Origin of the sequence: Ramlibacter sp. AN1133 (assembly GCF_037890035.1) — a bacterium.
Classification (GTDB): domain Bacteria; phylum Pseudomonadota; class Gammaproteobacteria; order Burkholderiales; family Burkholderiaceae_C; genus Ramlibacter.
Genome location: NZ_JBBKTQ010000029.1, coordinates 1 through 55,968 on the forward strand (window position 1 = coordinate 1; position 55,968 = coordinate 55,968).

Annotated in this window: 51 protein-coding genes and 2 tRNA genes (1 of these 53 only partly in view); 33 read left to right on the plus strand and 20 right to left on the minus strand. The window is 69.9% G+C overall.

Features of this window, described 5'->3' with window-relative positions:
* Positions 1-352: 352 nt before the first annotated feature.
* The 3 genes from miaB to WG923_RS26205 form a co-directional block, all read right to left on the minus strand.
* On the minus strand, positions 353-1,684 hold the full coding sequence (gene miaB, locus WG923_RS26195) for a tRNA (N6-isopentenyl adenosine(37)-C2)-methylthiotransferase MiaB (protein ID WP_340353968.1): 1,332 nt from the start codon (positions 1,682-1,684) through the stop codon (positions 353-355).
* 8 nt (positions 1,685-1,692) lie between these two features.
* Positions 1,693-2,103 carry a hypothetical protein gene (locus WG923_RS26200; RefSeq protein WP_340353969.1) on the minus strand — a complete coding sequence of 137 codons (411 nt, stop codon included), beginning with the start codon at positions 2,101-2,103 and terminating at the stop codon, positions 1,693-1,695.
* A gap of 153 nt (positions 2,104-2,256) precedes the next feature.
* Complete coding sequence (locus WG923_RS26205; RefSeq protein WP_340353970.1) at positions 2,257-3,198, minus strand: hypothetical protein; 942 nt, start codon at positions 3,196-3,198, stop codon at positions 2,257-2,259.
* Positions 3,199-3,619: 421 nt separating this feature from the next.
* Between WG923_RS26205 and WG923_RS26210 the strand changes: the two genes are divergently transcribed.
* Complete coding sequence (locus WG923_RS26210) at positions 3,620-5,671, plus strand: hypothetical protein (RefSeq protein WP_340353971.1); 2,052 nt, start codon at positions 3,620-3,622, stop codon at positions 5,669-5,671.
* Positions 5,668-6,060 (plus strand): surface-adhesin E family protein, encoded by a 393-nt coding sequence (locus WG923_RS26215; RefSeq protein WP_340353972.1) that lies wholly within the window; start codon positions 5,668-5,670, stop codon positions 6,058-6,060. The genes WG923_RS26210 and WG923_RS26215 overlap by 4 nt, the downstream gene beginning before the upstream one ends.
* Before the next feature lie 50 nt (positions 6,061-6,110).
* Here the strand turns inward: WG923_RS26215 and WG923_RS26220 are convergent.
* Together WG923_RS26220 and WG923_RS26225 are read right to left on the minus strand one after the other, a co-directional pair.
* Positions 6,111-6,187, minus strand: a tRNA-Met gene (locus WG923_RS26220).
* 41 nt (positions 6,188-6,228) lie between these two features.
* Complete coding sequence (locus tag WG923_RS26225) at positions 6,229-7,008, minus strand: enoyl-CoA hydratase (RefSeq protein WP_340353973.1); 780 nt, start codon at positions 7,006-7,008, stop codon at positions 6,229-6,231.
* 103 nt (positions 7,009-7,111) lie between these two features.
* Between WG923_RS26225 and WG923_RS26230 the strand changes: the two genes are divergently transcribed.
* The 3 genes from WG923_RS26230 to paaK all read left to right on the plus strand — a co-directional run bounded on the left by WG923_RS26230 (position 7,112) and on the right by paaK (position 9,730).
* Positions 7,112-7,915 (plus strand): enoyl-CoA hydratase-related protein, encoded by an 804-nt coding sequence (locus WG923_RS26230; protein ID WP_340353974.1) that lies wholly within the window; start codon positions 7,112-7,114, stop codon positions 7,913-7,915.
* An 85-nt stretch (positions 7,916-8,000) separates the two neighbouring features.
* On the plus strand, positions 8,001-8,438 hold the full coding sequence (gene paaI / locus WG923_RS26235) for a hydroxyphenylacetyl-CoA thioesterase PaaI (RefSeq protein ID WP_340353975.1): 438 nt from the start codon (positions 8,001-8,003) through the stop codon (positions 8,436-8,438).
* Entirely contained in the window at positions 8,435-9,730 is a 1,296-nt protein-coding gene (gene paaK / locus WG923_RS26240; RefSeq protein WP_340353976.1) for a phenylacetate--CoA ligase PaaK, read from the plus strand. Before paaI ends, paaK begins: the two co-directional genes overlap by 4 nt.
* A 132-nt stretch (positions 9,731-9,862) precedes the next feature.
* On the opposite strand, the gene WG923_RS26245 is transcribed toward paaK, so the two are convergent.
* From WG923_RS26245 to WG923_RS26260, 4 genes are read right to left on the minus strand one after another with little or no spacing between them, the layout of a single operon-like run.
* Complete coding sequence (locus tag WG923_RS26245) at positions 9,863-10,945, minus strand: DUF3108 domain-containing protein (RefSeq protein ID WP_340353977.1); 1,083 nt, start codon at positions 10,943-10,945, stop codon at positions 9,863-9,865.
* The gene (locus WG923_RS26250; RefSeq protein WP_340353978.1) at positions 10,924-12,681 is read right to left on the minus strand and encodes a M61 family metallopeptidase; all 1,758 of its coding nucleotides are present in this window, start codon (positions 12,679-12,681) and stop codon (positions 10,924-10,926) included. Before WG923_RS26250 ends, WG923_RS26245 begins: the two co-directional genes overlap by 22 nt.
* Positions 12,678-13,451: a DsbC family protein gene (locus WG923_RS26255; RefSeq protein ID WP_340353979.1), complete on the minus strand. Its 774-nt coding sequence runs from the start codon at positions 13,449-13,451 to the stop codon at positions 12,678-12,680. Before WG923_RS26255 ends, WG923_RS26250 begins: the two co-directional genes overlap by 4 nt.
* Positions 13,448-14,575 carry an FAD-dependent monooxygenase gene (locus tag WG923_RS26260; protein ID WP_340353980.1) on the minus strand — a complete coding sequence of 376 codons (1,128 nt, stop codon included), beginning with the start codon at positions 14,573-14,575 and terminating at the stop codon, positions 13,448-13,450. Before WG923_RS26260 ends, WG923_RS26255 begins: the two co-directional genes overlap by 4 nt.
* A 66-nt stretch (positions 14,576-14,641) precedes the next feature.
* On the opposite strand from WG923_RS26260, the gene WG923_RS26265 reads away from it, so the two are divergent.
* The gene (locus WG923_RS26265; protein WP_340353981.1) at positions 14,642-15,502 is read left to right on the plus strand and encodes an MOSC domain-containing protein; all 861 of its coding nucleotides are present in this window, start codon (positions 14,642-14,644) and stop codon (positions 15,500-15,502) included.
* Here the strand turns inward: WG923_RS26265 and WG923_RS26270 are convergent.
* Entirely contained in the window at positions 15,499-17,367 is a 1,869-nt protein-coding gene (locus WG923_RS26270; protein WP_340353982.1) for a 7TM diverse intracellular signaling domain-containing protein, read from the minus strand. The genes WG923_RS26265 and WG923_RS26270 overlap by 4 nt on opposite strands.
* 31 nt (positions 17,368-17,398) lie before the next feature.
* On the opposite strand from WG923_RS26270, the gene ychF reads away from it, so the two are divergent.
* A complete protein-coding gene (gene ychF / locus WG923_RS26275) occupies positions 17,399-18,493 on the plus strand; it encodes a redox-regulated ATPase YchF (protein WP_340353983.1) in 1,095 nt (364 codons plus the stop codon).
* Positions 18,494-18,676: 183 nt separating this feature from the next.
* Here ychF and WG923_RS26280 read toward each other — a convergent pair whose 3' ends face one another.
* Positions 18,677-20,029 carry an anaerobic C4-dicarboxylate transporter gene (locus WG923_RS26280; RefSeq protein ID WP_340353984.1) on the minus strand — a complete coding sequence of 451 codons (1,353 nt, stop codon included), beginning with the start codon at positions 20,027-20,029 and terminating at the stop codon, positions 18,677-18,679.
* Between the two features lie 224 nt (positions 20,030-20,253).
* Positions 20,254-20,724: a YqaA family protein gene (locus WG923_RS26285; RefSeq protein WP_340353985.1), complete on the minus strand. Its 471-nt coding sequence runs from the start codon at positions 20,722-20,724 to the stop codon at positions 20,254-20,256.
* A 121-nt stretch (positions 20,725-20,845) separates the two neighbouring features.
* Here WG923_RS26285 and dusB point away from each other — a divergent pair, with 121 nt between their 5' ends.
* From dusB to purH, 3 genes are read left to right on the plus strand one after another with little or no spacing between them, the layout of a single operon-like run.
* A complete protein-coding gene (gene dusB, locus WG923_RS26290; protein ID WP_340353986.1) occupies positions 20,846-21,886 on the plus strand; it encodes a tRNA dihydrouridine synthase DusB in 1,041 nt (346 codons plus the stop codon).
* A 49-nt stretch (positions 21,887-21,935) separates the two neighbouring features.
* On the plus strand, positions 21,936-22,172 hold the full coding sequence (locus tag WG923_RS26295) for a Fis family transcriptional regulator (RefSeq protein WP_340353987.1): 237 nt from the start codon (positions 21,936-21,938) through the stop codon (positions 22,170-22,172).
* A gap of 56 nt (positions 22,173-22,228) precedes the next feature.
* Complete coding sequence (gene purH / locus WG923_RS26300) at positions 22,229-23,821, plus strand: bifunctional phosphoribosylaminoimidazolecarboxamide formyltransferase/IMP cyclohydrolase (RefSeq protein WP_340353988.1); 1,593 nt, start codon at positions 22,229-22,231, stop codon at positions 23,819-23,821.
* A gap of 184 nt (positions 23,822-24,005) precedes the next feature.
* Here purH and hemL read toward each other — a convergent pair whose 3' ends face one another.
* Together hemL and thiD are read right to left on the minus strand one after the other, a co-directional pair.
* Positions 24,006-25,313: a glutamate-1-semialdehyde 2,1-aminomutase gene (gene hemL, locus WG923_RS26305; RefSeq protein ID WP_340353989.1), complete on the minus strand. Its 1,308-nt coding sequence runs from the start codon at positions 25,311-25,313 to the stop codon at positions 24,006-24,008.
* Positions 25,297-26,220 (minus strand): bifunctional hydroxymethylpyrimidine kinase/phosphomethylpyrimidine kinase, encoded by a 924-nt coding sequence (gene thiD / locus WG923_RS26310; protein WP_340353990.1) that lies wholly within the window; start codon positions 26,218-26,220, stop codon positions 25,297-25,299. The genes hemL and thiD overlap by 17 nt, the downstream gene beginning before the upstream one ends.
* Before the next feature lie 92 nt (positions 26,221-26,312).
* On the opposite strand from thiD, the gene WG923_RS26315 reads away from it, so the two are divergent.
* From WG923_RS26315 to WG923_RS26345, 7 genes are all read left to right on the plus strand, one after another.
* The gene (locus tag WG923_RS26315; protein WP_325110073.1) at positions 26,313-26,486 is read left to right on the plus strand and encodes a rubredoxin; all 174 of its coding nucleotides are present in this window, start codon (positions 26,313-26,315) and stop codon (positions 26,484-26,486) included.
* Positions 26,487-26,560: 74 nt separating this feature from the next.
* Positions 26,561-26,941 carry a response regulator gene (locus WG923_RS26320; protein WP_340353991.1) on the plus strand — a complete coding sequence of 127 codons (381 nt, stop codon included), beginning with the start codon at positions 26,561-26,563 and terminating at the stop codon, positions 26,939-26,941.
* Positions 26,942-26,962: 21 nt separating this feature from the next.
* A complete protein-coding gene (locus tag WG923_RS26325; RefSeq protein ID WP_340353992.1) occupies positions 26,963-27,328 on the plus strand; it encodes a response regulator transcription factor in 366 nt (121 codons plus the stop codon).
* A 30-nt stretch (positions 27,329-27,358) separates the two neighbouring features.
* Complete coding sequence (locus WG923_RS26330; RefSeq protein WP_340353993.1) at positions 27,359-27,889, plus strand: chemotaxis protein CheW; 531 nt, start codon at positions 27,359-27,361, stop codon at positions 27,887-27,889.
* A gap of 21 nt (positions 27,890-27,910) precedes the next feature.
* Positions 27,911-30,166, plus strand: coding sequence for a methyl-accepting chemotaxis protein (locus tag WG923_RS26335; protein ID WP_340353994.1), 2,256 nt, complete (start codon positions 27,911-27,913; stop codon positions 30,164-30,166).
* A 97-nt stretch (positions 30,167-30,263) separates the two neighbouring features.
* Positions 30,264-36,275, plus strand: coding sequence for an Hpt domain-containing protein (locus WG923_RS26340; RefSeq protein ID WP_340353995.1), 6,012 nt, complete (start codon positions 30,264-30,266; stop codon positions 36,273-36,275).
* Between the two features lie 123 nt (positions 36,276-36,398).
* The gene (locus WG923_RS26345; RefSeq protein ID WP_340353996.1) at positions 36,399-36,761 is read left to right on the plus strand and encodes a PA2779 family protein; all 363 of its coding nucleotides are present in this window, start codon (positions 36,399-36,401) and stop codon (positions 36,759-36,761) included.
* An 18-nt stretch (positions 36,762-36,779) separates the two neighbouring features.
* Here WG923_RS26345 and WG923_RS26350 read toward each other — a convergent pair whose 3' ends face one another.
* Positions 36,780-38,234, minus strand: a complete 1,455-nt coding sequence (locus WG923_RS26350; RefSeq protein WP_340353997.1) for a cryptochrome/photolyase family protein — start codon at positions 38,232-38,234, stop codon at positions 36,780-36,782.
* Positions 38,235-38,253: 19 nt separating this feature from the next.
* Between WG923_RS26350 and WG923_RS26355 the strand changes: the two genes are divergently transcribed.
* The 6 genes from WG923_RS26355 (at position 38,254) to WG923_RS26380 (ending at position 42,887) form a co-directional block, all read left to right on the plus strand.
* Positions 38,254-38,850, plus strand: a complete 597-nt coding sequence (locus tag WG923_RS26355; protein WP_340353998.1) for a YqgE/AlgH family protein — start codon at positions 38,254-38,256, stop codon at positions 38,848-38,850.
* A complete protein-coding gene (ruvX, locus tag WG923_RS26360) occupies positions 38,843-39,265 on the plus strand; it encodes a Holliday junction resolvase RuvX (protein ID WP_340353999.1) in 423 nt (140 codons plus the stop codon). The genes WG923_RS26355 and ruvX overlap by 8 nt, the downstream gene beginning before the upstream one ends.
* The gene (gene pyrR / locus WG923_RS26365; RefSeq protein WP_340354000.1) at positions 39,262-39,783 is read left to right on the plus strand and encodes a bifunctional pyr operon transcriptional regulator/uracil phosphoribosyltransferase PyrR; all 522 of its coding nucleotides are present in this window, start codon (positions 39,262-39,264) and stop codon (positions 39,781-39,783) included. The genes ruvX and pyrR overlap by 4 nt, the downstream gene beginning before the upstream one ends.
* A 17-nt stretch (positions 39,784-39,800) precedes the next feature.
* Positions 39,801-40,772 carry an aspartate carbamoyltransferase catalytic subunit gene (locus WG923_RS26370; protein ID WP_340354001.1) on the plus strand — a complete coding sequence of 324 codons (972 nt, stop codon included), beginning with the start codon at positions 39,801-39,803 and terminating at the stop codon, positions 40,770-40,772.
* On the plus strand, positions 40,769-42,064 hold the full coding sequence (locus tag WG923_RS26375; RefSeq protein WP_340354002.1) for a dihydroorotase: 1,296 nt from the start codon (positions 40,769-40,771) through the stop codon (positions 42,062-42,064). Before WG923_RS26370 ends, WG923_RS26375 begins: the two co-directional genes overlap by 4 nt.
* 85 nt (positions 42,065-42,149) lie before the next feature.
* Positions 42,150-42,887 (plus strand): lysophospholipid acyltransferase family protein, encoded by a 738-nt coding sequence (locus WG923_RS26380; RefSeq protein WP_340354003.1) that lies wholly within the window; start codon positions 42,150-42,152, stop codon positions 42,885-42,887.
* 69 nt (positions 42,888-42,956) lie between these two features.
* On the opposite strand, the gene WG923_RS26385 is transcribed toward WG923_RS26380, so the two are convergent.
* Positions 42,957-44,081 (minus strand): ABC transporter ATP-binding protein, encoded by a 1,125-nt coding sequence (locus WG923_RS26385; protein WP_340354004.1) that lies wholly within the window; start codon positions 44,079-44,081, stop codon positions 42,957-42,959.
* Between the two features lie 84 nt (positions 44,082-44,165).
* On the opposite strand from WG923_RS26385, the gene WG923_RS26390 reads away from it, so the two are divergent.
* A complete protein-coding gene (locus WG923_RS26390) occupies positions 44,166-45,788 on the plus strand; it encodes an ABC transporter permease (protein ID WP_340354005.1) in 1,623 nt (540 codons plus the stop codon).
* Here the strand turns inward: WG923_RS26390 and WG923_RS26395 are convergent, their stop codons facing one another.
* The 3 genes from WG923_RS26395 to WG923_RS26405 form a co-directional block, all read right to left on the minus strand.
* A complete protein-coding gene (locus WG923_RS26395) occupies positions 45,789-46,019 on the minus strand; it encodes a hypothetical protein (RefSeq protein WP_340354006.1) in 231 nt (76 codons plus the stop codon). It lies immediately after the preceding gene.
* A gap of 256 nt (positions 46,020-46,275) precedes the next feature.
* Complete coding sequence (locus WG923_RS26400) at positions 46,276-47,796, minus strand: aldehyde dehydrogenase (protein ID WP_340354007.1); 1,521 nt, start codon at positions 47,794-47,796, stop codon at positions 46,276-46,278.
* Positions 47,797-47,829: 33 nt separating this feature from the next.
* On the minus strand, positions 47,830-48,510 hold the full coding sequence (locus WG923_RS26405) for a GntR family transcriptional regulator (RefSeq protein WP_340354008.1): 681 nt from the start codon (positions 48,508-48,510) through the stop codon (positions 47,830-47,832).
* Positions 48,511-48,712: 202 nt separating this feature from the next.
* On the opposite strand from WG923_RS26405, the gene WG923_RS26410 reads away from it, so the two are divergent.
* From WG923_RS26410 to WG923_RS26450, 9 genes are all read left to right on the plus strand, one after another.
* Positions 48,713-49,954, plus strand: a complete 1,242-nt coding sequence (locus WG923_RS26410) for an ABC transporter substrate-binding protein (RefSeq protein ID WP_340354009.1) — start codon at positions 48,713-48,715, stop codon at positions 49,952-49,954.
* 30 nt (positions 49,955-49,984) lie between these two features.
* On the plus strand, positions 49,985-50,845 hold the full coding sequence (locus WG923_RS26415) for a branched-chain amino acid ABC transporter permease (RefSeq protein WP_340354010.1): 861 nt from the start codon (positions 49,985-49,987) through the stop codon (positions 50,843-50,845).
* Complete coding sequence (locus WG923_RS26420) at positions 50,842-51,849, plus strand: branched-chain amino acid ABC transporter permease (RefSeq protein WP_340354011.1); 1,008 nt, start codon at positions 50,842-50,844, stop codon at positions 51,847-51,849. Before WG923_RS26415 ends, WG923_RS26420 begins: the two co-directional genes overlap by 4 nt.
* On the plus strand, positions 51,846-52,586 hold the full coding sequence (locus WG923_RS26425; protein WP_340354012.1) for an ABC transporter ATP-binding protein: 741 nt from the start codon (positions 51,846-51,848) through the stop codon (positions 52,584-52,586). The genes WG923_RS26420 and WG923_RS26425 overlap by 4 nt, the downstream gene beginning before the upstream one ends.
* Positions 52,576-53,292, plus strand: coding sequence for an ABC transporter ATP-binding protein (locus WG923_RS26430; protein ID WP_340354013.1), 717 nt, complete (start codon positions 52,576-52,578; stop codon positions 53,290-53,292). The genes WG923_RS26425 and WG923_RS26430 overlap by 11 nt, the downstream gene beginning before the upstream one ends.
* A gap of 12 nt (positions 53,293-53,304) precedes the next feature.
* Positions 53,305-54,108 (plus strand): alpha/beta fold hydrolase, encoded by an 804-nt coding sequence (locus WG923_RS26435; protein ID WP_340354014.1) that lies wholly within the window; start codon positions 53,305-53,307, stop codon positions 54,106-54,108.
* A gap of 32 nt (positions 54,109-54,140) precedes the next feature.
* Complete coding sequence (locus WG923_RS26440) at positions 54,141-54,953, plus strand: alpha/beta fold hydrolase (protein ID WP_340354015.1); 813 nt, start codon at positions 54,141-54,143, stop codon at positions 54,951-54,953.
* 185 nt (positions 54,954-55,138) lie between these two features.
* Positions 55,139-55,351 (plus strand): hypothetical protein, encoded by a 213-nt coding sequence (locus tag WG923_RS26445; protein ID WP_340354016.1) that lies wholly within the window; start codon positions 55,139-55,141, stop codon positions 55,349-55,351.
* Positions 55,352-55,397: 46 nt separating this feature from the next.
* Positions 55,398-55,472 (plus strand) — tRNA-Arg (locus WG923_RS26450).
* Positions 55,473-55,569: 97 nt separating this feature from the next.
* Here WG923_RS26450 and WG923_RS26455 read toward each other — a convergent pair.
* Positions 55,570-55,968, minus strand: partial view of a vWA domain-containing protein gene (locus WG923_RS26455; protein WP_340354017.1) — the 3' end only. 792 nt of this gene lie beyond the right edge of the window; 399 of the gene's 1,191 nt are visible here — the last part of the coding sequence; its start codon lies off the right edge, out of view; its stop codon occupies positions 55,570-55,572.

The following is a 55,968-nucleotide window of genomic DNA, read 5'->3' on the forward strand; positions in this document are numbered from 1 at the left end:
TTATTTCCACAGCCTGCCCAGCGAATGTCCCCCGTCGCGCGCTGAAGCGCGCGACTCCTCCTTAATTTCGCTGGGGCGGACAGTCCCACCCAGGCCCTGCGCCGTGGCGACGTCGCACGCGCATCCCCCGGAACCCGCGCTGATGCTTGCGTGCGTTCTCGGGGGCAAGAGCAAGTCGATCAGACGCGATGCAGGACCGGGATGGGGCCCACCTGCTTCAGTGAAATAAAGGAAGGAGGAGCGGGCTTCAGCCCGCTCCGGGGGGACATTCGCTGAAGCGGGTGGGCTCCATCCCGGTCCGGGTCGGGGGCAACATTTGCCACTGGACCCCCGCCTTCGCGGGGGTGACGGTTCAAGCCGTCTCGCGCACCAGCACCTCACCCCGCAACGAATGCGGCAGCGCCTGCGTGATCGTCACGTCGACCATCTGCCCGACCAGCCGCTGCGCGCCAGCGAAGTTGACGATCCGGTTGCATTCCGTCCGCCCCATCAGCTCGTTCGGATCCTTGCGCGAAGGCCCTTCGACGAGGATCCGCTGCACGGTCCCCACGCGGCTGTCGCTGATGCGCCGGACGTTCTCCTCCAGCACCGCCTGCAGGTGCTGCAGGCGCTTCAACTTCACGGCATGCGGCGTGTCGTCGTGCAGCTGCGCCGCCGGGGTGCCGGGGCGCGGGCTGAAGATGAAGGAGAAACTCGCGTCGTAGCCGACGTCCTCCACCAGCTTCATCAGCTTGCCGAAGTCCTCCTCGGTCTCGCCGGGGAAGCCCACGATGAAGTCGGACGACAGGGAGATCTGCGGCCGCACCGCCCGCAGCTTGCGGATGGTGCTCTTGTACTCCATGGCCGTGTAGCCGCGCTTCATCGCCATCAGGATGCGATCGCTGCCATGCTGCACCGGCAGGTGCAGGTGGCTCACGAGCTGGGGCACCTTGCCGTAGACGTCCACCAGGCGTTGGGTGAACTCGTTCGGGTGGCTGGTCGTGTAGCGGATGCGCTCGAGGCCGGGGATCTCGGCGACATACTCGATCAGCAGCGCGAAGTCCGCGATCTCGCTCGTGTCGCCCATGCGCCCGCGGTAGGCGTTCACGTTCTGCCCGAGCAGCGTCACTTCCTTGACGCCCTGGTCGGCCAGGCCGGCGATCTCGGTGAGAACGTCCTCGAAAGGGCGCGACACTTCCTCGCCGCGCGTGTACGGCACCACGCAGTAGCTGCAGTACTTGGAGCAGCCCTCCATGATCGAGACGAAGGCGGAGGCGCCCTCCACCCGCGCCGGCGGCAGGTTGTCGAACTTCTCGATCTCCGGGAAGCTGATGTCCACCTGCGGGCGCTGCTGGCGCTCGCGCTCGGCCAGCAACTGCGGCAGGCGGTGCAGCGTCTGCGGGCCGAACACCACGTCGACGTACGGCGCGCGCTCGATGATCGCGGCGCCCTCCTGCGAAGCGACGCAGCCGCCCACGCCGATCAGCACGCCCTTCTTCTTCAGGTGCTTGACGCGCCCGAGGTCGGAGAACACCTTCTCCTGCGCCTTCTCGCGCACCGAGCAGGTGTTGAACAGGATCAGGTCCGCCTGCTCCGGGTCCTGCGTGGGCTCGTAGCCCTGCGCAGCGTTCATCACGTCCGCCATCTTGTCCGAGTCGTACTCGTTCATCTGGCAGCCGAAGGTCTTGATGTACACCTTCTTCATGGCCGACCTCATCGCAGCAGGAAGGCGGTGCGCGCGGCCCAGATCAGGTTCAGCAGCTCGGCGAAGCGCTTGTAGCCCTCGGGATCGCCGTTGTAGTTGCCGCCGACCTTGGCGTACTCCTCCTCGTTGAGGAGCCACACCTCGTGCACGAGGCCGGCGCTGTCGCGGCGGTACACCGTGTAGAGGGTCTTGCCGGCCAGCGCGCCGGAGAGCACCAGCATGTTGTTGCGGTCGCGCACGCGCGCACCCGGCGAGAGGCGGTCTTCCTTGCCGTCCACGGTGATGATGGGCGGCGTGGCGCTGACGGCGATGATGGCGGGCTTCACGTCCTTCGGCGCTTCGCGCACGAAGTTCTGCGCGCAGGCCGCGGAGGCGGCGAGCGAGAGGCCCAGGAGGGCGGTTCGGGTCCAGCGGTGCATGGTGTAGATCCAGGGGCTGTGGGGCAGGGCCACTGTGCGGCGACAGGGCCCGGGGTGTCAACGCGCGCTGTTGCGCGGATGCGAGTGCGCGCGGCGGAAGGCGCAATTATCCCATGCCCCTCCTGCGCAGCCGCCCTGGCGCGCAGGCGCCCGTCAGGCCACGAGCACGTCGTGCAGGGCCTGCATGGCGGGGTAGCCGGTGCAGGGCGCATCCACCGGCAGCACCGCGACCCCGCAGGCCGCGCGCAGCTCCTGCGCGGCCCAGGCGCGGCTGGCGGGGCAGGGGCACATCAGGTGGATCCAGGGCCGCGTCGCCAGCCGGCCCACCATGCGGGCAACGTCCGCCAGCAGCGAGGAATGCTGCGCCGACTGCGGATTCACCAGCAGCACGAAGCGGTCGATCTGGCCCAGCCCCAGCAGGTCGATGCCGGTGCCCAGCGCGCGCGGCGACAGGGCCTGCACGCGCGTCGCCATCGAGGCGCCCGCCTCGATGTCCATGTAGGCGGCACCGACGTCGCGGCGCTGCAGGTCGCTGCCGGCATAGCGCTGGTACGCGACGCGCGCGCCGAACTCGATGGCGACGCTGCGCAGCAATTCGACCGCGTCGTTGTCGTCCGAGACGAGGGCGACCACTTCGCGCCGGCCGACCAGCCCCGGCCGCCAGGCGCCGGGGAGCTGGCAGGGCGCGCACAGCGACTTCCACACGTCCACCGGCTCCGCGTCCCAGCCCTGTTCGTGCTGCCGCTGCAGGTACTGCAGGCGGCGGATCATGTCCCCGTTCGGGTCGGACATCTGCAGCGACGCGAGCTGCACCGGCTCCGCCAGCAGGCCCGGGCCATGGCTGCCATGCAGCAGGCGCGGCGACGCGAGGCCGAATTCGGCCTGCATGGCGTCGCGCTGCGTGGTGATCGCCTCGGCCGGCCCCTCGTGCCATTGCACCAGCCAGCCCTGGGAGGACAGGAGCGCAGTGCGCACGCCATTGGCGATGGCCTGCTGCAGCAGTTTCGGGCGCAGCCCCAGCAGCGCCTCGACGGCGGAGCCGGGCTGGCTCCATTCGCTGGCGGCCAGCATGCGTACGACAGGAGAGGGGGACATCGAGGGGGCGCGGGCGGGATGCGGATACTTCAAGTGTCAAGAAAGCCCTGCGCAGCATACCAAAGCTCGCACCCGCGCATCGTCCGTTCGGAGGATATCCCGGCTCCGGCCGGCGCGCGCATGCGGCGACACGACGCGCGCAGGCACTCCTTCACGAAACGGCCAGCAGCCACGCGGGGGTTTTCCCGGCACGGCGTTCGCCTCCTTCATGCGCGCCCCGGGCGGCGGTGCATGCGCGCAATTTTTTTGTTGCAGCCGCGCGTCCCTCCGGTTGCCTCGCCAGGGGAGATTGCAACAGAATGTGCCAGAGCTTCGCAAGCGCGGGCTCGCCAGCCGGCGCCCCCATCTGCTCCTGCTGTGCCTGGTCGTTGATGCAGTATCGGACGCAACCATCGTGACAAAGGGAGAAACGGAGCCACCCGTGCGCGGCCGCAGGCCGGTCGCCTTCCTGCGCGCGATCGCGGCGGGCGTCGCCTTGCTGGCCTGCAGCCAGGAGGCCGCGGCGCTGTCCTCGGGCGCGCCGCGCGGCACGCCCCTGATCGGGCGCGCCTTCCAGATCTCGATCCCGGTCGCCTGGGAGCGCGGCGAGTCCCCGCCCTGCGTGCGGGCCGAATTCCTGCAGGGCGACTCGCCGGGCGGGCCCCTGCGCTGGCGCCTGGACCAGGCTTCCGAATCGACCGGGCTGCTGCGCCTCGCGTCGAGCCTGCCGGTGCAGGAGCCGGTGGTCACCGTGCAACTCGCACTCGGATGCGCACAGCAGTACGTGCGCGAATACGTGCTGCTCGCGGAGCCCGCGAACGAGGCGCGCGACGCGCAGGCGGCCGCGGAAGCGGGCGGTGACCTGCCGGTGGCGCTCGCGCCGCTCGCGCTCGCGCCAGCGACCACGCTCGCATCGGCCCCGCCGTCCGCGAATGGCGAGCGCCCCGCTGCGGCCGCGGCTTCGACGAACGCACCCGTTGCGCGTGCGCCGGCGCCGGCTGTGCCTCGGCACCGCGCGCAACGGTCGCATCCGGCGGCGGCCCGCGCCGCCGCTGCTCCACAACGCCGCGAATCCGCACCGAAGGTCGCCGCCGCCAGGCAGGGCGCCGCGGCGGCCAGGCCCGCCGGCCCGCGGCTGAAGCTGGAGCCGATCGACATCGCCATCGACGACGCGCCGGTGCTGCGCCTGACCAGCACGCTCGCACCGAGCGTCCCGTCTCCCGGCGGCACGGCCGCGAGCGCGGACGCCCGCGGCCTGTGGCAGGCGCTCAATACGTCCCCGGAGCAGCAGGCCGCGCAGGCCCAGGCGACGCTGGCGCTGCAGGCCGAACTGAAGTCCATGCGCGAGCTGGTGCAGCGCTATGGCGCGGAAAGCCGCGCGGCCACGCAGCGGCTGGAGAAGGTCAGCGGCGAACGCGACCTGATGCTCGACGTCCTGCTCGGACTCGTGGCGGTGCTCGGTGGCGGCCTGGGATTCCTGCTGTGGCAGCGCTCGCGCGAGACCGCGGTGCTGCGCAGCTGGTGGCAGGAGGAGCACGGCGGGCCGTCGGCCGCGAAGGCGGCGAAACCGGCGGCGCCGCAAGCGGCACCCCTCGTCGCGGCCGGGGCGGCCGTCGCCGCGCCAGCGCCCACGGCCGCGCCCTCGGAGCAGCCGGCCGCCGGCGAGTCCGGGCCCGACGACGCACTCGTGGACCTGCCCGACTTCCTGGAGTTCGACCAGGGCCGCGCCCTCACCGCGGAGGAACTCCTGGGGCTCAAGGAGAAGGCCGATTTCTTCCTCGCCGTGGGCCAGCCCGAGAAGGCGGTGCAGTTGCTGGAGTCGCAACTGCAGGAACACACCAGCAGTCCCTTCGTCTGGCTGGACCTGCTGGACCTGTGCCGGCGCCTCGAGCGGCGCGACGACTACGAGCGCCTGCGCATCGCGTTCCAGAAGCTGTTCTCCGCGCGCATGCCGGCCTTCGACGCCGCGATGCCGGAATCGAACGGGCTGGAAGACCATCCGCGCGCGCTCTCGCGCATCACGCAGCTGTGGGGCACGGCGCGCGTGCTCAAGGTCATCGAGGATTCGCTGTTCGAGGAGGCCAAGCCCGGCTCCATCACCTTCGACCTGGAAGCCTCGCGCGACCTGCTGCTGCTGTACGGCATCGCCAGCGACGCGCTGGCGGCGAGCGCCACGCGCGAGAACTTCGGTGGCGCCTTCCCGTCCACCATGCGCACGCCGCTGGTGTCCGCGGCACCCAGCGAGACGGAGCCGGTGCCGCTGGTCGCACTGGACCAGCTGGACTGGCCCGCGTCGCTGCTGCCGCCTGCGGAGCCGGCCGGGGATCCGCCGGAGATGCCCCCTGTGCCCGCAGCCCCGGCCGCCCCGGCGCCCCCGGAAGCCGCCGACGCGCCGGACATCGATCTCGCCGACCTCGCACCGGATTCGCTGTTGCCGGACGACCTGGACTTCAGCCTTTCGCTGCCGCCGGCGCCGCCGGAGCGCGCGCGTTGACCGCCTTGCCGCGCGTCCTCCTCGCGGCGGCGCTGGCACTCGGCGCCACCGGCGCCGCGGCCGCGTGGGTCAGCATCGGCGAGAGCGAGTCCACGGCCTACTATCTCGATCCCGACTCGGTGCGCAGCGAAGGCGCGCACCGGCGCGTGTGGCGCCTGTTCGAATACAAGGGGCAGCAGCGCGAGGGCGTGAAATCCGGCAAGGCGCTGATCGACATCGACTGCCAGGCCGGCACCTACCGCTACCTGAAAACCATGTACTACTCGGACGCGATGGGCAGCGGCAAGTACCTGGGCGGCCGCGGCGAGCACCGCAGGGAACACATCGCCCCCGGCACGATGATCGGCCAGCTGGCCAGCATGGTCTGCCAGCCGGCGGGGAAGAAGTAGCGCGCAGGAAAAAAGGGTGCACTGCTTGCGGCAATGCACCCTTTGGGATCTGGTGGCGCTTCAGGGACTCGAACCCCGGACCTGTGGATTATGATTCCATCGCTCTAACCAACTGAGCTAAAGCGCCGAAGCGAACGATTATAGACCAGCCGGCGGCGCCCCGGAAGCTCAGCGGTGCTTGAACGCCGGCTTGCGCTTGCCCACGAAAGCGTCCATCCCTTCCTTCTGGTCCTCGGTGGCGAACAGGGCGTGGAACAGGCGCCGCTCGAACATCACGCCATCGGACAGCCCGCCTTCATACGCGCGGTTCACCGATTCCTTGGCGGCCAGCACGGCGAGCTGCGAGTAGTCGCAGATCTGCAGCGCGGCGCCCAGCGCCTCCTCCATCAGCTTTTCCAGCGGCACCACCCGGCTCACCAGGCCGGCGCGCTCCGCTTCGGCGGCATCCATCATGCGGCCGGTGAGCACCAGGTCCATGGCCTTCGCCTTGCTCACCGCGCGCGGCAGGCGCTGCGTGCCGCCGGCGCCGGGGATGATCCCCAGCTTGATTTCCGGCTGGCCGAACTTCGCGTTCTCCGCCGCGATGATGAAGTCGCACATCATCGCCAGCTCGCAGCCGCCGCCCAGGGCGAAGCCGCTGACCGCGGCGATCACGGGCTTGCGCACGCTGCGGATCGTCTCCCAGTTGCGGGTGATGTAGTCGCCCTTGTAGACGTCGGCGAAGGTGTAGCTGGCCATCGCGCCGATGTCGGCGCCGGCGGCGAAAGCCTTCTCGCTGCCGGTGATCACCATGCAGCCGATCGCGTCGTCGGCGTCGAACGCCTTCATCGCCGCACCGAGCTCGTCCATCAACGGGTTGTTCAGCGCATTGAGCTGCTTGGGGCGGTTCAGCGTGATCACGCCCACCTTGCCTGCTTCCGTCCTCACCTCGATCAGTTCATAGGCCATCGCGTTCTCCTCTGCGGGGTTGCGGCAACTATAACCAAGGGAAACCATGCTCCAGCCGCGCGCAACCGCGGTGATAGATTCGGCGCCCGGGAAGGAGACCACCATGAGCGAAGCCACCGTCCTGTTCGAGGCGCGCGCCAGCGTCGCCCTGGTCACGCTGAACCGACCGCAGGCACTCAACAGCTTCACGCGGCAGATGCACGAGGAGTTGCGCGCCGCGCTCGATCGCATCGCCGGCGACAAGTCGATCCGGGCCGCGGTGATCACCGGCTCCGGCCGCGGCTTCTGCGCCGGCGCCGATCTCGCCGAATTCGACATCAGCCCGGGCCCCAACCGGGTGGAGCGCGCCGATCCCGGCCCGGTGATCGACCAGCTGTTCAACCCCACGGTGCGCAAGCTGATGGAACTGCGCGTGCCCACCATCGCCGCCGTCAACGGCGTGGCGGCGGGCGCGGGCGCGTCGCTGGCCATGACCTGCGACCTCGCCATCGCGGCGCCGTCCGCCGTGTTCATCCAGGCCTTCAGCCGCATCGGGCTGGTCCCCGATGCGGGCGGGTCGTGGTTCCTCGTCAAGAAGCTGGGGCTCGCGCGCGCCATGGGCTGCGCCCTGCTGGGCGACAAGGTCGCCGCGCAGGACGCGAAGGAATGGGGAATGATCTGGGACGTGGCGCCCGAGGGGCAGGACTGCGTCGAGGCGGCGCTGAAGATCGCGGAGCGCCTGGCCACCCTGCCCACGGCGGCCCTGGTGCAGACGCGCAAGCTGCTGCGCGCCGCGGCCAGCAACGAACTCGATGCGCAGCTCGATCTCGAGCGCGACACGCAGTCCGCCCTGGGCCGCACGCACGATTACCTGGAAGGCGTCACCGCCTTCCTCGAAAAACGCCCCGCGCAATTCAAGGGTGAATGAAGGACATGGCCCCCCACGCTCACCTGCGTTCGCTGCCCCCCCGAGGGGGGCTCGGCCTCCTTGGGGCGGCCCGGCGGAGGCCGGCATGCTGACTCCCGCCGCCCTGGCCGCCCGCGTGGGCGAGGCCATGTTCGCCGTCGATGCCGCCAGCAAGGATTTCCTGCAGATGGAGCTGCTCGCCTGCGAGCCGGGGCGCGCGCGCATGCGCATGGCGGTGCGCGAGCCCATGCTCAATGGCCATAGGATCTGCCACGGCGGCCTGATCTTCACGCTGGCGGATTCCACCTTCGCCTTCGCCTGCAACAGCCACAACAAGGTGACGGTGGCCGCGGGCTGCAGCATCGAGTTCCTCAAGCCGGCGCACCTGGGCGACGTGCTCACCTGCGAGGGCGTCGAGCAGGTCCTGCAGGGCCGCCACGGCATCTACGACATGCGCGTGACCAACCAGCGCGGCGAGGTCGTCGCGATGTTCCGCGGCAAGAGCACCAGCATCCAGGGCACGGTGATCCCGGAGGCCACATGAACGCGTTTGCGCTGGAGACGATCGAGAAGGCGAGCGTCGACGAACTCAGGTCGCTGCAGTTCAAGCGCCTGCGGGCGTCGCTGTGGCATGCGTACCGCAATGCGCCGGCCTATCGGCGCAAGTTCGATTCGGCCGGCGTGCATCCGGACGACTTCGCGAGCCTCGCCGACCTGCGCAAGTTCCCCTTCACCACCAAGGCGGACCTGCGCGAGAACTATCCGTTCGGCATGTTCGCGGTGCCGCGCGAGCAGTGCGTGCGCATCCACGCGTCCAGCGGCACCACCGGCAAGCCCACCGTGGTGGGCTACACGCGCAACGACATCGAGATGTGGTCGCACGTGATGGCGCGCAGCATCCGCGCCGCCGGCGCGCGCCCCGGCGACCTGGTGCACGTGAGCTACGGCTACGGCCTGTTCACCGGCGGGCTGGGCGCGCACTACGGCGCCGAGAAGCTGGGCCTGACCGTCGTGCCCTTCGGCGGCGGCCAGACCGAGCGCCAGGTGCAGCTCATTCACGACTTCAAGCCCGACATCATCATGGTCACGCCCAGCTACGCGCTGGCGATCGCCGACGAATTCGAGCGCCAGGGGCTCGATCCGCGCGAATCCAGCCTGCGCCTGGGCATCTTCGGCGCGGAGCCCTGGACCAACGACATGCGGCAGAAGATCCAGCAGCGCCTGGCCATCGATGCGGTGGACATCTACGGCCTGTCGGAAGTGATCGGTCCCGGCGTGGCCAACGAGTGCATCGAGACCAAGGACGGCCCGACGATCTGGGAAGACCACTTCTATCCAGAGATCGTGCATCCCGACACCGGCGAGCCGCTGCCGGATGGCGAGTTCGGCGAGCTGGTGTTCACCACGCTCACCAAGGAGGCGCTGCCCGTCATCCGCTACCGCACGCGCGACCTCACGCGCCTGTTGCCCGGCACCGCGCGCACGATGCGGCGCATGGAGAAGATCACCGGCCGCAGCGACGACATGATGATCGTGCGCGGCGTCAACGTGTTCCCGACGCAGATCGAGGAGCTGATCCTCAAGCAGCCGGTGCTGGCGCCGCACTACCAGTGCATCCTCACGCGCGAAGGCCCGCTGGACCACCTGACCGTCGCCGTGGAAGCGGGCGCGGGCCTGCCGCCGGACCACGACGACGTGCGCTCCGCCGCCGACCGCCTCGCGCACGAGATCAAGGTCTACATCGGCACGACGGCCCGCATCGACGTGCGGCCTTCGGGCGGGATCGAGCGGAGCATGGGCAAGGCGAAGCGCGTGATTGATCAGCGACAGCTGTGAACAGCCGGACTTCCGGACGCAGAGGGCGCGAAGGGTACGCAGAGGACGCAAAAGAAAACCTTCCAAGTTTCCTTTGTCTTTTTTTGCGTCCTCTGCGTACCCTTTGCGCCCTCTGCGTCCTGCCTTCCGTTCTCACCGCTGCTCGATCCGATCCACGACCAGATCCAGCCACGCCTCGTTGCCCATGATCACCTTGATCTTCACCGGCAGGTACTGCAGGCTCGGCGCGAACCACATTTCGGCGGTGATATTGCCGCGGGGATTCAGCGGGACGCGGGGCTTGAGGTGGAAGGTCTCGACGTCGCCCATCAGCGGCAGCGACAGCACCTGGCGCTCGGTGACGTCGTAGGTCCATTCGTCCACGCCGCCGGGCCGCGCCAGCCACACCTTCACGGTGCGGCCGACGGCCAGCACGTCCCGGCCGGTGGCGAAGCGCTGCGCCAGTTCGACGAACTGGCTGGCCGTATCCTGCACGCCCGGCGGGCGCGGGACGGTCGTGCCCTTTTCCAGCACCACCACCTCGTCGCCGAGCTGCGTCACGCGGCGCTTGCCGCCGGTGCGCATCTCCTCGTAGGCGCGCGGGATCAGGCCGGCTGCGGTGACCTCGCCCTGGCTCGTGAGCGTCTGCGTGATCGGCACGACGATGCGGATCGTGACGTCGAGCCGCACCTGGTAGCGGTTGCCATCGCGCTGCCACTGCACGTGCGCCGTGCCCGACACGGGGTTGCGGTACTCGCCCTTCACGTCGTAGGTGAGGCGCGTGTCGGCGGGCCACTGGTCCAGCGCCGCGACGTCGGAGGGGGGCGCGCTCGCCGCGGCGGCCGGGGCGGACGCGGCCGCCACCGGCTGCGACGCCGCCGGCTCGGGCGCCTGCGCCACGACTTCCTCCTGCGGGGGCGGCTCGGGCTGCTGTTCCACCTTCTCGATCGGCGGTTCTTCTTCCTTCTTCGGCGCGCGCTCCTTCGCGCTGGAGGCCGGCGGCTTCGGCCTGGGCGCGGCGCGCGCGCGCGGCCGGGGCACGGCCGCAGGTGCCACCGTGGCGACCACCGGCGGCGGCGCGGCCGGCTGGAGCATGCGCGTGTACATGGTGGGCGTCATGAGCGTGAGGCCCGAGAGGGCGTCCGCCTGGCGCGCGAGCCACTCCAGCGAGGCGAAATGCCCCAGGGCCACCAGCACCGCGAGCAGTGCCAGCGCTAGCTTTGGGGGCCGAACCACGCCTGCGCCTGCGCCGGGTCGCGCAGGACCAACCGCCAGGTGGTGATGCCCGACGGAATGGTGAGGTCCAGCCGCAGCAGCCGCCGGTCGCGGGCGACGATCGCGGTGACCTTGCGGTGGCTGCCCGCGTACAGCAGGAGGTCGTCGAGCTTGGACATGCGCCACGCGGTGCCCGCCACTTCGACGGCGAGCCATTCGTCGTTGGCGGCGAAGCCGGCCTGCTCCGCCGCGCCGCCGCGCAGCACGTTCTTCAGCACCACGAGGCCCTGCGACTCGCCCGCGCGGATGCCCAGGCGCTGCTGCATCTGGGCGGGCTCTTCCATCACGGTGATGCCGTGCTGCTCCAGCAGTTCGCGCAGCGGCAGCTCGCGCGTTCCGTGCACCCAGCCGGCCAGCTCGCGGGTGTAGGCGCGGCCCCCCAGTTCCTTGAGCACCGCCGCGAAATCGGCTTCGGCCATCGGGCCCGCCTTGCAGCGCACCCACAGCGCGCGCATCACCTCGTCGAGCGTCGCGTGGCCTTCCAGCCGCAGGGTGAGGTCGAAGCACAGGGCGACCAGCGAGCCCTTGGTGTAGTAGCTGACGGTGGCGTTGGCCGTGTTCTCGTCCTGCCGGTAGTACTTCACCCAGGCATCGAAGCTCGCCTGCGCTACCGACTGCACTTCGCGCCCCGGCGTCTGCTGCACCTGGTTGACCGTCTTGGTGAGCAGCTTCAGGTAGGTCGCGTCGTCGATCAGGCCCGCGCGGCGCAGGAACAGGTCGTCGTAGTAGCTGGTGAAGCCCTCGAAGAACCACAGCAGCTGCGTGTAGTTCTCGCCGGTGTAGTCGTAGTGCGCGAACTCCGCCGGCCGCAGGCGCTTGACGTTCCAGGTGTGGAAGTACTCGTGGCTGATCAGCCCCAGCAGCGTCACGTAGCCTTCGGCCGTGCGCGTCTCGCCGATGCGCGGCAGGTCGCGGCGCGAGCAGATCAGGGCGGTGGAATTGCGGTGCTCGAGGCCGCCGTAGCCGTCGTCCACGGCATTGAGCATGAACACGTAGTTCTTGAACGGCGGCTTGCGGCGTTCGTGCCAGAAGCGGATCTCCGCCTCGCAGATCTTCTGCACGTCCGCCACCAGGCGGTCGGTGTCGAGGGACTCCGTCGCGCCGGCGACCACGAGCCGGTGCGGCACCCCGCAAGCGCGGAACTCCGAAGCGTGGAAGGGCCCGATCTCCACCGGGCAGTCCACGAGCTCGTCGTAGTTCTCGGCGCAGTAGGTGCCGAAACCGCGCTTGCCGGTCTTCAGCGGTTCCAGCCCGGTGGCGGCTTCCCAGTGCGGGTACACGCGCGGGGCCACCAGTTCCAGCTCGTGGCGCTCCTGCGCCTGGCCGTGCACGCGCAGGCACAGGCTGGTGCCGTTGAAGAAGCCCCGCTGCGTGTCGAGCCAGGCCGCGCGCACGGAGTTGTCGAAGGCGTAGACCTCGTAGCTCAGGACCAGCTGGCTGGAAGGCACGCAGTCGACCTGCCAGGTGGCCTTGTCGACCTGCTGCACCGGCACCGCCTTGCCGTCCTGGCGCGCGGTGAGCTTCTGCAGGTGGCGCGCGAACTCGCGCACGAGGTAGCTGCCGGGGATCCACGCCGGCAGCGACACGCGCTGCCCACCCTGGGGCTGCGCGATCGTGAGGGTGACATGGAACAGGTGGGCGGCGGGATCGACCGCCTCGACCCGGTAGTGCGGGCCCACCGCGCGCGCAGCGATCACTTGGCCGCCAGCATCCTCTCGATGTCCGCCGTGCCGATGGCGCCCGGCACGCGGGAGCCGTCGGTGAAGATCAGCGTCGGCGTGCCGGTGATCTTGTGCTTCTTGCCGAACTCCAGGTTGCGGCCCAGGGCCGCCACGTCGCAGCTGGCCTCGGCCTCGGTCGGGACGTCGTTCTTCAGCATCCAGTCGGTCCAGGCCCTGACCTTGTCCTTGGCGCACCAGATGTTGCGCGACTTCCTCGTGGAATCGGGACCGAGGATCGGGTACAGGTACATGTAGACCGTCACGTTGTCGATCTTGCCCAGGTCGCGCTCGAACTTCTTGCAGTAGGGGCAGTTCGGATCCTCGAACACCGCGAGCTTGCGCTTGCCGTTGCCGCGCACCATGACGAAGGCGTCCTTGGTCGGCAGCGAGTCGAAGTCCACCGCCAGCAGCTTGTCCAGACGCTCCTCGGTGAGGTTCTTGCGCGCCTTGGTGTCGATCAGCTGGCCCTGCAGCAGGTAGGCGCCGTCGGCATCGGTGTAGAACAGGTCGTTGCCCACCCGCACCTCGAAGATGCCGGGCATGGGCGTGCGGCTGATCTCGTCGACGCGGCCGATGCTGGGCAGGCGCTCCGCGAGGTTCTTGCGCAGCAGCTGCTCCTGCTCCTTGGAGACCTGCAGGGCGGCGTTCGCCACCGTGGGCGCCTTGTCGCCGGGAGCGGCGCCGGCGACGAGCGCCACGGCGGCCAGGAGGGCGGCCAGGGCGCCGCGGATCGCATTCGGTTTCATGTTCTTCCCGTTTTCAACTGTTTGGCATGCCCCATGGCCTGCCGTACCACCCAATGCTTGACCGGGCCACTGAGGTCGAAACCGCGCATGCCCCAGTTGCGCAACAGCGCCCAGGGCTCGGCGGGCTGCGCGAAGAGCTGCTGCAGTCCGTCCGTGGCCCACGCCATGGCCGCCACGTCCATCTTGCGCGAGCGCTCGTAGCGGCGCAGCAGCTTCAGGTCGCCCAGGCTGCGCCAGTACTCCCGCTCGTGCAGCACCTGCGCGAGCTTCTCCGCATCGGCCAGGCCCAGGTTGAGGCCCTGGCCGGCCAGCGGATGCACGTTGTGCGCCGCGTCGCCCGCCAGCACCCAGCCCGGGCCGCACCAGCGGTCCGCCTGCGCGCGCTGCAGCGGCCACGCCATGCGCTCGGTCGTGAGCGTCATGCGGCCCAGTTCGTTGCCCGCACTCAGGGCCAGGCGCGCGCAGAAATCCTCCGCCGACAGCGCCAGGAGCTCGTCCGCACGCGGCTCCTGCACTGACCAGACCAGGGCCACGGAGTTCCCCTGCGCGCCGCCCAGCGGCAGGAGCGCCAGCACGTTGCCGTCCTCGAACCACTGGTGGGCCACGCCGCCATGGGGTTTTTCACAGTCCAGCCGCGCCGCGATGGCGCGCTGCGGATAGGAGGTGACGTCGAAATTCACGCCGAATTCGTCGCGGGTCGCGCTGGCGCGGCCTTCGCAGACCACGGTCAGTGCCGCGGGCCGCGGCTGCGGCAGCAGTTCCACCTGCGGCTGGAAGCGCACCGCCTCGGCCAGCCGCGCGAGCAGCGGGTCGACGTCGACGATCCAGGCCAGGCCCTCCACGCCTTCGTCGGCGGCGGCGAAGCGCACCCGGCCGCCGTCGTCGCCGCGCACGTCCATGGCGGTCACCGGCGTGGCGTGCTGTTCGTCGGGCCAGGCCCGCAGGCGCAGCAGCAGGTCGCGCGAGCGGGCGTTCAGCGCATAGGCGCGCACGTCGCGCTCGGGCGCAGCGGCAGGCGGCGTGTCGACCAGGCCGACGCGCAGGCGGTCGCGCGCGAGCAGCAGGGCCAGCGTGCGGCCCACCATGCCCGCGCCGCGGATACAGACATCGAGAGGAGCGGCCATAAAGGGGGATTGTAGGAGCCGGGCACAATCGCGGGCTGCACCCCCTCCCATCCGCCTGTCCGCCCCATGAGCAACGCCCCCGACCTGACCGCCGCGATCGCCCGCCTGTTCGTCTACCCCGTGAAGTCCTGCGCGGGCATCGAGCTGCGCGAGGCCCTGCTCACGGAAACCGGGTTCGACCTCGACCGGGCCTGGATGGTGGTCGACGAACACGGCGAGTTCGTGAGCCAGCGCGAGCTGCCGCGCATGGCGCTGGTGCGGCCGCAGATCCGCCTGAGCGACGTCGTGCTGCGCGCCCCCGGCATGCTGGCGCTGCACCTGCAGATCGACACCGTCGAAGAGCCGGTGAAGGTGCGCGTGTGGGACGAGAAGGTGCAGGCCTACGACATGGGCGCGGTGGCCGCGCAGTGGTTCTCCGATTTCCTGGGCCGCAAGCTGCGGCTGGTGCGCTTCGACCCCGAGCACCAGCGGCTGGCGAACCTCCAGTGGACCGGCGGCGCGCAGGCGCCCAACCAGTTCCAGGACGGCTATCCGCTGCTCGTGGCCAGCACCGCCTCGCTGGACCTGCTGAACGCGAGGCTGGCGGCGGCCGGGCATGCGGGGGTCGGCATCGAGCGCTTCCGTCCCAACATCGTGCTCGCCGGCCTGGAAGCGCACGACGAGGACCGGCTGGAGCTGATCCGGATCGCGGCCGACGAGGGCGAGGTGCAGTTGCGGCCCGTGAAGCCCTGCTCGCGCTGCCCGATCCCCAATATCGACCCGGCCACGGCGCAGAGCGATCCGGCGGTCACCGACGCGCTGCAGGCGTACCGGCGCGACCCGGTGCTGGACGGCGCCGTGACGTTCGCCATGAACGCCATCATCGTGGCGGGCGTGGACCACACGCTGCGCGTGGGGCAGCCGGTGGCGGCGACGATCCGGTTCTAGGACTGGGCGGCGCGTTGCGGCGGGGCCTCGGCCTCGTCCGCCGCAGGCGCCGGCGGTGCGGCTTGCGCTGGTGCCGGCTGCGCGTGCGCCGGATCGATCTGGCTGTGCAGGAACAGCGAGGAGTCGCCCGGATCGGAGGCCGGCGGCGGCCCGGCTTCGACGAAGCGGATCGGGCGGCGGGTGCGCGGCGACATGCGCGCCAGCTGCGCGCGCAGGGCTTCCTCCAGCTCCTCGGCCTCCAGCGGGCTGTCGCCCAGCATCACGGCGGAAATGTGGAACTGCAGCGTGACGTCGGGCTTGAGTCCGGGCAGCGGCATCAGCCCCGCGGCGATCAGCCGGCTCGCCCGCTCGGTGACCGACGCGCGCGAAGCGGCGCCTTCCAGCATCACGCCGAAGCAGTTCTCGCCCACCCGGCTGACCGTGTCCACGTCGCGCAGCAGGCGGCGCAGCTTGATCACGCTGCGCAGCAGGCTCTGCTCCGCCACCGCCGTGCCGAAGTAGTCACGGATGCGGCGGTGGTTCACCAGCTCGATGTACATCACGGCGCAGTTCAGGCCGTCGCGGCGGTGCCGCGCCACGACCTGCCGCAGCCGGTCGGTGAAGAGGTGGGGCGCCAGCAGCCCCGTCAGCGCGTCGCGGGTGGACAGCGCCTGTTCGCGCACCTCGGCGCGGTGCCGGTCGCGCGAGCGGATGAACAGCGCCACGAGCAGCAGCGGCACCTCCACGGCCATCGCGGCGACCACCGCGTACTGCGAGGTGGGCGAGACCGGCACCCAGCCGAACACGCGGGCCATCCCCAGCAGCAGCGAGAACACCATCGGCAGGTAGGCGGCGAACACCCACTTGGCGACGGCGTCGCCGCGCGACCAGGCGATGGCGGCGGCGACCATGCCGGACGTGGTGGCCAGGGCGACATAGGTGGCCAGCAGCGGCAGGCTCACCGCCTTGGGCAGCAGCACCGGCACCAGCACCATGGCGGCGCCGACTGCGGCCAGCACCGACATCACCCCGTGCAGCAGCGGAAAGCGCCGGCGCAGCGCGAGCACCGTGCGCACGAACATCATGGCCGCGGCCACGGCGGCGAACGCCAGCATGACCACGGGCGCATCGCCCAGCGCGTCGAAGCCGGGCCACAGCAGGTGCGCCGCCGACCCGGTGTAGGCCGCCACGCCCAACGTGGTGAGCGATGCGTAGCCGGCGTACCAGGCGAACACGGGGTCGCGGTAGGCCCAGCCCCGGGCCGCGCAGCCGACGATCAGCAGCGCCAGCGCGCCGAAGGCCGCGCCGAGCGCCAGGTATTCGAGCTGCAGCCGCTGGCTCTGGCTGGCAGCCGTCGACAGCTGCACCGGGAAATTGGCCGCGGTGGTGTGGCGGATGCGCACATAGAGGTCGCGGACCTCGCCGGGCGCGAGGTCCACGCGGAAGAAGGGATAGCGGCCGCGTTCCGGCCAGAGGGCCACGGCCAGCGTGTCGCCGGCGGTCTCCGCGATCCAGGCGCCCCCCTCCTGCTGGTAGAGCGTGACCTGGTCCAGCGCGGGCATGGGGAACTCGATCACCCAGTCCTGCCGTTCCTCGGTGCCGCGCTGCACCCGCAGGTGCATCCACAGGGCCGCCTGCGGGCCCAGCTTGTGGATCGTCTGCGGCTGCGCGGCCTGGAAGGACACGCCGCCGCCGCGGGCCACCTGGTCGATCCCGGCGTCGCCGGCCGCGTCCACCCAGACGCGCACCAGGTCCTGCGCATCGATGGTGCCGATGCTGTCGCGCAACACCAGCGTGCGCACGCCCGACTCCTGCGCCCACCCCGGCGTGGCGAGCGCGGCCAGCAGCAGGACAGCCGCGAAGAACCGGGCGGCGGCCCATCGCATACACTTTCCGGCTTCGTTTGCGGGAACTGACATGAGTTTGAAGTGCGGGATCGTGGGGCTGCCCAACGTGGGCAAGTCCACCTTGTTCAATGCCCTGACCAAGGCCGGGATCGCCGCCGAGAACTACCCCTTCTGCACGATCGAGCCGAACGTGGGCGTGGTGGAACTGCCGGACCCCCGTCTTACCGCCTTGGCCGACATTGTCAAGCCTGAACGCATCGTGCCAGCCATTGTCGAGTTTGTCGACATTGCCGGACTGGTGGCCGGGGCGAGCAAGGGGGAAGGCCTGGGCAACCAGTTCCTGGCCCATATCCGCGAAACCGACGCCGTGGTGAACGTGGTGCGCTGCTTCGAGGATGCCAATGTCGTCCACGTGGCGGGACGCGTCGATCCGGTGTCCGACATCGAGGTGATCCAGACCGAGCTGTGCCTGGCCGACCTGGGCACGGTCGACAAGACGCTGGCGCGCTACAGCAAGGCCGCGAAGTCGGGAAACGACAAGGAAGCGGCGAAGATGGTGCAGGTCCTGCCCAAGGTGCAGGCGGCGCTCAACGAGGGCCGGCCGGTGCGAACCCTGCAGCTGACCGACGACGAGAAGGCGCTCCTCAAGCCGCTGTTCCTGATCACGGCCAAGCCGGCGATGTTCGTGGGCAACGTGGACGAGAACGGCTACCACGACAACCCGCACCTCGATCGCCTGCGCGAATACGCGGCCTCGCAGAACGCGCCCGTGGTGGTGATCTGCGCCAAGATCGAGTCCGAGATCGCCGAGATGGCCGACGAGGACAAGAAGATGTTCCTGGCCGAGATCGGCCAGGAGGAGCCGGGCCTGAACCGCCTGATCCGCGCGGCCTTCACGCTGCTCGGGCTGCAGACCTACTTCACCGCCGGCGTGAAGGAAGTGCGGGCCTGGACGGTCCCCATCGGCGCCACCGCGCCGCAGGCCGCCGGCGTGATCCACACGGATTTCGAGCGCGGCTTCATCCGCGCGCAGACCATCGCCTACGACGACTTCATCGCCTTCAAGGGCGAGCAGGGGGCGAAGGATGCGGGGAAGATGCGCAGCGAAGGCAAGGAATACATCGTCAAGGACGGCGATGTGATGAACTTCCTGTTCAACGTCTAGAAGGTACGCTGCTCGTGATCCGGGCCGGGGCGGCGAAAGCCGCTTCGGCGAATGTCCCCCGGCGCGGATGAGAACCGTTGCACGTGACCTCAGGGCGCCCGCGCCTCCTCTATTTCGCCGAAGCGGCTTTCGCCGCCCCGGCCCTGTACCGCGCCCGATCGACGACAGGCCGGTCGCCTGCCCTCAAACCAACCCGCGCGCGGTTGCCAGGATCAACCCCACCACGCACGACGTGAACACCCCGATCAGCCCCGGCAGGATGAAGCTGTGGTTGATCACGTACTTGCCGATGTGGGTGGTGCCGGAGCGGTCGAACTGGATCGTCGCGAGGTCGCTCGGGTACGTGGGCAGGATGTAGTAGCCGTAGGCCGCGGCGCCGAAGGCGACGACGTAGCCGGGCGGCACGCCGATCGCGAGGGCCACGGGCACCAGGGCGCTGATCGCGGCGGCCTGCGAGTTCACGAACTTCGAGACCACGAGCAGCGCGAGTCCGTAGGCCCAGGGATGCGTCTTCACCGTGTCGGCCAGCGCGGACTTCAGTTGCGGCAGGTTGCACTCGAACACGGTGTCGGCCATCCACGCGATGCCGAACACGGCGATCACCGCGATCATGCCGGCGCGGAACACCTCGCTCTTGCCGATCGCGACGGGGTCCGTCTTCGTCAGCACCACCATCAGCGCGCCGGCCGCCAGCATGAACATCTGGATGGTCAGGATCATCGAGACCGGCTTGCCGCCGGACAGCGGGCGCAGCGAGTCGAAGGCGCCGAGCAGGGCGACGACGACGATGGCGGCCAGGAAGATCCACATCGCGGCCCACTGGCGGCTGGCGAGCTTGCGGCCAAGCAGCGTGGTGGAGTCGCCGTAGATGCGGGCGCGGGTTTCGGGGTCGGCGATGCGCGCCTGGAACTCGGGATCGCGGTCCAGGTCCTTGCCGCGGAACCAGCTGAAGATGCCGATCGCCAGCACGCCCACCAGCGTGGCGGGGATGGAGACGGACAGCAGCGTGACGAAGCTGATCACCTCGCCGTTCACCGGTGCCTTGGCCAGGAAGGCGGCCAGCGAGACGATCGCCACCGAGACGGGGCTCGCCATGATGCCCATCTGGCTGGCCACCGAGGCGGCGGCCATCGGGCGCTCGGGCCGGATGTCGTTCTTGATCGCCACGTCGTAGATGATCGGCAGCATGGTGTAGACCACGTGGCCGGTGCCGCACAGCATCGTCAGGATGCAGGTGGTGAAGGGGGCGAGGATCGAAACGTACTTCGGGTTGCGCCGCAGCAGCTTCTCCGCCGCCTGCAGCATCACGTCGAGGCCGCCGGAGGCCTGCAGCGTCGCCGACGCGGCGACCACCGCCACGATGGTGAGCATCACGTCCACCGGCGGCTTGCCGGGCGGCAGCTTGAAGAAGAAGGCCAGGATGACGAGCCCCAGGCCGCCCAGGAGCCCGAGGGCGATGCCGCCCTTGCGCGCGCCGTAGAAGAGGCAGGCGAGGACGATGGCGAGTTGCAGCGCGAAAAGCATGACGATGTCCATCCCCGGAGCCGGGGCGCGGCTCCGTGTTGTTGTTGCGAGGACATCGGCGCCGGCTTCGGGTCTGCAGCCCTTCAGGGGACGTCGACGTGCTGCCTGTCGACCCTCGGTTCCCGAGGCAGCAAGTTCATTGTGGGTGTCCTAGGGTAAACCCCATTGACCCGGATCAAGCGCTTGCAGATAGCGCTGTCCCATCGGACCGGTCCGCCAGCGGCTGCAGGCGCGATTCAGTGCGGGAACATCCAGAGCAGCGCGCTCGTCATCGCCAGGTAGCGCAGGAACTTGCCCACCAGCATGTACGCGGTGCAGGGCCAGAACGGCATGCGCAGCCAGCCGGCGACCGCGCACAACGGGTCGCCCACGATGGGCAGCCAGGCGAGCAGGCAGGCCTTGGGGCCGAGCCGCTCGAGGAAGGCCAGCGCCTTCATGTGGTGGCGCGACTTGCTGTACTTGTCCACGACGTGATGGGCCTCGTAGCCCAGCCACCAATCGAGCATGCCGCCCAGCGTGTTGCCCGCCGTCGCCACGAAGACGGCGCGCCAGAACAGCTCGGGGTTGAGTTTGAGCAGCCCGAACAGCGCGGGCTCCGAGCCGATCGGCAGCAGCGTGGCCGACACGAAGGCGGCAACGAACAGCGTGCTCAGCCCGTATTGCGGCAGCGCGAGGAGTGCCAGCATCGAATCCAGCCATGTTTGCATGCGGGCGCATCTTAGCGAGTCAGCTCTGCGGCCCGGTGCTTCGGGCGCGGGATGCGATTTCAGCGCCTGAAACGGGGCGGGCCTACAATCGTGCCTCTTTTTTCGGCAGCACCTCCCACCCATGCGCATCGGCTCCCACACTCTCGCGAACAACGTGTTCGTGGCGCCGATGGCGGGGGTGACGGACCGTCCGTTCCGGCAGTTGTGCCGCGCGTTCGGCGCGGGCCATGCGGTCAGCGAGATGGTCACGTCGCGCAAGGACCTGTGGAACAGCCTCAAGACCTCGCGCCGCGCGGACCACCGGGGCGAGCCGGGACCGATCGCGGTGCAGATCGCCGGCACCGACGCGCAGATGATGGCCGAGGCGGCCGTCTACAACGTCGAGCGCGGCGCGCAGATCATCGACATCAACATGGGCTGCCCGGCCAAGAAGGTCTGCAACAAGTGGGCGGGCTCGGCGCTGATGCAGGACGAGCCGCTTGCCATCTCCATCGCGGCAGCCGTGGTGCGGGCCTGCGAGCCGCTGGGCGTGCCGGTGACGCTCAAGATGCGCACCGGCTGGTCGCAGGAGCACCGCAACGCGATGCGCCTGGCGCGCGCCTTCGAAGACTGCGGCGTGCGCATGCTGACCGTGCACGGCCGCACGCGCGAGCAGGGCTACCGGGGCGAAGCCGAATACGACACGATCGCCGCCGTGAAGGCGGCCGTGCGCGTGCCCGTCGTGGCCAACGGCGACATCACGTCGCCGCGCAAGGCGCGCGCGGTGCTGGCCGCCACGGGCGCCGATGCGGTCATGATCGGCCGTGCGGCGCAGGGGCGGCCCTGGATCTTCCGCGAGGTGGTGCACTTCCTGGCCACGGGAGCGGAACTCGCGCCGCCGCTGGTGGCGGAGGTGCAGCGCGCCCTGCTCGCGCACCTGCAGGACCATTACGCGCTGTACGGCGAATACACCGGCGTGCGCAGCGCGCGCAAGCACATCGCGTGGTACGTCCGCACCCTCCCGGGGGGCGAGGCGTTTCGTGCGAGGATGAACGACATAGAAGACAGCGCCAGCCAGCTGGCGGCGGTCACGGCCTTCTTCGACGCGCTGGGCGCGCGGATGGACCGGCTGCCGCCAGCATCGGACGAGGTGACCGAGGCATTGGCGGAAAGCGGCGCATGAGATTGCCGCAGGGGGCGCGCACGCGGGTGCGCGCCACGGAGGAACACGAATGAGCAAGAAACAGATCGAGGATTGCGTGCGCGCAAGCCTGGAGGGTTACTTCCGGGACCTGCGCGGCACCGAGCCCGATGGCATGTACGAGATGCTGCTGAAGGTGGTGGAAAAGCCGCTGCTGGAGGTGGTGATGGCGAAGGCCGAGAACAACCAGTCGCGCGCGGCGGAGTGGTTGGGGCTCAACCGCAACACGCTGCGCAAGAAGCTGATCGAACACAAGCTGCTCAAGTAAATGACCTTGCGGGACTGGCCGGAAGCGGCCAGAGGCCGCGCTGCACTGGCCCCAACATGAACGCACTGATCTCCGTCTCCGACAAGAGCGGCATCGCCGAACTTGCCCGCGCCCTGCACGACCTCGGCGTGCGCCTGATCTCCACCGGCGGCACCGCGAAGCTGCTGGCCGACCAGGGCCTGCCCGTCACCGAGGTGGCCGAACTCACCGGCTTTCCCGAGATGCTGGACGGCCGCGTGAAGACGCTGCACCCCAAGATCCACGGCGGCCTGCTGGCGCGCCGCGACCACCCGGACCACATGGCGGCCCTGCACCGCCACATGATCCACACGATCGACATCCTGGTCGTCAACCTCTATCCGTTCGAGAACACCGTGGCGCGCGCGGGCTGCACGCTGGAGGACGCGATCGAGAACATCGACATCGGCGGGCCGGCCATGGTGCGCAGCGGCGCCAAGAACTGGAAGGACGTGGCGGTGCTGACCGACGCCTCGCAGTACCAGCCGGTCCTCGACGAACTCAAGGCCTCGGGGCAGCTGTCCCAGAAGACGAAGTTCGCGCTGGCGGTGGCCGCCTTCAACCGCATCAGCAACTACGACGCGGCGATCAGCGACTATCTCTCCTCGCTGCAGGGCCCCGGGTCCGGCCCGGAGCAGGCTCCTTCGCGTTCGCTGTTCCCGGCCCAGGCCAACGGCCGCTTCGTCAAGCTGCAGGACCTGCGCTATGGCGAGAACCCGCACCAGCAGGCCGCGTTCTACCGCGACCTGTACCCGGCGCCCGGCTCGCTCGCGGTGGCGCAGCAGCTGCAGGGCAAGGAGCTCTCGTACAACAACATCGCCGATGCCGACGCGGCATGGGAATGCGTCAAGAGCTTCGCCACGCCCGCGTGCGTGATCGTCAAGCACGCCAATCCCTGCGGAGTGGCCGTGGGCAAGGATCCGCTGGAGGCGTATTCCAAGGCCTTCCAGACCGACCCCACGTCGGCCTTCGGCGGCATCATCGCCTTCAACCGGCCGCTCGACGGCGCCGGCGCGCAGGCCGTGAGCAAGCAGTTCGTCGAGGTGCTGATGGCGCCCGACTTCGCGCCCGAGGCGCTCGCGGTGTTCGCCGGCAAGGCCAACGTGCGGCTGCTGAAGATCGCGCTGCCGCCGGGCGGCGCCACCGCCTGGGATCGCGGCCAGAACCTGATGGACATCAAGCGCGTCGGCTCGGGCCTGCTGATGCAGACGGCGGACAACCACGAGCTCTCGCTCGGGGACTTGAAGTGCGTGACGAAGAAGACGCCCACCAGCGACCAGCTCGAGGACCTGCTGTTCGCCTGGAAGGTGGCCAAGTTCGTCAAGTCCAACGCGATCGTGTTCTGCAAGGACGGCATGACGATGGGCGTCGGCGCGGGGCAGATGAGCCGGCTGGATTCGGCGCGCATCGCGAGCATCAAGGCGCAGCACGCGAAGCTGTCGCTGCAGGGCACGGCGGTGGCCAGCGACGCGTTCTTCCCCTTCCGCGACGGCCTCGACGTGGTGGTGGACGCCGGCGCAACCTGCGTGATCCAGCCGGGCGGCTCGATGCGCGACCAGGAAGTGATAGACGCCGCGAACGAGCGCGGCGTGGCGATGGTGTTCAGCGGAGTGCGGCACTTCCGGCATTGAGGCCGGGGCGCCTGATGGGTCGTGAAAGCCGAACAGCCGGACGCAGAGGACGCAAAGGGTACGCAGAGGACGCAAAAAGGACAAAGAAAACTTCAGAAGGTTTTCTTTTGCGTCCTCTGCGTACCCTTTGCGCTCTCTGCGTCCGGTTGTCCGCTTTTCTCGGCGGCCAGTCCGGCCGCAGCGTTCAGGCCAGCGTGCGGAACACGTCCCGCGCCGCCTGCACCGTCTGCGCGATGTCTTCTTCGCTGTGCGCGGCGCTCACGAAACCCGCTTCGTACAGCGCCGGCGCGATGTACACGCCGCGATCGAGCAGGCCGTGGAACAGCCGGCCGAACTTCGGCGCGTCGCTCTGCATGACGCTCGGGTAGTTCTGCGGCAGCTCGGGCAGCAGGAAGAAGCCGAACATGCCGCCTTGGCAATCGGCGGCGAAGGGGATGCCCGTTTCCACCGCCGCGGCCTTCAGGCCCTCGACCAGCGTGCGCGTCTTCTGCGCCAGCGCCGGGAAGAAGCCGGGATCGGAAATCTCCTTGAGCGTGGCGAGGCCGCAGGCCGTGGCCACCGGGTTGCCCGAGAGCGTGCCGGCCTGGTAGACGGGGCCCAGGGGCGCGAGGCGCTCCATGATCGCGCGCGGGCCGCCGAAGGCCGCCAGCGGCATGCCGCCGCCGATCACCTTGCCCATCACCGTGAGGTCCGGCTGGAAGCCGGGAATGGCCTTGGCGTAGACGCTCTGCGCGCCGCCCAGCGCCACGCGGAAGCCGGTCATCACCTCGTCGAGCACCAGCAGCGCACCGTGCTGCGTGCACAGCTCGCGGCAACGCTGCATGAAGGGCACGCTCGCGCGCACGAAGTTCATGTTGCCCGCGATCGGCTCGATGATGATGCAGGCAATCTCCTTGCCGTGCGTGGCGAAGGCTTCCTCGATCTGCTGCAGGTTGTTGTACTCGAGGACCATCGTGTGCTGCACCACCTCCGGCGGCACGCCGGCGGAAGTCGGATGCCCGAAGGTGGCCAGGCCCGAGCCGGCCTTCACCAGCAGCGCATCGGCGTGGCCGTGGTAGCAGCCCTCGAACTTGACGATGCGGCTGCGCCCGGTGGCGCCGCGCGCCAGCCGGATCGCGCTCATCGCCGCCTCGGTGCCGGAACTCACCAGGCGCACCATCTCCACGGAAGGAACGTGCCGGGCGATCTCCTCGGCCAGTTCGATCTCGCGCTCGGTCGGCGCGCCGTACGAGAAGCCTTCCTGCACGGCCTGCTGCACGGCTTGCAGCACGCGCGGATGGCCGTGGCCCAGGATCATGGGACCCCAGGAGCCGATGTAGTCGATGTACTTCGTGCCGTTGGCGTCCCAGAAGTACGCGCCCTGCGCGCGCTGCACGAAGCGGGGCGTGCCGCCGACGGCGCGGAAGGCGCGCACGGGCGAGTTCACCCCGCCGGGGATCAGGGCGCGGGCGCGCTCGAACAGTTGCTGGTTGCGGTCAATGCTTGGTGTCATGGGCGGGCATGTCGAAGGCTGGGGGGGTGTCGGTGTCGTCGTCGGCGTCCTCGGCCTCCGGCTGGGCCCAGAACAGGCGATCGGGCACGACGTGGCCCATGCCGGGGCGGAAGCCGCCGTCGAGGCAGCGATCCAGGTAGGCGAGCGCCTCGGTGGCCGCCGCGGCGAGGTCGGCCCCGCCGGCGATCAGGGCGGCCAGGGCCGCCGCCAGCGTGTCGCCGGCGCCGGAGAACACGGCGTCGAAACGCTCGAACTTCTCGCTGGCCAGCACCGCCTGCGGCGTGGCCAGCACGTTGTCGATGAACTGGTCCGGCAGCGGAATGCCGGTGACGAGCGTGTACGGTACCCCCATCTCCGATGCGGCCTTGGCGAGGTCGCGGGCGGTCGGACTGCGCTCGTTGCTCCATTCCGGCAACAGCCAGCGCCACAAGGTGCTGTGGTTTCCAACCAACACGGTTGTCTGGGGAAGCATCAATTCGCGAAAAGCGTCTTCGTACAGGTCCGCCGGGCCTTCGTCCCACCAGGACAACGCCGGCATGTACGAAATCACCGGCACGTCGGGGTAGTCGGCGGCGATCTCCGCGATGGTGCTCAGGGTCTCGGGCGAGCCCGCGAAACCGACCTTGATCACCTGCACCGGCACGTCCTCGAGGATGGTGCGCGCCTGCTCCGCGACGGCGTCCTCGTCGAAGGCGAAGTGGTCGAAGATCTCGCCGGTGTCGCGCACATACGCGCCGCACACGATGGGAAGGGGATGTGCGCCCACGGAAGCGATCGCCGTGACGTCCGCGGAGAGCCCGCCGGCTCCGCTCGGGTCGCTCGCGTTGAACACCATCACGCAGGCCGGTCCGGAGTCTTCGGCTTCGGGCTCGGAGGGCCGTGTTTCGATGGGTGTGGAATTAGTCATGGCCCGGGGAATTTCACTGCCGAAAGCCCGACCGAGGATAGTCAACTGGCCTAGCTAGAATCGTTGCATTCTATTCGAACCCCCTATAAGCTGTGACTGATAGCAAAACGTGGATGTGTCTGATTTGCGGCTGGATTTACGACGAGGCCGCCGGCGCTCCTGAACATGGCATCGCCCCGGGCACCCCGTGGGCCCAGGTGCCCATGAACTGGACCTGCCCCGAATGCGGGGCGCGCAAGGAAGACTTTGAAATGGTCCAGATCTGAAAGATCGGGCCGCGCGGCAGGGACTCGAGGGATGCCGCAAGCCATGAGCAGTTGGAAATGAGGAGCAGCGTCAATTGAGCACCACTGGACTGAAGGTGCTGGTGATCGATGACAGCAACACGATCCGGCGCAGCGCGGAGATCTTCCTGAAGCAGGGCGGCCACGAAGTGATGCTGGCCGAGGACGGGTTCGATGCGCTGGCCAAGGTCAATGACTACCAGCCCAACCTGATCTTCTGCGACATCCTGATGCCGCGCCTCGACGGCTACCAGACCTGCGCGATCATCAAGCGCAACGCGAAATTCGCGAGCACCCCCGTCGTCATGCTGTCCTCCAAGGACGGCGTGTTCGACAAGGCGCGTGGCCGCATGGTCGGATCGCAGGACTACCTGACCAAGCCCTTCACGAAAGACCAGCTGCTGCAGACGGTGCAGCAGTTCGGCACGCCGAAGTAAAGAACAAAGGAGAGATGACCCATGGCCATCCGCAAAGTACTCGTTGTGGACGACTCGAAGACGGAACTGATGTTCATGACCGACCTGTTGCAGAAGAACGGGTTCTCGGTCCGCACCGCGGAAAACGCGGATGACGCGTTCCGCCGCCTGGGCGAGGAAAAGCCCGACCTGATCCTGATGGACGTCGTGATGCCCGGCCAGAACGGCTTCCAGCTCACGCGCGCCATCACGCGCGACCCGAACTTCGCCGACGTGCCGATCATCATGTGCACGAGCAAGAACCAGGAGACCGACCGGGTGTGGGGCATGCGCCAGGGCGCGCGCGACTACATCACCAAACCGGTGGACGCCTCCGAGCTCATGGCCAAGATCAAGGCCCTGGGTTGAGGCGGCAGGCAAGCAGTACCCCCTGACGCCATGGCCAACCGCGAAGCCCTCCGCGAGCTGCAAAGCCGGCTCGCCAGCCGGCTGCAGGCTGCCCGTTCGCAGGGCGCGCAGGCCGGCTGGCTCGCGGTCGAAGCCGCGGGCCGCAAGTACCTGTTCCCGCTGAGCCAGGCCGGCGAGATCTTCCCCTTCGCCGCGCCGCAGGCCGTGCCGTACACGCACCAGTGGTTCCTGGGCGTCGCCAACCTGCGCGGCGGCCTCTACGGCGTGGTGGATCTCGCGAGCTTCGTCAGCGGCCAGCCGCCGGCGCAGCGCTCCGACCAGGCACGCGCCGAGTCCCGACTGATCGCGCTCAACGCGCTGCTCGAGATCAACTGCGCGCTCCTCGTCGACCGCCTGGCGGGCCTGCGGAACACCGACGCCTTCACCGCCTCGAACGAGGCCCCGCCCGGGTCCCCGGATTATTTCGGCAGCGGCTACACCGATGCCAGCGGCGCGTTCTGGCAGGAACTGAACCTCCAGGCGCTTTCGCAGCAACCCCAATTCCTGAGCATCAGCGCTTAGTCCCTTGTCGAAGGCAGCATCATGTCCGCTTTTTCCCTGAAGAACCTCTTCGCCCGGAAGCAGTCCGAGGAGGCCGACCCGTCGGTCACGCAGGAACTGAGCCTGGCGATGCCCGATGCGTCCACGGCGAGCATCGAGGCCGGGAGCACCGTCAACGCCAGCGACCCCGACAGCATCGACGATTCGATCGTCGAGGAAGTCGACGAAGCGGAACTGGTCTCGGTCCCCCTGCTGGGGCGCCGCAGCACCACCACGCACCAGCGCGTCCTGTTCGGCGCGCTTGCCGTGTCGCTGTTCGCGCTGGGCTCCATCGCCTTCATCGCGGTGCGCGAGTCGGATCGCGTCGCGCAGCAGGTGGCCGGCACCGGCCAGTCGCTGATGCAGTCGCAGCGCCTCGCCAAGTCGGTCTCGCAGGCCCTGATCGGCAGCCCGCAGGCCTTCCCGGACGTGAAGGAATCGGCCACCTCGCTGGCGCAGACGGTGCGCGGCCTCAAGGACGGCAACGAGGAACTGCGCCTGGTGGCCGTCACCTCCGACCTGCAGCCGGACATCCAGAAGATCCTGCCGCTGATGGAGCGCGCCGAGAAGAACGCCAAGACCGTGATGGCGCAGGAGAAGATCCTGACGCAGGTGGGCGCGGCGCTGCGCACCATCAACCGCCAGTCCTCGGACCTGCTGGAAATCGCCGAGACGGTGTCGTCGCTCAAGCTGCAGCAGGGCGCGCCCGCCGCCGAAATCTCCGCCGCCGGCCAGCTCGTGATGCTGACGCAGCGGATCGGCAAGTCGGCCAACGAATTCCTGACCATGGAAGGCGTGTCGCCGGAAGCCGTGTTCCTGCTGGGCAAGGACCTGAACTCGTTCAAGGAAATCGCGCAGGGCATGCTGGAAGGCAGCCCCGAGCTGCGCCTGGCCGCGGCCCGCGACGAACAGACCAAGGAGCGCCTGAAGGCCCTGCTGGACCTGTACGAGCAGACCCGCACGCAGGCCGGCGCCATCCTGGGCAACCTGCAGGGCCTGGTGTCCGCGCGGGAAGCGCAGGCCTCGATCGTCCAGGACTCCGAACCGCTGCGCAAGAACCTGCAGGAACTGCAGGACAAGCTGTCGGCGCAGACCGGCCTGAACTTCTGGGCCCTGGTGTCGCTGGTGATCGCCGCCGGCTTCGCGATCGCCTGCTCGGTGGGCCTGGCCTACGTGCAGCTGCTCGATAGCCGCCGCCGCCAGGAACGCGCCGAATCGCAGCGCCAGGAAGCCGAGCGCCAGGAGCAGGAAGCCAAGCGCGTCAACGACGCCAACCAGGCGGCCATTCTGCGGCTGATGAACGAACTGCAGTCGGTCGCCGAGGGCGACCTGACGCAGGAAGCGACCGTGACCGAGGACATCACCGGCGCCATCGCCGACTCGGTGAACTACACGGTGGAAGAACTGCGCCAGCTGGTGGGCGCCGTGCAGAACACGGCGACCAAGGTGGCGCAGACGACGGCGCAGGTGGAATCGACCTCCACCGAGCTGCTGGCGGCTTCGACCGAGCAGCTGCGCGAGATCCGCGAGACCGGCCAGTCGGTGCTCGACATGGCCATGCGAATCAACCAGGTGTCCGGCCAGGCGCAAGAGTCCGCCCAGGTGGCGCGCCAGTCGCTGAAGGCCGCCGAACAGGGCCTGACCGCCGTGCAGAACGCCATCGGCGGCATGAACGCCATCCGCGACCAGATCCAGGAAACGTCCAAGCGGATCAAGCGGCTGGGCGAATCCTCGCAGGAGATCGGCGAAATCACCGAACTGATTTCCGACATTACCGAACAGACGAACGTGCTGGCCCTGAACGCCGCCATCCAGGCCGCGTCGGCCGGTGAAGCCGGCCGCGGCTTCTCGGTGGTGGCGGAAGAAGTGCAGCGACTGGCCGAACGCTCGGCGGACGCGACGCGCCAGATCTCGGCGCTGGTGAAGGCCATTCAGACCGACACGCAGGATGCCGTGGCCGCCATGGAGCGCTCCACGCAGGGCGTGGTGGAAGGGGCCAAGCTGTCCGACAACGCCGGTACCGCGCTGACCGAGATCGACCAGGTGTCGCGCCGCCTCGCCGACCTGATCGAACAGATCTCGCAGTCCGCCAGCCGCGAAGCCGAATCGGCCAACGTGGTGGCCGGCAACATCCAGCACATTTTCGCGGTGACGGAGCAGACCGGTGAAGGCACGCGGTCGACGGCGCAGCAGGTGCGTGAACTCACTCGGATGGCCGAGGAACTGCGCCAGTCGGTGTCCAGATTCAAGATTGCGTGATCAGCCCGGGGGCCTAGGGGCTAGGGACCAGGGGCTAGGGAAACAGCCCCCGCCCGCCACCCTAGCCCCTAGTCCCTAGGCCCTAGCCCCTTACCCCATGCAAGCAGCCCAAGAACTCGATCTGGCGAACAACGACCTGGGCCCCCTGGCCTGGGTGCTGGACGAACTGCGCAAGTCCCTCGAGTCGGCCTCGTCCGCGCTGCGGCGTTTCGTGCGCGACGCCGCGCAGGCGCGCGGCCAGGACATGTCCTCCATCGACAACGGCCAGCTGCGCATCGCGCGCCAGCACATGCACCAGGCCGTCGGCGCGCTGGAGATGGTGGGGCTCGGCGCCCCCGCGCACATGCTGCGCAGCATGGAAGCGGCGGCGCAGAAGTTCGTCGAGCGCCCCGAGCTGTGCACCGAAGCGGCCGCCGCGAAGGTGGAGCGCGCCGGCTTCGCGCTGGCCGAGTACCTCGAAGCCCTGCTGGGCGGCAAGAACGTCTCGCCCGTGTCGCTGTTCGTGCAGTACAAGGAAGTGCAGGACCTCACCGGCGCCGACCGCGTGCATCCGGCGGACCTGTGGGGCTCGGACTGGCGCTGGAACGACTTCCAGGCGCCGGCCACCGCGCAGTCGCTCACCTACGACCCGGCCGTGCGCGCGCGCATGGACCAGGCGGTGCTCAAGATCGTCAAGACGGCCGATCCGGCCGCGGGCCGCGAACTCGCAGCGGTGAGCCTCGGCCTCGCCGCTTCCGAGACCGCGCGCCAGCCGCGGGTGTTCTGGAAGGCCGCCGCCGGCTACTTCGAAGCGCTCTCCCTGGGCCTGCTGCCCGCGGACGTCTACGTCAAGCGCGCCGCTTCGCGCGTGCTGCTGCAGTACGCCTCGCTCGCCAAGGGCGACAGCAACGTCTCCGAGCGCCTGGCGCAGGACCTCGTCTTCTTCTGCGCGCAGGCCGTGCCGCCGCGCGCCACCGATGCGCCGGCGCTCGCCGCCGTGCGCCTGGGCTATGGCATCGCCGACGCGAAGCCGGTGGACTATTCCAGCAGCCCCTTCGGCCGCTTCGATCCGGTGCTGCTCGCGCAGCTGCGCAAGCGCATCGCCACCGCCAAGGAAACCTGGTCCGGCCTCGCCGGCGGCGACGCGCACAAGCTCAAGGGCGTGCGCGAGCAGTTCGCCCACCTGAGCGAAACGCTGGTGAAGCTCTATCCGGCCAGCGAACCGCTCGCCAAGGGCCTGGCCGCGGCGATCGATACCGTGGCCACCACCGCCAAGGCGCCCAGCGCCGAACTGGCGATGGAAGTCGCCACCGCGATCCTGTACCTGGAAGCCGCCTTCCAGGACCTGGACCCGAACGACCAGCAGCTGGCCGAGCGCACCGCGCGGCTGGCCGACCGCCTGAAGAAGGTGGTGCAGGGCGGCGCACCCGAGCCGCTGGAGCACTGGGTCGAGGACCTCTATCGCCGCGTCAGCGACAAGCAGACCATGGGCAGCGTGGTCGGCGAACTGCGCGGCACGCTGGGCGAGCTGGAAAAGCTGCTGGACCAGTTCTTCCGCAACACCGCCGACAAGGGGCCGCTGCGCGACGCGCCGGGCTTCCTGGCGCAGATGCGCGGCGTGCTCTCGGTGCTGGGCCTGGACCAGGCCTCGCAGGCCGTGCTGCGCATGCGCGACGCCGTCGAGAGCATCATCGTCACCGAGATCGACGACGAGCAGGCGCGCGGCGCCGGCACCTTCGAGAAGCTCGGGAACAACCTGGGCGCGCTCGGCTTCCTGATCGACATGCTGAACTACCAGCCCTCGCTGGCGAAGAAGCTGTTCGTGTGGGACGACGTGCAGGGCGAGCTGCGGCCGCTGATGGGGCGCGAGGCCGAGCCGGTCGCGCCCGCGCCGCCGCTGCCTGCGGCGCCGCAGGTGCAGCCGGCGCCCGTCGCCGCCGTGCCCGTGGTGCCCGCGCCGGCGCCCGTGCAGGCGCAGGCCGCGATGGCCGCGCCCGCACCGGTCGTCACGGAAGAAGACGAAGGCGACGCCGAACTGCGCGAGATCTTCCTGGAGGAAGCGCGCGAAGTGGTCGGCAACGGCCTGGCGGCGATCGCCGCCCTGGCCGAGGACCCGCGCAACCTCGCGGACATGACCACCCTGCGGCGTGCCTTCCACACGCTCAAGGGCAGCTCGCGCATGGTCAAGCTCAACGAGTTCGGCGAGGCCGCGTGGGCGATGGAGCAGGTGCTCAACACCTGGCTGGCCGACCAGAAGCCGGCCAGCGAGGACCTGCGCTCGCTGGCCACCGACGCGCTCGAAGGCTTCGGCCGCTGGATCGAGGCGATCGCCACGCACGCCGACGGCGCCTGGAAGGCTTCGGACTTCCGCACCGCCGCGGACGCGATGCGGCTGCACAACCAGTTGCAGCCGGTCGCGATGCCCGCGCCCGGGGGCCTGGAGGAAGCGGCCGCCGCCGTCGAGGAAGTGCTGCGCGCCGAACCGGCGCTGGAACTGCCCGAGCTGGCCGCCGCCATCGAGGCCCCGATCGAGCTCGCGCCGCAGGCGCCGGTCGCGCCCGTGCTGCCGGACCCTGGCTTCACGCTCGACCTGGACGCGCCGGCCGAAGCCGCCGCCACGAGCGAGCCGGCGTTCGAATTCCCGGCGGAGGAAGCCAAGGAGTCGGCCTTCGACTTCGACTTCACGGCGCTGGACAAGGTGGATGCGGCGCCCGTCCTGGCGACACCCGAGATCACCGTGCAGGAATTGAGCGCGGACGAACTGCCGCCCGAATTCGCCGAGCTCGGCGCCACGATGATCATGCCGCGCGAGCAGGCGAGCGAGGCGGCGCCGGCGCCGCCCGAGGACCTGCCGGAACTCGCGTCGACGGCCATCCTGCCGCGGCTCGATCTCGAGCCGCCCAAGCCGGCCGAGGAGCCGATGCTGGAGATCGAAGGCATCGACTTCTCCAGCCTGTCGGCCGTCGCCGGCCCCGCGCAGGAGGTGGCCGCGCCGCATGGCGACGCCGCACCGAGCAACGACTTCGTCTTCGAGCTGCCGGCGGAACCCTTCGCCGACGCGCCCCTGCAACTGGAGCCGGAACCGGAGCCCGAAACCGAACAGGCCGCCGCCGCCAAGCTCGACGAGCAGGTGAAGGTGATCGGCGACCTGCGCATCGGCATCCCGCTGTACAACGTCTACCTGAACGAGGCCGACGAGTGGTCGCGCCGGCTGGTCACCGAGGTCAGCGAGTGGACGCTGCAGATGTCGGACCGCGTGCCCGACTCCACCGTGGGCTGGGCCCACGCGCTGGCCGGCAGCTCCGCCACCGTGGGCTTCCAGGCGCTGTCGGACATCGCCCGCGCGCTCGAAGGCGCGCTGCAGCACACGCAGTCGCTCGCCGAGGGCACGCCGCAGCACGCCAGGACCTTCACCGGCGCCGCCGAGGAAGTGCGCCGCCTGCTGCACCAGTTCGCCGCCGGCTTCCTGAAGGAGCCCGATGCGCGCCTGCTGCAGGAACTGCACGACCTGAAGGAATTCGAGGGCGAGGCGCGCAGCGAGGCGGCCGAAAGCTGCTTCGACGAGAACGATCTCGACTTCACGGCTCTCGAGCCCGCCGAAGAGCCCGTGCAGCACGCCGAGCCCCTGCAGCCTGCCGCGCCCGTGCGCGGGCCGGTCGCCTCCGTCCTGCCGCCCGCCGCGCTGGCGCCGCTGGTGAAGGTGCAAGGCGAGGAGGAGCTCGACGTCACCGACGCGATCGACCCCGACCTGTTCCCGATCTTCGAGGAAGAGGCCGCCGAGCTGATGCCCCAGCTGGCGAGCGGCCTGCGCGCCTGGGCCGCCCACCCCGACCACCGCGAGCCGCGCGACCAGGTCCTGCGCGCGCTGCACACCCTGAAGGGCAGTGCCCGCCTGGCCGGCGCGCTGCAGCTCGGGGAGCTGGCGCACCGCATGGAGTCCGAGGTGGAATTCCTCGGGCACGAGAACGTGGCCGCGGTCGACATCGAGGCCCTGCTGCAGCGCTTCGACGCGATGCAGGCGCGCTTCGACACGCTGCGCGCCACCGGTGGCTTCGCCCCGGCGGAGCCGCAGGCGGAGGAAGCCGCGCCCGTGGCCGTGGAGCCCGCGGCGCCGGCGGAGCCGCTCGCGCCGGTGATCGAGCCCAAGGCCGTCGAAGCGATCGTGCCGGCGCCGGCGCAAGCCGCGCCCGCGCAGCCCGCCGCGCCGGTCGTGAGGATGCCGATCGCGGCGCCGGTGCAGACCGCGCTCACGCCTTCGCGCCAGGCCTCCAACCAGGCCGTGCGCGTGCGCTCGCAGCTGCTGGACCGCCTGGTGACGCAGGCCGGCGAGGTGATGATCACGCGTTCGCGGCTCGAATCCGAGCTGCGCCAGCTGCGCGGCTCGCTCGGCGACCTCACCGGCAACCTGGACCGCCTGCGCGGGCAGCTGCGCGAGATCGAGGTGCAGGCCGAGTCGCAGATGCAGTCGCGCATGGCGCAGGCGAAGGACACGGCCAGCGGCTTCGACCCGCTCGAATTCGACCGCTTCACGCGGGTGCAGGAGCTCACCCGCCTGATGGCCGAATCGGTCAACGACGTGGCGACGGTGCAGCGCAACATCCAGCGCGTGGTGGAAGCCACCGAAGACGACCTGATCGCGCAGGCGCGCCAGACGCGCGAACTGCAGCGCGACCTGCTGCGCACGCGCATGGTCGAATTCGACGGCATCTCCGAGCGCCTGTACCGCGTGGTGCGGCTGGCCGCCAAGGAAACCGGCAAGCAGGTGAAGCTGGACGTCGTGGGTGCCTCCATCGAGATGGACCGCGGCGTGCTGGACCGCATGACGCCGGCCTTCGAACACCTGCTGCGCAACTGCGTCGCCCACGGCATCGAGTCGCCGCAGCAGCGCGCCGCGCTGGGCAAGGACGCCACCGGCCGCATCGTCGTGCACGTGCGCCAGGAGGGCAACGACGTCTCGGTGGAATTCCAGGACGACGGCGCCGGCCTCGACCTGCCCCGCATCCGCGACAAGGCGGTGCAGCAGGGCCTGATCGCCCCCGACCAGCAGATCAGCGGCCAGGAAGCGGCCAACCTGATCTTCCTGCCCGGCTTCTCGACCGCCACGCAGGTGACGGAACTCTCCGGCCGCGGCGTCGGCATGGACGTGGTCCGCAACGAGGTGAACGCGCTGGGCGGCCGCATCGAGACGACGACGGAAGCCGGCCGCGGCACCACCTTCAAGCTGGTGCTGCCGCTGACCACCGCGGTGACCCAGGTGGTGATGGTGCGCTCCGGCAAGCTCGCCATCGGCGTGCCGGCCAACCTGGTCGAACTGGTTCGCCGCGCGGGCCAGGAGGACGTGCAGAAGGCCTATGCCACCGGCACCTTCGAGTTCGGCGGCGAGCAGCTGCCCTTCTTCTGGTCCGGCGCGCTGCTGCAGTCCTCGCCGCGCAGCGCGGAAGTGCAGGGCAAGACGCTGCCGGTCGTGATCTTCCGCTCCGCGGCGCAGCGCGTCGCGGTGCACGTCGACGAAGTGCTGGGCAACCAGGAAGTGGTGGTGAAGAACCTCGGGCCGCAGCTGGCGCGCCTGCCGGGCCTGGCCGGCATGACCGTGCTGGCGTCCGGTGCCGTGGTGCTGATCTACAACCCGGTGGCGCTGATGCAGGTGTATGGCGAGCTGGCGCGCCAGATGGGCGCCGAGCGGGCCGAAGCCGCGAAGGCGGAGCGCGCGGGCCAGCCGGTGAAACCGGCGACGGTGGCGGCGGCCCCCACCGTTCCCCTGGTGCTGGTGGTGGACGACTCGATCACCGTGCGCCGCGTGACGCAGCGCCTGCTGGCGCGCGAAGGCTACCGGGTCGCGCTGGCGGCCGACGGCCTGCAGGCCCTGGAGCGGCTGGCGGAGGAACTGCCGGCGGTGGTGCTGTCCGACATCGAAATGCCGCGCATGGACGGCTTCGACCTGGCCCGCAACATCCGCGCCGACGAGCGCCTGAAGCATCTGCCGATCGTGATGATCACCTCGCGGATCGCCGAGAAGCACCGCGAGCACGCCAAGGAACTCGGCGTGAACCACTACCTGGGCAAGCCCTACTCGGAAGAGGAACTGCTGGGGCTGGTGAAGCAGTATTCGCAGGCGGCGGTGACGGCGTAAGCATGCATTCACTTGCTGCGGGCCGCGAGCAGCCTGCAGCAAGTGAAGGGAACTGTTACGCCGGCCGCATGCGGCCGTCCCGCTGTGCTGCCCCTAGGATGAGCCACCTTCCGGAGGTGACACATGCGAACGGCTGGCCAGCACCGAACCCCACTCCTTGCGGTCCTTCTCGCCGCGGCGCTCGCGGCGCCCATGCCGGCCGCCTGGGGCGGGATGATCGACGCCGAAGCGCTCGCCGCGGGCAGCCCCGCGCAGGCGGACCGCGCGAAGGTGCAGGCCTTCCTCGAGCGGGCCGACCTGCGCGAGCGGCTGCAGGCCATGGGCGTCAGCGGACTGAGCGCTTCGCACCGCGTGGCGGCGATGACCGATGCCGAAGTCCACGTGCTGGCGCAGCGCATCGACGCGCTGCCCGCCGGCGGCGCCCTCAGCGACCGGGACATCCTGATCATCGTCGTGATCGCGGTCATCGTCGCGATCCTGATCTGAGAGGCCGAGGCCCGCCGCTCAGCCCTTGACGGCGGCGTAGCGCGCCAGCGTCTGCTCGCGCGCCTGGGCATGGTCCACGACGGGCCGTGGATAGTCCTGGCCCAGTGCGATGCCCGCGGCAGCGAGATCGACCGGCCTGGCTTGCCACGGCGCATGCAGCAGCGGCGCCGGCAGGGCGCCCAGTTCCGGCACGTAGCGCCGGATGAACTCCCCCTGCGGATCGAACTTCGCGCTCTGCGTCACCGGGTTGAAGATGCGAAACCACGGCTGCGCGTCGCAGCCGGAGGAACTCGCCCACTGCCAGCCGCCGTTGTTCGACGCGAGCTCGTAGTCGTCCAGCCGCTCGGCGAACCAGCGCTCGCCGCGGCGCCAGTCCAGACCCAGGTCCTTGCACAGGAAGCTCGCCGTCACCATGCGCAGGCGGTTGTGCATGAAGCCGGTGGTGTTCAACTGCCGCATGGCGGCGTCGACCAGCGGGTAGCCGGTGCGGCCTGCGCACCAGGCCGCGAAGCGTTCCTCGGCCTGCGGACCCTGTTCCCACGCGATGCGGTCGTAGGCCGGACGGAAGCTCTCGCCGCGGCCCACCTGCGGGAAGTTGGCCAGCACCTGGAAGTAGAACTCGCGCCACACCAGCTCCTTCAGCCAGGTGGCGGCGCCTGGGCCCTCCCGCCCACGCGCCTCACGCACCAGCTGGCGGCTGGAGATGGTGCCGAAGCGCAGGTGCACGCCCAGCCCGCTGGTGGCCGCCAGCGCGGGCCGGTCGCGGTCGGCGTCGTAGCGGGCTATGCGCTGCAGGAAGGAGCGCAGTGTCTCCTCCGCACCGGCGCTGCCCGGCAGCACGCCCGTCGCGCGCAGGTTGGTCGCAGCGAAGCCGAGTTCCGCCAGCGTCGGCATGTCCCTGTCCCATCCGGCCGGACGGGGGGCGAGCCGCTGCGCTCGCGCGGCGACCTCGAACGGCGCCAGGTCCGCATCGTCCACCCGCGCCAGCCAGGCCCGCGCATAGGGCGTGAAGACCGAATAGGGCTGGCCGGCCTGCGTGCGGACCTCGCCGCGTTCGAACACCACGTGGTCCTTGAAGGTGTGGAGGGCGATCCCGGCCGCTGCGAGCCGCTCGCGCACCCGGGCGTCGCGCGCCAGCGCCGCCGGTTCGTCGTCGTGGTTGGCGAACACCGCCTGCACGCCCAACCGGGCGGCCAGCCGCGGAATGGCCTCGGCGGCATCCGCATGCACGGCGATCAGGCCGCGCCCGGGGCCGCCGAGCGCGCGCAGCTGCGCGTCGAGCGCAGCGGCCGACGCGCGGATGAATTCGACCCGCCGGTCGGCGCGCGGCAACCCCTCGAGGATCGCGGTGTCGAACACGAAGGCGGCATGCACCATCGCGCAGGCGCGCAGGGCTTGGTGCAGGGCGGCATGGTCGTCCGCGCGCAGGTCGCGGCGGAACCACACCAGCCCCGCGGGATAGGGGGTGGACATCGCCCGTAAAATACCAGCCATGGGCGACGAAGCTCCGATGAACCTGACGCACCACTTCCTGATCGCCATGCCGGGCCTGCAGGACGCGTCCTTCGCGCGCTCCGTGGTGTACCTCTGCGAGCACAGCCCCAAGGGCGCGCTCGGGCTCGTGATCAACAAGCCCACCGACATCAACCTCAAGAACCTGTTCGAGAAGGTGGACCTGCCCCTGGGCCGGACGGACCTGGCCGCCACCCCGGTGCTGCAGGGCGGGCCGGTGCAGACGGAGCGCGGCTTCGTGCTGCACGAGGCGGTGCACGCCGAAGGCGCGGACGAGAGCGAATCCGTCTACGCCTCCACGATGACCATTCCCGGCGGGCTGGAAATGACCACGTCGAAGGACGTGCTGGAAGCGATCTCCACCGGCGCCGGCCCCCGCAAGCTGCTGGTGACGCTCGGCTACTCCGCCTGGGGCGAGGGCCAGCTCGAATCGGAACTGGCCGAGAACAGCTGGCTCACCGTGGGCGCGGACGCGAGCGTGATCTTCGACACCCCCATCGAGGAGCGCTACGAAAAGGCGCTGTCGCTGCTGGGGCTGCAGTCCTGGATGCTGTCGCCGGGCGCGGGGCATGCCTGAAAGCCCGCCGTCGCCCGCCGTTCCCGCGCAGTTCCAGACTTTTCTCGCTTTCGATTTCGGCCTCCGGCGCACCGGCGTGGCGGTGGGCAACCGCATGCTGCGCACGGCCACTCCCCAGCCCACGATCCGTGCCGACGGCGCGGATGCGCGCCTGGCCGCCGCCGAAGCCCGCGTGCGGGAATGGCAGCCCGATGCACTGGTGGTGGGCGTGCCCTTCCACCCCGATGGCGCGAGCCACGAAAATACCCTCCGGGCGCGCAAGTTCGCGCGGCAGCTGCGCGGGCGCTGCGGCAAGCCGGTCTACGAAGTGGACGAGCGCTACAGCACCACGGAAGCCCTCTCGAGCGGCGCGCGCGACGCCGACGCGGGTGCTGCCTGCGTCATCCTGGAACAATTCCTGAGGAGCCTGCCTTGACACCCGCATCCGCCAATTCCGGCGCGCTGTTCCTCGACGCCGAGGGCCTCTACCGCGAGCTGCTGCACGGCGTGCAGCGCCTGCTGCAGCCGGACACGCAGCTGGTCGGCATCACGTCCGGCGGCGCCTGGCTGGCCGAGCGCCTGCAGAAGGAGCTGGGTCGCCCGGGCGAAGCCGGCGTGATCTCGTCGGCCATGCACCGCGACGACTATGCGCGGCGCGGCCTCTCGGCCACCGCGCAGACGAAGCTGGATTTCGACGTCAACGGCGCGCACATCCTGCTGCTGGACGACGTGCTCTACACCGGGCGCACGATCCGCGCCGTGCTCAACGAACTGTTCGACTACGGGCGGCCCGCGAAGGTGCTGCTGGCGGTGCTGGTGGACCGCGGCGGCCGCGAGCTGCCGGTGCAGGCCGACTACGCCGCCGCGCGCGTGAGCCTGCCGGCCACCCAGGCGCTGGCGCTGGCGCGCGATGCCGGTGGCCTGTTCACCTTCGCGGTCGAGACGGCGAGCTGACTTCCAGAACCAGACTCATGCTCTACAAACGAAACCCGCAACTGAACAAGAACGGAGAGCTGATCCACCTGCTCTCCATCGAGGGGCTGCCGAAGGACATCCTGACGCACATCCTCGACACGGCGTCCAACTTCGTGAGCATCAGCGACCGCGAAGTCAAGAAGGTGCCTCTCTTGCGCGGCAAGAGCGTGTTCAACCTGTTCTTCGAGAACAGCACGCGCACGCGCACCACCTTCGAGATCGCCGCCACGCGCCTGTCGGCCGACGTGATCAACCTGGACATCTCGCGCTCCTCGGCCTCCAAGGGCGAGACGCTGCTGGACACGATCGCCAACCTCTCCGCGATGGCCGCCGACATCTTCGTCGTGCGGCACAGCGAGTCGGGCGCGCCCTACCTGATCGCGCAGCACGTGGCACCGCACGTGCACGTGGTCAACGCCGGCGACGGCCGCCATGCCCACCCGACGCAGGGCCTCCTCGACATGTACACCATCCGCCACTACAAGAAGGACTTCGCCAACCTCACGGTGGCGATCGTGGGCGACGTGCTGCATTCGCGGGTGGCGCGCTCGGACATCCACGCGCTGACCACGCTCGGTTGCGCCGAGGTGCGCGTGGTCGGCCCCAAGACCCTGGTGCCCGGCGACATGGCGAACATGGGCGTGCGGGTCTTCCACTCGCTGGAAGAGGGCATCCGCGACTGCGACGTGATCATCATGCTGCGGCTGCAGAACGAGCGCATGAGCGGCGCGCTGCTGCCGTCCTCGCAGGAGTTCTTCAAGCGCTACGGCCTCACGCAGGAGCGCCTGACGCTGGCCAGGCCCGATGCGATCGTGATGCACCCGGGCCCCATCAACCGCGGGGTGGAGATCGATTCGGAAGTGGTGGACGGCAAGCAGAGCGTGATCCTGCCGCAGGTGACCTTCGGCATCGCGGTGCGCATGGCGGTGATGGGCATCGTCGCCGGCAACGTGCGGGAGGCGGCATGAAGATCCTGATCAGGGGCGGCCGCGTGATCGACCCGGCGCGCCAGTTCGACGAGACCTGCGACGTGGCGCTGGCCGCAGGCCGCGTGCTCGCGGTGCGCAACATTCCGGAGGGCTTCAGCCCCAACCGCGTGATCGACGCCGCCGGCTGCATCGTCGCGCCCGGCCTGGTGGACCTGGCGGTGCGCCTGCGCGAGCCGGGCCACGAACACGAGGGCATGCTGGAAAGCGAGATGGCCGCCGCGGTGGCCGGCGGCGTCACCTCGGTGGTGTGCCCGCCCGACACCGAACCGGTGCTGGACGAGCCGGGCCTGGTCGACATGCTCAAGTTCCGCGCCGAGAAGCTGCACCAGGCGCGCGTGTTCCCGCTCGGCGCGCTCACGCGCAACCTCGCGGGCGAGGAACTGACCGAGATGGCGGAGCTCACCGAGTCCGGCTGCATCGGCTTCAGCCAGGCGGAGGTGCCGCTGCAGAACACCCAGGTGCTGCAGCGCGCCTTGCTCTACGCATCGACCTTCGGCTACCCGGTGTGGCTGCGGCCGCAGGACTATTACCTGGGCAAGGGCGTCGCCGCCAGCGGGGCGCTGGCCACGCGGCTCGGCCTGCCCGGCGTGCCGACCGCGGCCGAAACCATCGCGCTGCACACCATCTTCGAGCTGATGCGCATCACCGGCGCGCGCGTGCACATCTGCCGCATCAGCAGCGCCGCGGGCGTGGCACTGGTGCGGCAGGCCAGGCAGGAGGGCCTGAAGCTCACCTGCGACGTCAGCATCAACTCGCTGCACCTCACCGACGTCGACATCGGCTACTTCGATTCGCGCATGCGCCTGAACCCGCCGCTGCGGCAGCAGCGCGATCGCGACGCGCTGCGGGCCGGCCTGGCCGACGGCACCATCGATGCGCTGGTGTCGGACCACACGCCGGTCGACGAGGACGCCAAGACGCTCCCCTTCGCGGAGGCGGAGGCCGGCGCGACGGGGCTGGAACTGCTGCTGGGGCTGGCGCTCAAGTGGGGCGAGGAGGACGGCGTCGGGCTCATGCGCGCGCTCGGGGTGCTCACCAGCGAGCCGGCCCGCGTGCTCGGCTCCTCGCTCGGCACGCTGCAGGCCAGCGCCGGCCAGCTGCTCGATGGCGGCGTCGCGGACGTCTGCATCTTCGACCCGAAGGGCGCGTGGCGGGTGGAGCCGGCGCGCCTGCGCAGCCAGGGGCGCAACACGCCGTTCGCGGGGCACGAGTTGCCGGCGTCGGTGCGCTACACCATCGTCGGCGGCCAGGTGGCCTACGAGGCAAGATGATGGCCCCCACGCTTGTCACTTCGTGGACTGCGCTGCCTCCCGCGGGGGCGGCAGCCGCCTTGGGGCGGCCCGGCGGCGGCTGCACTTGAGGCACCTGCGCGCGTTGTGGCGCCTGTGGCGCGCGGTGCTGCATGCGCTCGCCGGCTGGCTGACCATCACGCTGCTGTTCCCGCGCTGGGACCAGCAGCGGCGCGATGCCACCGTGCAGGCCTGGGCGCAGCGCATGCTGCGCGTGCTGGGCATCCCGCTGCACGTGAGCGGCGAGCCGCCGGTGCAGGGGCCCATGCTGCTGGTGGCCAACCACATCTCCTGGCTCGACATCCTCGTGATGCACGCGGCGCGGCATTGCCGTTTCGTGTCGAAATCGGACGTGAAGCACTGGCCGCTGATCGGTACGCTGGCCACCGGCGGCGGCACGCTCTACATCGAGCGCGAGAAGCGGCGCGACGCGATGCGCGTGGTTCACCACATGGCCGAGAGCCTCAAGCGCGGCGAGATCGTCGCGGTGTTCCCGGAAGGCACCACCGGCGACGGCGACACGCTGCTGCCCTTCCATGCCAACCTGGTGCAGGCGGCGATCTCCGCGCAGGCCCCGGTGCAGCCGGTGGCGCTGCGCTTCGTCGACCGGCGCACCGGCAGGAACAGCCCGGGGCCGCTCTACCTCGGCGACGACTCGCTGTTCACGTCGCTGTGGCGCACGCTGGCGGGGGCGCCGTTCGTGGCGCACGTGCGCTTCGGCGAGCCGCAGCGCGACGAGGGGCGGGACCGGCGGCAGTGGGCGCACGAGCTGCATGCGGTCGTGGACGCGTTGAGGAAATCGTAGGCTGGCGGCGGAGCGCCAGCGCAACCCCGGCGCTTCGCGCATCGCTGGGGTTCCTTCGCCACCACCAGACTACAGGACCCCGGGCGTGGAAGTCGGGAACGACGCGATCGGCGGCGCCGCGGCCGCCGACTCGCGCTGGAACGTGACCACGTGGTCCACCTGGGCGCGGATGCCGATCCACTCGCCGATGCGGTGGTCGTGGTGGCTGGGCACGTGGGCGAGCAGGGTGTCGCCGGAGGCCAGCTGCAGCGTGTAGAGGAATTCGGAGCCGCGGAAGGCCTTGCGCACGATCTGCGCCTTCACCGGCGCGTCGTCGTCGTGCACGATGTCGTCGGCGCGCAGCAGCACCTCGCACTGGCCGAAGCCGAACGCCGAAGGCAGCACGCATTCGGAGCCGTCGGTCAGCGGCCCCAGGGCGGTGTGCACCACCACCTGGTCGCCCACGCGCTTGAGCGTGGCCGGCGCGAACACGCCGTGGCCGATGAAGTCTGCGACGAAGCGCGTGGCCGGCCGGTGGTACAGCGTGTACGCGTCGTCCCACTGGTGCAGCCGGCCCTCGTGCATCACGCCGATCACGTCGCCGATCGCGAAGGCCTCGAGCTGGTCGTGCGTGACGAACAGGGCCGTGGCCCCGGCCGCCTTCAGGATGCCGCGGATCTCGTGCGCGAGCCGCTCGCGCAGGTCCACGTCGAGGTTGGAGAAGGGCTCGTCGAGCAGCAGCAGCTGCGGCCGCGGCGCCAGTGCCCGCGCCAGCGCGACGCGCTGCTGCTGGCCACCGGAGAGCTCGTGCGGCATGCGCTTCTCCGTGCCTTCCAGGCCGACCAGGCCCAGCACCTCCTCCACGCGCGCCTTGCGCTCGGCGCGCGACAGGCGCCGCTCCAGCCCGAAGGCCACGTTGCGCTGCACGTCCAGGTGCGGGAAGAGGGCGTAGTCCTGGAACACCATGCCGATCTGGCGCAGCTCGGGCGGCACGTTCACGGTGCCGCTCGCGACCTGCGAGCCCGAAATCAGGATCTGGCCCCCGCTCGCCGGTTCCAGCCCCGCCACGGCGCGCAGCAGCGTCGTCTTGCCGCAGCCGGAAGGCCCGATCAGCACCCCGATCTCGCCGGCGCGCAGGCCCAGCGACACGCCTTCGACGGCCGGGCGCGGACGCCCCGGGTAGCGGACGCTCAGCAGGCGCAGCTCGAGATGCATGCGACGATTCTAGTTGCATACAATTCTCATTCACTTGACGAATGACAAGCGCCCCCCGGCGCTGCCTGCCTAAGCTCCCGCCCCATGAACCTGCGTCGGCTGGCCGACCTGCCCTTGTTGTTGGTCGCCGGCGCGCTCGTGCTGCCGGTGCTGGCCGTGTTCGCCTCCTGGCTGTCCTGGAACGCGGCCAGCGGCCAGATCCTGCGCGAGATGGGCGCCACGGTGCTGCCCGACTACGCGCTCACCAGCCTGGTCCTGTGCATCGCCGTGGGGCTCGGCGCGGCGGCCGTGGGCACCGCGGCGGCGGCGGCCGTCACGCTATTCGATTTCCCCGGCCGCCGGGCCTTCGAATGGGCGCTGCTGCTGCCGCTGGCCATGCCGGCCTACGTGGTCGCCTACGCGTACACGGACTTCCTGCAGTTCAGCGGCCCGCTGCAGACCTGGCTGCGCGGGCAGTTCGGCCTCGAGGGCCGCGTCTTTCCCGAGGTGCGCAACCTGCCGGGCGCGGTGGCCGTGTTCGTCTTCTCGCTCTATCCCTACGTCTACCTGCTGGTGCGCACGGCGCTGGCCGAGCGGGCCGCCCAGCTCATGGAGGCGGCGCGGCTGCTCGGCGCGCCGCTGGCCCGCCGCATCCGCACCGTCGCCCTGCCGCTGGCCCGGCCGGCGATCACGGCCGGGGTCGCCCTGGCGCTGATGGAGACGCTGGCGGACTTCGGCGTGGCGAGCTACTTCGGCATCCAGACCTTCAGCGCCGGCATCTACAAGGCCTGGCTGGCGATGGACAACCGCATCGCGGCGGCCCAGCTCGCCACGGTACTGCTGCTGGTCGTGGCCGTGCTGCTGGCGGCGGAGACGCGGGCGCAGAAGCGGCTGCGCTTCACCGCCGGCCGTGCGCGCGGCGGGGCGGAGGCGCAACCGGTGCTGCTGCGCGGCGCCGCCCGCTTCACGGCCTGGGCCGTGTGCGGCGGGCCCGTGCTGCTCGGCTTCGTGCTGCCGGTCGCGTTCATGCTGCGGCCGCTCGCCGCCGACTGGTCCGCGCTGCCCTGGGACCGCTTCCTGCAGTGGTCCTTCAACAGCCTGCGCCTGGGCGCCATCAGCGCCGCGCTGGCGGTCGGGATCGCCGTGCTGCTCGCGTTCCGCCTGCGCCGTTCGCCCGGCGGCATGACGCGCGGCGTCGTGCAGCTCGCCGCACTGGGCTACGCCGTGCCGGGCGCGGTGCTCGTCGTGGGCCTGCTGCTGCCCGTCGGCTGGCTGCAGCAGGTGTGGCCGCAAAGCGGCGTGGGCTACTGGATGACGGCCACCATCCTCGGCATCGTCTGGGCCTATCTCGTGCGCTTCGTGTCGGTCGCGCTGCAGTCGGTGCAGAGCGGCTACGCGCGCATCCCGGCGAGCCTGGACGATTCCGCCCGCATGCTGGGCACCGGCGGCCCCGCGCTGCTGGCGCGCGTGCACTGGCCGCTGCTCAAACGCTCCACCGCGGCGGCGGCGCTGCTCGTGTTCGTCGACGTGATGAAGGAGCTGCCGGCCACGCTGGTGCTGCGGCCGTTCAACAGCGATACGCTGGCCGTGGTGGCCTACCAGCTCGCGCGCGACGAACGCCTGGGGGAGGCGGCGCTGCCCTCGCTGGCGCTGGTGCTGGTCGGCCTGGTGCCGGTGGTCCTTCTCAGTCGGACCTTGCGTGCCGCGCCGGACGCGGCACGCCCTTGATCAGAGATCGTCGCTGGCCCATTCCTGCCGCCGCTGCGGCGGCTTGCGGAACACCACCTCGCCGGTGGGGACGTGGACCACGCGGATCTCGCTGTCGGCGGTGAAGCTCTTGGCGGCCAGGCTCACAGCGAGCGCGCGGTCGTGGACGGCGTAGTGCCGCAGTCCGTTGGCGGGCCAGAAACGACCGGCGATGGGTTGGCTGCTTTCGATCCGGTAATCAGCGGAAGTCATCCAAAGCTCTCCTGCTCGTCGCGTCTGCTGGAACCATGCTAGGACGGCTTCATGACAATGCGAAGACCGTTCGTAGCGAGGAAGTCCGCGATGATGTAACGGATCGCAATGGTGCGGCGCAATACTTTGCGCGCTGTAAGCGAGCCGTTTGCCAGAGAGGAGGGACCCTTAAACCTGCATAGGAGTTTCGCGGGTTTATGTTGCAGTGCGACAGGCGTTTGCGCAGTGCAGCACGCAAACGCACTAGCCAGGCATCTCAGTTCAGCCGCGGCTGCTTTGCCGTGTCCTTGTACCAGTCGAAGGGCGCGTCATCGAGGCGGATCATCACGCTCTTGGTCTCGAAGTGCGCGTCGAACGATTCGGTGCCGCACTCGCGGCCGATGCCCGAATCCTTCACGCCGCCCCAGGGCGAAGCGGGGTCGAGGCGGTGGTGGTCGTTCACCCACACGATGCCGCACTTCAGGCGCGCGGCGACGCGGTGCGCGCGCGTCACGTTGCCGGTGCGGATCGCGCCGGCCAGGCCGAAGGCGGAATCGTTGGCCATCGCGATCGCCTCTTCCTCGGTGGAGAACTTGCTCACCGAGACGAAGGGTCCGAACACCTCCTCCTGGAAGATGCGCATGCGCGGCGTGACGTCGGCGAACACGGTGGGCTCGACGAAGAAGCCCCTGGCCAGCGCCGGGTCCGCCGGCACGCGGCCGCCGGCCACGAGGCGCGCCTTGTCCTCCTCCAGCCCGATGCGCACGTACTCCATCACCCGGTTCTGCTGGCGCCTGGACACCACCGGGCCGAGCTGCACGGTCGGATCGACCGGGTTGCCGATGCGGATCGTCTTCGCCTTCTCGGCCAGCCTGGCCACGAACTCGTCGTACACGCGCTCGTGCACGATCTGCCGGCTGCCGCAGATGCAGGTCTGGCCGGCACCGATGAAGGCGCCGAAGGCGGCGTAGTTCACCGCCTGGTCGACGTCGAAATCGTCGAACACCAGCACCGGCGTCTTGCCCCCGAGCTCCTGCGTCTGGTGGGCGAAGTTGCTGCCCGCCAGCGCACCCGTGATGCGGCCCGCCTCGGTGCCGCCGGTGAGCACCCACTTGGCGATGCCGCGATGCGACGCGAGCGCCTTGCCGGTGGTGGGGCCGAGGCCGGTGATCACGTTGAACACGCCGGGCGGCAGGCCCGCCTCGACGAACAGTTCCGCCAGCCGCAGCGTGGTCAGCGGCGTGTACTCCGAGGGCTTGACCACGGTGGTGCAGCCCGAGGCCAGCGTCGGCGCCAGCGACTTCACCATGATCATCAGCGGGTGGTTGAAGGGCGTCGAGTTGCCCACCACGCCCACCGGCGTGCGGATCGTGTAGTTCAGGTAGTTGCCGTCCACCGGGATCACCGCGTCGCGCCGCGCGATCGCCAGGCCGGCGTTGTAGCGGAAGAAGTCCGGCAGGCGCGAGATCTGCGCCCGGGTCTCGTTGACCGAGCGGCCGTTGTTGGCCGTCTCCAGCGTGTACATCTCCTCCAGGTGCGCCTCGAAGGTGTCCGCCAGCTTGTTGATCAACTTCGCCCGCGTGCGGTTCGACATCGAGGCCCATTCCTTCGCCTCGAAGGCCGCGCCGGCGCTGCGCACCGCGCGGTCCACGTCGGCGTCGGTGGCATGGCTGATCTGCGCGAGCACCTCGCCGGTGGCCGGGTTGAGCACGTCCAGGCGCTCGTCGCTGGTGGCGGGCACCTGCTTGCCGTCGATGAACAGGCCGTGGACGGGCACCCGTGCGTTGGCTGCGGACATTGGGAAGACCTTTCTTGCTGGAAGGAGATGGAATCAGCCGGGAACGACCAGGCGGGCGAGCGCCTGCTGCACCCGCTTGCCGGCGGTGGCGATGTGCCGCTCCGCCAGGCGCTCCGCGCGGCGCGTGTCGCGCGCCTGCAGCGCGTCGATCATCACGCCGTGTTCGCGCACGACGACCTGCGGATCGCCCTGCTTGATGCTGGCCACGCTTACCCGCACCACGCGCTCCATCTGGTCGATGAGGTCGGTGAGCTGGTCGCGCATGCGCGCATTGCCCGCCACTTCCGCCAGGCTGCGGTGGAAGGCGCGGTTGTATTCGATGAAGCCGCCGGCCCAGTCCGCGGGCTCGAAGCGGCGGAAGCGCTCCAGTGCCTGCAGGCGCTCGTCGCTCGCGTTGCGCACGATGCGCTCCATGCAGGCGCGCTCCAGCGCGGCGCGCAGGTGGAACATGTCGTCGACGTCGGCCAGCGACACCGAGGACACGCGGTAGCCCTGGCGCGGCAGCGTGAGCACCAGCCCTTCGCGCTGCAGGTGCATCAGCGCGTCGCGCACCGGCGACTTGCTCACGCCGAAGCGCAGCGCCAGCTCGCCTTCGCGGATCTCGGCGCCGGGCGGCAGGGCGCAATTGAGGATGTCCGCGCGCAGCTGCTCGTAGATCCGCTCCCGCCAGAGGCGGCTGGCGGGTTCGGGGGTGGCGGTCTGGATGGCTTGCACGGATCTCGGAAAGTTCTGGCTGGGGCGGTTCGTGAGATATCACGACGGCCCCATCTTAGCCATCGTGCCGCCCCGTTGCGAGGAATACCCGACGGAGGGATTACCCGCATAGCCCCTGCGGACGCGAGTTTGTACCGTGCGGTCCTGAGATATCACGGCTGTCCAAAAAACAGTGGGTTCGCAGCATTCAAGGAGACAAGGCATGGTCAGGAATCTGGTATCCGCGGCGGTGGTCGTCGCCGCCTCGGCATTCAGCATGGGCGCCTTCGCGCAGGGGGGCGAGCCGATCCGGCTGGGCTTCCTCACCATCAAGTCGGGTGCGCTCGCCGCCGGCGGCAAGCAGATGGAAGATGCGCTCAAGCTGTTCCTGAAGGAACGCAACAACACCATCGCCGGCCGCAAGGTCGAACTCTTCACCGCCGACACGGGCGGCCAGCCCGCGATCACCAAGACCAAGGCGCAGGAACTGGTGGAGAAGGACAAGGTGCAGGTGATCATCGGCCCGCTGGCGGCCTTCGAGGCGCTGGCCGTGGACGACTACATCCGCAAGGTGCAGGTGCCCGTCATTTCGCCCTCGGCCGCCGCGGAGGACCTGACGCAGCGCAAGCCCAACCCGTGGTTCGTGCGGGCCGTGGGCACCTCGGCGCAACCGAACCACCCGCTGGGCGAATACGCGGCCAGGGAGCTGAAGTACAAGCGCATCGCCATCGTGGCCGACGACTTCGCCTTCGGCCACGAGATCGCCGCCGGCTTCCAGCGCACCTTCGAGGAGAACGGCGGCAAGGTGGTGCAGAAGCTCTGGTCGCCGCTGAACGTGGCCGACTACGGCAGCTACATCAGCCAGATCAAGCCGGACGTCGACGCGGTGTTCGCCGCCTTCGCCGGCAGCAACGGCGTGAAGTTCCTCAAGCAATACAACGAGTACGGCCTCAAGGGCAAGATCCCGGTGCTGGGCGCGATGACCACGGTGGACGAGGGCGTGCTCAAGATGATGGGCGACGAGGCCGTGGGCATCGTTTCCTCCGGCTGGTACACCGCGGGCATCGCCAACGCGAACAACCAGAAGTTCGTCGAAGCCATGCGCCGCGAGTACAAGGAGGATCCCGGCTACTACTCCATCGGCGCCTACGGTGCGGCCCTCATGCTCGAACAGGCCGTGGCGGCCGTGAAGGGCAGGATCGAGGACCGCGACGCCTTCATGGCGGCGCTGCGGAAGGTGGAAGTGGCCAACGACCCGCGCGGCACCATCAAGCTGGATGCGCTCGGCAACCCGCTGATGGACGTGTACATCCGCAAGGTGGAGCGCAAGGACGGGCGCCTGGTGAACACCGTGGTGAAGACCTATCCCGGCGTGAGCCAGTTCTGGAAGTACGACACGAAGGACTTCCTGGCCAACCCGGTGTACTCGCGCGACTGGCCGCCGGCGAAGAACATCGAGAAGTAAACCAGCGCGCAGCCGGCCGGAAGAACGCGAATGAACTTGTGGGTGATCCAGAGCCTGAACAGCCTTGCCCTCGGCGGCGTGCTGTTCATGCTGGCGGCGGGCTTCTCGCTGATCTTCGGCCTGATGCGCATCGCCAATCTCTCGCACGGCGCCTACTTCATGCTGGGCGCCTACGTGGGCCTGAGCCTGCTGCGCAGCGGCGCCTCCTTCCTGGTGGCCATGCTGGTGGCGGGCCTGGCCGTCGGCTGCCTCGGCGCCGTGGTCGAACGCGTGGTGCTGAGGCGCCTCGCCGGCAATCCCCTGAGCCAGGTGCTCGCCACGCTGGGCATCGCCTTCATCATCGCGGACTTCTGCCTCTGGTTCTGGGGCGGCGACCCGCAGCCGGTGTCGCCGCCGCCCCTGCTGGCCGGCGCGGTGCGCGTGTTCGGCATGGCCTTCCCCCTGTACCGCCTCGCGGTGCTGCTGATCGCGATCGTGGTGGCGCTGCTGCTGTGGCTGCTGCTGGAGAAGACGCGCGTGGGCATGATGATCCGCGCCAGCGTCGACGACATGCAGATGGCGCGCAGCATCGGCATCCCGGCGCCCTGGCTGTACGTGCTGGTGTTCTCGCTCGGCACCGCGCTCGCCGGGCTCGGCGGCGTGGTGGCCGCGCCCATCCTCTCGGTCTATCCGGGCATGGAGGCCGACACCCTGCCGCTGGCGCTGGTCGTCGTGATCCTGGGCGGCCTCGGCAGCCTGTTCGGCGCCTTCGTCGGCAGCTTCGTGGTCGGCTTCATCTATACCTTCGGCCAGGTGCTGCTGCCCGACCTGGCCTACATCATCCTGTTCCTGCCGATGGTGATCATCCTGGCCGTGCGTCCGCGCGGGCTGTTCGGGAGGATCACGGCATGAGCGGAACCCGGCAGTCGATCGCGACCGGCGTGCTGGCGCTGGTGCTGGCGACCGCGCCCTTCTGGCTGGGGGGCGACTATTACGTCAACCTCGCCAGCCAGGTGCTGATCGCGGCGCTGTTCGCGCTCAGCCTCAACCTGTTGGTGGGTTACGCGGGGCTGGTGTCGCTCGGGCACGCGGGCTACCTGGGCCTGTCCGCCTACACCAGCGCCTGGCTGGTCCTGAACCTCAAGTGGGGCCACCTCGCCGCCGCCGCTGGGGCGCTCGGCTTCACCGGCCTGATGGCCGCCGTGTTCGGGCTGGTGGCGCTGCGCGCGTCGGGCCTGAGCTTCCTGATGATCACGCTGGCGCTGGGCCAGGTCCTGTGGGGCCTGGCGTACCGGTGGGCCAGCGTCACGGGCGGCGACAACGGCCTGTCGGGCCTCACGCGTCCGGCGCCCTTCGGCCTCGACCTGAACGATGCGCGCGCGTTCTACTGGTTCGCCCTGGTGGTATTCGCGCTCGTGTTCCTCGCGATCCGGGTGCTGGTCCACTCGCCCTTCGGCGCCACCATCCGCGGCACGCGCGACCAGCCGCGGCGCATGAGCACGCTGGGCTACGACGTCTGGCGCATCCGCTGGTTCACGTTCACCGCCAGCGGCGTCCTCGGCGGCGTCGCGGGCCTCATGTACGTGTACTACCAGCAGTTCATCAGCCCGCACAGCCTGTCGCTGGCGGGCTCGGCGGAGATGCTGCTGATGGTGATCGCCGGTGGCCCCGGCACCCTGGTCGGCCCGGTCGCCGGCGCCGCGTTGGTGGTGCTGCTGAAGAACGTGGCCAGCGCCTACATCGACCGCTGGATCATGCTGCTGGGCATCGTCTTCGTGCTGATCGTGATGTTCGTGCCGGGCGGCATCGTGCCCGGAGCGCAGCGGCTGTGGACGCGCGTGCGCGCCCGCGTGCCGCGCATGGACCCCGAGGCGGCGCTGGCTGCCGATCCCGTGGCACTGGAGAAGGCCCCATGAGTGCCGTGCTCGAAGTGCAGGGCCTCACCAAGGCCTTCGGTGGCCTGAAGGTCACACGCAGCGTGGACCTGGCGCTGCAACCGGGCGAGCGCCACCTGATCATCGGCCCCAACGGCGCCGGCAAGACCACGCTGTTCAACCTGATCGCCGGCGACCTGGATGCCGATGCGGGCAGCATCCGGCTCGCGGGCCGCGACGTGACGCGTCATCCGACCGCGTTGCGCGCGCGGCAGGGCATCGCCCGCACCTTCCAGATCCTCACCCTCTTCGGCCGCGACACCCTGGTCCACAACGTGATGCTGGCGCTCATGGGCAAGTCGCGCCTGCGCTGGCGGCCCTGGGGCGCGCTGCGGCGCGAGCGGCAGCTGCGCGAGCGCGCGCTGCGCCAGCTCGAGGCCGTGGGCCTCGCCGACAAGGCGGACCTGCCGCTGGAACAGACCTCCTACGGCGAGAAGCGCCGCCTCGAGATCGCGATGGCGCTGGCGCAGGACCCGGTGCTGCTGCTGCTGGACGAGCCCTTCGCCGGCCTGTCGGCCGAGGAGCGCGCGACCGTCCATGCGCTGCTCGGCTCGATTTCGCGCGACATCACCGTGCTGATGATCGAGCACGACATGGACGTGGCGCTGGCGCTGGCCGACCGCATCACGCTGCTGCACTACGGCCAGGTGATCACCGCCGGCACGCGCACGCAGGTCGTGGACGATCCGCGCACGCGGGAGATCTACCTTGGCCACTAGCCTGCTCTCGATCGATCGCATCAACGCGTTCTACGGCGACAGCCACGTGCTGCACGACGTCTCGCTCGACGTTGCTCCCGGCCGCCTGCTGGCGCTGCTGGGGCGCAACGGCGCCGGCAAGAGCACCTGCATGCACGCGGTGGTGGGATTCCTGCCGCCGCGCTCCGGCCGCATCCGCATCGGCGAGCGCGAGCTGCAGGGCGCCGCGCCCGAGGCGATCTGCCGCCAGGGCGTGGGCTTCGTGCCGCAGGGCCGCCGCATCTTCCCCACCCTCACCGTGCGCGAGAACCTGGACGTCGCGGCGCGCCGCGGCGCGCAGGCCGGCGGCAAGCGCTGGACCCGCGAGGACGTGCAGCAGATCTTTCCCCGCCTGAAGGAGCGCGAGAAGCAGCTCGCCGGCAGCCTCTCCGGCGGCGAGCAGCAGATGCTCGCCGTGGGCCGCGCCCTCATGACCAGCCCGCGCGTGCTGCTGCTGGACGAACCCTCGGAGGGCCTGGCGCCGCAGATCGTGCGCGAGCTGGGCAACGTGCTCGCCGAGCTCAAGAAGGACGTCTCGATCCTCCTGGTGGAACAGAACCTCGGACTGGCCATGAAGCTGGCCGACGACGTGGTGCTGCTCAATACGGGCCGGGTGGTCTTTTCGGGAACGGGCGACGAATTCGCGCAGCGGCAGCCCGAGCTGCAGCGGCACCTGGGCGTGCACTGACAAGGAGCCGGGATGAAGGAACTGGAAGCCCGCATCGGGCGCTACACGCTGCGCTACGTGGAAGAGGGCCAGGGGCCGGCCGTGGTCCTGATCCACGGGCTGGCGGGCGACCTCGGTGCCTGGGCCGCGCAGATCGCCCTGCTCGCGCCGCACTTCCGCGTGGTCGCCTTCGACAACCGCGGCGCCGGCCGCAGCACGCAGGTCGACGAGCCGGTGAGCACGCGCGACCTGGCGGCCGACACGCTGGGCCTGATGGACCACCTGGGCATCGCGCAGGCGCAGGTCGTCGGCCGCTCCATGGGCGGCGCGATCGCGCAGCACATGGCGCTGATGGCGCCGCAGCGCGTGGCCAGCCTGGTGCTGTGCGCCTCGTTCGCCAGGCTCGATCCGCTGGGCCGGCGCGTGCTGTCCAACATGCGCGAGGCGCTGGAATGGCGCGGCAGCTGGGCCGACCACGCGCGCCACTCGGTGCAGAACTTCGTCTCCGCGGAGTTCTTCAACACCCGGGCGGAGCAGGTCGCCGCGATCGAGCGCCTGCTCGGGGGCGAGACGCGCCTGCCGGCCTGCTACAGCCGGCAGAACGAAGCCTGCCAGGCGCACGACACGAGCGGTGAACTGGCCCGCATCACGCAACCCACGCTGGTGATGGCCGGCGCCGCCGACCCGATCTGCTCCCCCACGGCCACCCGCATCCTGAGCGAAGGCTTGCCGAACGCCCGCACCGAGATGTTCGAGAACGCGAGCCACTTCTTCCTGATGGAGCAGCCGGAGCGCTTCAACCGGCTGCTGCTGGACTGGCTGCAGCGGCACGCCTGAACCCCCCCCCGACACCCCACGAAAGGCCCCCCATGTCCAACGCCACGCAAGCGCCGCTGGGCGATGAAATCCGCATCGCCGTGGGCGATGAGACCGTCACCGCCCGCGTGCTGGGCGCCGGCCGGCCGATCGTGCTGCTGCATTCGCTGCTGGCGGACCGAACGAGCTTCGAGCCGCTCGCGGTGCTGCTGGCGGCGACGCACCGCGTGGTCATGCTGGACCTGCCGGGCTTCGGCGGCTCGCATCCGGTGGCGGGCGGGCTGGAGGCGGTCGCCGACCGCACGGCGGACGCGATCCGGGCGCTGCGCCTGGAGCAGACCCCGGTCGTCCTGGGCAACGGCTACGGCGGCTTCGTCGCCCTGCTGACGGCGATCCGGCATCCCGCCATCGCCGCGCGGCTGGTGCTGGCCGATTGCGGCGCGGCCTTTTCCGAACCGGGGCGCCAGGCGTTCCGCAACATGTCCGCCGCTGCCGCCGCCAAGGGGCTGGCGGCGATCTCGGACGTCGCGATGCGGCGCCTGTTCGCGCCCGCGTTCCAGGCGGCGCATCCGGAGCTGATCGAGCAACGCCGCGCGCGGTTCGTCGCGGTGCATCCGGAAACCTTCCACGCCGCCTGCACCGCGCTCGCCGGCCTCGACCTGCGCGCGGAGGCCCGCGGCGTGAAGCTGCCGGTGCTGGTGCTGGTGGGCGAGCAGGACGAGGCCACGCCGCCGGAGATGGCCCGCGAGCTGGCCTCGCTGCTGCCGGACGCGCGCTTCGTGCTGCTGCCAGGTTGCGCCCATGTACCGCAGTTGCAGGCGCCGCAGCAGTTCCTCGCCGCCATCGCGGGATTCATCGGGCACTGACCCTCGCCGGGTGCGGCGCCGCAGCATCGCGCCGCCTGTTGCCTGCCCGCCGCGAGACTCTTGACGGGGTCGTGACGGCCGCCGCCGTCCATCCGCCTTCTCACGCCGGCTGTAGCGTTTTACCTACAATTCCGGGCGTTTTGCTTGCCTACTCTGGAGACAGCACGCAGCATCGGACCCCAATAATGCAACTGCCCTTCGCACCCCGCCACACGGCCCTTCCCGAGGGTGCGTACGTGGAGTCGTCCCGCGAAGGCCGCGATTGCGAGCGGTCCCATCGCCTGACGGTGCTGCTGCTGTTCCCCCGCCTGAATGCGCGCCCCGGCCCCTGGCTGCTGTTCCTCACCGGCGTGTGCGTCTTCGTCGCGGTGCGCGCGCTGGAGGTGGCGCACTTCTGAGCCCCGGCGGGAAGGCCTGCGCCGCGCGCCATACAATGGCGGCCCCGCCGCCGTAGTTCAATGGATAGAACGAGCGCCTCCTAAGCGCTAGATACAGGTTCGATTCCTGTCGGTGGTACCAGCGGCGCTCTGCGCCGCTGTCCCCCCGACAGCTGTCGGCGAGACTCTCAGCAACCCCCTCACCCCATCCCTCTCCCCCGAGGGGGAGAGGGAGCGGATCATTTGGTTAGCAGGCGCATGGCCTCTTCCAGGCCCTTGATGGTCAGCGGGTACATCCGGTGGTTCACCAGTTGCTGGATGACCGCGATGCTCTGGCGGTACTGCCACACGCCCTGCGGCTCCGGGTTGATCCACACGAACTTCGGGAAGGCGCCGGTCAGGCGCTGCAGCCATTCGGCGCCGGCTTCCTCGTTGTTGTATTCGACGCTGCCCCCGGGCTGCAGGATCTCGTACGGGCTCATCGTGGCGTCGCCCACGAAGATCAGCTTGTAGTCCTTGTTGTACTTGCGGATGATGTCCCAGGTCGGGAACTTCTCGGAAAAGCGCCGGCGGTTGTTCTTCCACATGAAGTCGTAGACGCAGTTGTGGAAGTAGTAGAACTCCAGGTGCTTGAACTC

Coding starts and splice junctions, on each gene's coding strand:
- miaB (WP_340353968.1), bottom strand. CDS start 1,684: ATGAAGAAGGTGTACATCAAGACCTTCGGCTGCCAGATGAACGAGTAC.
- WG923_RS26200 (WP_340353969.1), bottom strand. CDS start 2,103: ATGCACCGCTGGACCCGAACCGCCCTCCTGGGCCTCTCGCTCGCCGCC.
- WG923_RS26205 (WP_340353970.1), bottom strand. CDS start 3,198: ATGTCCCCCTCTCCTGTCGTACGCATGCTGGCCGCCAGCGAATGGAGC.
- WG923_RS26225 (WP_340353973.1), bottom strand. CDS start 7,008: ATGGCCTATGAACTGATCGAGGTGAGGACGGAAGCAGGCAAGGTGGGC.
- WG923_RS26230 (WP_340353974.1), top strand. CDS start 7,112: ATGAGCGAAGCCACCGTCCTGTTCGAGGCGCGCGCCAGCGTCGCCCTG.
- paaI (WP_340353975.1), top strand. CDS start 8,001: ATGCTGACTCCCGCCGCCCTGGCCGCCCGCGTGGGCGAGGCCATGTTC.
- paaK (WP_340353976.1), top strand. CDS start 8,435: ATGAACGCGTTTGCGCTGGAGACGATCGAGAAGGCGAGCGTCGACGAA.
- WG923_RS26255 (WP_340353979.1), bottom strand. CDS start 13,451: ATGAAACCGAATGCGATCCGCGGCGCCCTGGCCGCCCTCCTGGCCGCC.
- WG923_RS26260 (WP_340353980.1), bottom strand. CDS start 14,575: ATGGCCGCTCCTCTCGATGTCTGTATCCGCGGCGCGGGCATGGTGGGC.
- WG923_RS26265 (WP_340353981.1), top strand. CDS start 14,642: ATGAGCAACGCCCCCGACCTGACCGCCGCGATCGCCCGCCTGTTCGTC.
- WG923_RS26270 (WP_340353982.1), bottom strand. CDS start 17,367: ATGCGATGGGCCGCCGCCCGGTTCTTCGCGGCTGTCCTGCTGCTGGCC.
- ychF (WP_340353983.1), top strand. CDS start 17,399: ATGAGTTTGAAGTGCGGGATCGTGGGGCTGCCCAACGTGGGCAAGTCC.
- WG923_RS26280 (WP_340353984.1), bottom strand. CDS start 20,029: ATGGACATCGTCATGCTTTTCGCGCTGCAACTCGCCATCGTCCTCGCC.
- WG923_RS26285 (WP_340353985.1), bottom strand. CDS start 20,724: ATGCAAACATGGCTGGATTCGATGCTGGCACTCCTCGCGCTGCCGCAA.
- dusB (WP_340353986.1), top strand. CDS start 20,846: ATGCGCATCGGCTCCCACACTCTCGCGAACAACGTGTTCGTGGCGCCG.
- WG923_RS26295 (WP_340353987.1), top strand. CDS start 21,936: ATGAGCAAGAAACAGATCGAGGATTGCGTGCGCGCAAGCCTGGAGGGT.
- purH (WP_340353988.1), top strand. CDS start 22,229: ATGAACGCACTGATCTCCGTCTCCGACAAGAGCGGCATCGCCGAACTT.
- hemL (WP_340353989.1), bottom strand. CDS start 25,313: ATGACACCAAGCATTGACCGCAACCAGCAACTGTTCGAGCGCGCCCGC.
- thiD (WP_340353990.1), bottom strand. CDS start 26,220: ATGACTAATTCCACACCCATCGAAACACGGCCCTCCGAGCCCGAAGCC.
- WG923_RS26325 (WP_340353992.1), top strand. CDS start 26,963: ATGGCCATCCGCAAAGTACTCGTTGTGGACGACTCGAAGACGGAACTG.
- WG923_RS26330 (WP_340353993.1), top strand. CDS start 27,359: ATGGCCAACCGCGAAGCCCTCCGCGAGCTGCAAAGCCGGCTCGCCAGC.
- WG923_RS26335 (WP_340353994.1), top strand. CDS start 27,911: ATGTCCGCTTTTTCCCTGAAGAACCTCTTCGCCCGGAAGCAGTCCGAG.
- WG923_RS26340 (WP_340353995.1), top strand. CDS start 30,264: ATGCAAGCAGCCCAAGAACTCGATCTGGCGAACAACGACCTGGGCCCC.
- WG923_RS26345 (WP_340353996.1), top strand. CDS start 36,399: ATGCGAACGGCTGGCCAGCACCGAACCCCACTCCTTGCGGTCCTTCTC.
- WG923_RS26350 (WP_340353997.1), bottom strand. CDS start 38,234: ATGTCCACCCCCTATCCCGCGGGGCTGGTGTGGTTCCGCCGCGACCTG.
- WG923_RS26355 (WP_340353998.1), top strand. CDS start 38,254: ATGGGCGACGAAGCTCCGATGAACCTGACGCACCACTTCCTGATCGCC.
- ruvX (WP_340353999.1), top strand. CDS start 38,843: ATGCCTGAAAGCCCGCCGTCGCCCGCCGTTCCCGCGCAGTTCCAGACT.
- WG923_RS26370 (WP_340354001.1), top strand. CDS start 39,801: ATGCTCTACAAACGAAACCCGCAACTGAACAAGAACGGAGAGCTGATC.
- WG923_RS26375 (WP_340354002.1), top strand. CDS start 40,769: ATGAAGATCCTGATCAGGGGCGGCCGCGTGATCGACCCGGCGCGCCAG.
- WG923_RS26385 (WP_340354004.1), bottom strand. CDS start 44,081: ATGCATCTCGAGCTGCGCCTGCTGAGCGTCCGCTACCCGGGGCGTCCG.
- WG923_RS26390 (WP_340354005.1), top strand. CDS start 44,166: ATGAACCTGCGTCGGCTGGCCGACCTGCCCTTGTTGTTGGTCGCCGGC.
- WG923_RS26395 (WP_340354006.1), bottom strand. CDS start 46,019: ATGACTTCCGCTGATTACCGGATCGAAAGCAGCCAACCCATCGCCGGT.
- WG923_RS26400 (WP_340354007.1), bottom strand. CDS start 47,796: ATGTCCGCAGCCAACGCACGGGTGCCCGTCCACGGCCTGTTCATCGAC.
- WG923_RS26410 (WP_340354009.1), top strand. CDS start 48,713: ATGGTCAGGAATCTGGTATCCGCGGCGGTGGTCGTCGCCGCCTCGGCA.
- WG923_RS26415 (WP_340354010.1), top strand. CDS start 49,985: ATGAACTTGTGGGTGATCCAGAGCCTGAACAGCCTTGCCCTCGGCGGC.
- WG923_RS26420 (WP_340354011.1), top strand. CDS start 50,842: ATGAGCGGAACCCGGCAGTCGATCGCGACCGGCGTGCTGGCGCTGGTG.
- WG923_RS26425 (WP_340354012.1), top strand. CDS start 51,846: ATGAGTGCCGTGCTCGAAGTGCAGGGCCTCACCAAGGCCTTCGGTGGC.
- WG923_RS26435 (WP_340354014.1), top strand. CDS start 53,305: ATGAAGGAACTGGAAGCCCGCATCGGGCGCTACACGCTGCGCTACGTG.
- WG923_RS26440 (WP_340354015.1), top strand. CDS start 54,141: ATGTCCAACGCCACGCAAGCGCCGCTGGGCGATGAAATCCGCATCGCC.
- WG923_RS26445 (WP_340354016.1), top strand. CDS start 55,139: ATGCAACTGCCCTTCGCACCCCGCCACACGGCCCTTCCCGAGGGTGCG.